Annotated in this window: 54 protein-coding genes and 1 pseudogene (1 of these 55 running past the window's edge); 41 read left to right on the top strand and 14 right to left on the bottom strand. The window is 68.8% G+C overall.

Annotated features, from left to right (window positions below):
- The 4 genes from ACQ3HE_RS11695 to ACQ3HE_RS11680 all read left to right on the top strand — a co-directional run.
- On the top strand, positions 1-703 hold the 3' portion of the coding sequence (locus ACQ3HE_RS11695; RefSeq protein ID WP_430892884.1) for a hypothetical protein. It extends 386 nt beyond the left edge of the window; the window shows 703 of its 1089 coding nt (coding positions 387-1089); its start codon lies off the left edge, out of view; its stop codon occupies positions 701-703.
- Positions 704-743: 40 nt separating this feature from the next.
- A complete protein-coding gene (locus tag ACQ3HE_RS11690; protein ID WP_159876547.1) occupies positions 744-1256 on the top strand; it encodes a hypothetical protein in 513 nt (170 codons plus the stop codon).
- Positions 1257-1322: 66 nt separating this feature from the next.
- Positions 1323-2192: an EamA family transporter RarD gene (gene rarD, locus ACQ3HE_RS11685; RefSeq protein WP_430892883.1), complete on the top strand. Its 870-nt coding sequence runs from the start codon at positions 1323-1325 to the stop codon at positions 2190-2192.
- A gap of 86 nt (positions 2193-2278) precedes the next feature.
- Positions 2279-2560: a hypothetical protein gene (locus tag ACQ3HE_RS11680; RefSeq protein ID WP_430892882.1), complete on the top strand. Its 282-nt coding sequence runs from the start codon at positions 2279-2281 to the stop codon at positions 2558-2560.
- Between the two features lie 48 nt (positions 2561-2608).
- Here ACQ3HE_RS11680 and ACQ3HE_RS11675 read toward each other — a convergent pair whose 3' ends face one another.
- On the bottom strand, positions 2609-3631 hold the full coding sequence (locus tag ACQ3HE_RS11675; protein WP_430892881.1) for a LacI family DNA-binding transcriptional regulator: 1023 nt from the start codon (positions 3629-3631) through the stop codon (positions 2609-2611).
- Between the two features lie 151 nt (positions 3632-3782).
- On the opposite strand from ACQ3HE_RS11675, the gene ACQ3HE_RS11670 reads away from it, so the two are divergent.
- The 5 genes and pseudogenes from ACQ3HE_RS11670 (at position 3783) to ACQ3HE_RS11650 (ending at position 11109) form a co-directional block, all read left to right on the top strand.
- A complete protein-coding gene (locus ACQ3HE_RS11670) occupies positions 3783-5792 on the top strand; it encodes a beta-galactosidase (protein WP_430892880.1) in 2010 nt (669 codons plus the stop codon).
- The gene (locus tag ACQ3HE_RS11665; RefSeq protein WP_159876555.1) at positions 5789-6733 is read left to right on the top strand and encodes a carbohydrate ABC transporter permease; all 945 of its coding nucleotides are present in this window, start codon (positions 5789-5791) and stop codon (positions 6731-6733) included. The genes ACQ3HE_RS11670 and ACQ3HE_RS11665 overlap by 4 nt, the downstream gene beginning before the upstream one ends.
- A complete protein-coding gene (locus ACQ3HE_RS11660) occupies positions 6730-7599 on the top strand; it encodes a carbohydrate ABC transporter permease (RefSeq protein WP_079704354.1) in 870 nt (289 codons plus the stop codon). The genes ACQ3HE_RS11665 and ACQ3HE_RS11660 overlap by 4 nt, the downstream gene beginning before the upstream one ends.
- Positions 7600-7676: 77 nt before the next feature.
- Positions 7677-8999 (top strand): annotated as a pseudogene (locus tag ACQ3HE_RS11655) (ABC transporter substrate-binding protein).
- Between the two features lie 7 nt (positions 9000-9006).
- The gene (locus ACQ3HE_RS11650; RefSeq protein ID WP_430892879.1) at positions 9007-11109 is read left to right on the top strand and encodes an alpha-galactosidase; all 2103 of its coding nucleotides are present in this window, start codon (positions 9007-9009) and stop codon (positions 11107-11109) included.
- An 85-nt stretch (positions 11110-11194) separates the two neighbouring features.
- Here the strand turns inward: ACQ3HE_RS11650 and ACQ3HE_RS11645 are convergent, their stop codons facing one another.
- From ACQ3HE_RS11645 to ACQ3HE_RS11635, 3 genes are all read right to left on the bottom strand, one after another.
- The gene (locus ACQ3HE_RS11645; protein ID WP_430892878.1) at positions 11195-11608 is read right to left on the bottom strand and encodes a peptidoglycan-binding domain-containing protein; all 414 of its coding nucleotides are present in this window, start codon (positions 11606-11608) and stop codon (positions 11195-11197) included.
- Positions 11609-11696: 88 nt separating this feature from the next.
- Positions 11697-12137, bottom strand: a complete 441-nt coding sequence (locus ACQ3HE_RS11640) for a hypothetical protein (protein ID WP_430892877.1) — start codon at positions 12135-12137, stop codon at positions 11697-11699.
- A 96-nt stretch (positions 12138-12233) separates the two neighbouring features.
- Positions 12234-12773 carry a hypothetical protein gene (locus ACQ3HE_RS11635; protein WP_430892876.1) on the bottom strand — a complete coding sequence of 180 codons (540 nt, stop codon included), beginning with the start codon at positions 12771-12773 and terminating at the stop codon, positions 12234-12236.
- Positions 12774-13033: 260 nt separating this feature from the next.
- Here ACQ3HE_RS11635 and ACQ3HE_RS11630 point away from each other — a divergent pair, with 260 nt between their 5' ends.
- From ACQ3HE_RS11630 to ACQ3HE_RS11610, 5 genes are all read left to right on the top strand, one after another.
- On the top strand, positions 13034-13894 hold the full coding sequence (locus ACQ3HE_RS11630; RefSeq protein WP_430892875.1) for a carbohydrate ABC transporter permease: 861 nt from the start codon (positions 13034-13036) through the stop codon (positions 13892-13894).
- Complete coding sequence (locus tag ACQ3HE_RS11625; protein ID WP_229939202.1) at positions 13891-14829, top strand: carbohydrate ABC transporter permease; 939 nt, start codon at positions 13891-13893, stop codon at positions 14827-14829. The genes ACQ3HE_RS11630 and ACQ3HE_RS11625 overlap by 4 nt, the downstream gene beginning before the upstream one ends.
- A 93-nt stretch (positions 14830-14922) precedes the next feature.
- Entirely contained in the window at positions 14923-16257 is a 1335-nt protein-coding gene (locus tag ACQ3HE_RS11620; RefSeq protein ID WP_430892874.1) for an ABC transporter substrate-binding protein, read from the top strand.
- Between the two features lie 46 nt (positions 16258-16303).
- The gene (locus ACQ3HE_RS11615) at positions 16304-18208 is read left to right on the top strand and encodes a BNR-4 repeat-containing protein (RefSeq protein WP_430892873.1); all 1905 of its coding nucleotides are present in this window, start codon (positions 16304-16306) and stop codon (positions 18206-18208) included.
- 73 nt (positions 18209-18281) lie between these two features.
- Positions 18282-19175 carry a LacI family DNA-binding transcriptional regulator gene (locus tag ACQ3HE_RS11610; RefSeq protein ID WP_079704362.1) on the top strand — a complete coding sequence of 298 codons (894 nt, stop codon included), beginning with the start codon at positions 18282-18284 and terminating at the stop codon, positions 19173-19175.
- A 61-nt stretch (positions 19176-19236) separates the two neighbouring features.
- Here ACQ3HE_RS11610 and ACQ3HE_RS11605 read toward each other — a convergent pair whose 3' ends face one another.
- The gene (locus tag ACQ3HE_RS11605; protein ID WP_202939568.1) at positions 19237-20064 is read right to left on the bottom strand and encodes a DeoR/GlpR family DNA-binding transcription regulator; all 828 of its coding nucleotides are present in this window, start codon (positions 20062-20064) and stop codon (positions 19237-19239) included.
- Between the two features lie 95 nt (positions 20065-20159).
- On the opposite strand from ACQ3HE_RS11605, the gene ACQ3HE_RS11600 reads away from it, so the two are divergent.
- The 3 genes from ACQ3HE_RS11600 to ACQ3HE_RS11590 all read left to right on the top strand — a co-directional run bounded on the left by ACQ3HE_RS11600 (position 20160) and on the right by ACQ3HE_RS11590 (position 22171).
- Complete coding sequence (locus ACQ3HE_RS11600) at positions 20160-21158, top strand: acetylxylan esterase (RefSeq protein ID WP_430892872.1); 999 nt, start codon at positions 20160-20162, stop codon at positions 21156-21158.
- 12 nt (positions 21159-21170) lie between these two features.
- Complete coding sequence (locus ACQ3HE_RS11595) at positions 21171-21704, top strand: GNAT family N-acetyltransferase (RefSeq protein WP_430892871.1); 534 nt, start codon at positions 21171-21173, stop codon at positions 21702-21704.
- Positions 21705-21772: 68 nt separating this feature from the next.
- Positions 21773-22171, top strand: a complete 399-nt coding sequence (locus ACQ3HE_RS11590) for an NUDIX domain-containing protein (protein WP_430892870.1) — start codon at positions 21773-21775, stop codon at positions 22169-22171.
- A 39-nt stretch (positions 22172-22210) separates the two neighbouring features.
- Here ACQ3HE_RS11590 and ACQ3HE_RS11585 read toward each other — a convergent pair whose 3' ends face one another.
- Entirely contained in the window at positions 22211-22600 is a 390-nt protein-coding gene (locus tag ACQ3HE_RS11585) for a VOC family protein (RefSeq protein ID WP_086472518.1), read from the bottom strand.
- A gap of 105 nt (positions 22601-22705) precedes the next feature.
- Between ACQ3HE_RS11585 and ACQ3HE_RS11580 the strand changes: the two genes are divergently transcribed.
- Together ACQ3HE_RS11580 and ACQ3HE_RS11575 are read left to right on the top strand one after the other, a co-directional pair.
- Positions 22706-23146, top strand: coding sequence for a DoxX family protein (locus tag ACQ3HE_RS11580; protein WP_430892869.1), 441 nt, complete (start codon positions 22706-22708; stop codon positions 23144-23146).
- 64 nt (positions 23147-23210) lie between these two features.
- Entirely contained in the window at positions 23211-23576 is a 366-nt protein-coding gene (locus ACQ3HE_RS11575) for a hypothetical protein (RefSeq protein ID WP_192018882.1), read from the top strand.
- 65 nt (positions 23577-23641) lie between these two features.
- On the opposite strand, the gene ACQ3HE_RS11570 is transcribed toward ACQ3HE_RS11575, so the two are convergent.
- Positions 23642-24991, bottom strand: a complete 1350-nt coding sequence (locus ACQ3HE_RS11570; protein WP_430892868.1) for an MFS transporter — start codon at positions 24989-24991, stop codon at positions 23642-23644.
- A gap of 162 nt (positions 24992-25153) precedes the next feature.
- Between ACQ3HE_RS11570 and ACQ3HE_RS11565 the strand changes: the two genes are divergently transcribed.
- The 4 genes from ACQ3HE_RS11565 to ACQ3HE_RS11550 all read left to right on the top strand — a co-directional run bounded on the left by ACQ3HE_RS11565 (position 25154) and on the right by ACQ3HE_RS11550 (position 30161).
- Positions 25154-27502 (top strand): FAD-dependent oxidoreductase, encoded by a 2349-nt coding sequence (locus tag ACQ3HE_RS11565; RefSeq protein ID WP_430892867.1) that lies wholly within the window; start codon positions 25154-25156, stop codon positions 27500-27502.
- A 53-nt stretch (positions 27503-27555) separates the two neighbouring features.
- Positions 27556-28338 (top strand): IclR family transcriptional regulator, encoded by a 783-nt coding sequence (locus ACQ3HE_RS11560; protein WP_159876585.1) that lies wholly within the window; start codon positions 27556-27558, stop codon positions 28336-28338.
- Between the two features lie 44 nt (positions 28339-28382).
- Complete coding sequence (locus tag ACQ3HE_RS11555) at positions 28383-29351, top strand: acetylxylan esterase (RefSeq protein WP_430892866.1); 969 nt, start codon at positions 28383-28385, stop codon at positions 29349-29351.
- 78 nt (positions 29352-29429) lie between these two features.
- Entirely contained in the window at positions 29430-30161 is a 732-nt protein-coding gene (locus ACQ3HE_RS11550) for a YoaK family protein (protein ID WP_159876590.1), read from the top strand.
- A gap of 25 nt (positions 30162-30186) precedes the next feature.
- Here ACQ3HE_RS11550 and ACQ3HE_RS11545 read toward each other — a convergent pair whose 3' ends face one another.
- Both ACQ3HE_RS11545 and ACQ3HE_RS11540 read right to left on the bottom strand, forming a co-directional pair.
- Complete coding sequence (locus ACQ3HE_RS11545) at positions 30187-30588, bottom strand: RidA family protein (RefSeq protein ID WP_085511449.1); 402 nt, start codon at positions 30586-30588, stop codon at positions 30187-30189.
- Between the two features lie 104 nt (positions 30589-30692).
- Positions 30693-31505 (bottom strand): endonuclease/exonuclease/phosphatase family protein, encoded by an 813-nt coding sequence (locus ACQ3HE_RS11540; protein ID WP_430892865.1) that lies wholly within the window; start codon positions 31503-31505, stop codon positions 30693-30695.
- Between the two features lie 77 nt (positions 31506-31582).
- Between ACQ3HE_RS11540 and ACQ3HE_RS11535 the strand changes: the two genes are divergently transcribed.
- Positions 31583-32062 (top strand): hypothetical protein, encoded by a 480-nt coding sequence (locus tag ACQ3HE_RS11535; protein WP_430892864.1) that lies wholly within the window; start codon positions 31583-31585, stop codon positions 32060-32062.
- On the opposite strand, the gene ACQ3HE_RS11530 is transcribed toward ACQ3HE_RS11535, so the two are convergent.
- On the bottom strand, positions 32063-33127 hold the full coding sequence (locus ACQ3HE_RS11530) for a LacI family DNA-binding transcriptional regulator (RefSeq protein ID WP_430892863.1): 1065 nt from the start codon (positions 33125-33127) through the stop codon (positions 32063-32065).
- Positions 33128-33413: 286 nt separating this feature from the next.
- Between ACQ3HE_RS11530 and ACQ3HE_RS11525 the strand changes: the two genes are divergently transcribed.
- The 8 genes from ACQ3HE_RS11525 (at position 33414) to ACQ3HE_RS11490 (ending at position 44836) form a co-directional block, all read left to right on the top strand.
- On the top strand, positions 33414-34748 hold the full coding sequence (locus ACQ3HE_RS11525) for an extracellular solute-binding protein (protein ID WP_194642931.1): 1335 nt from the start codon (positions 33414-33416) through the stop codon (positions 34746-34748).
- Between the two features lie 2 nt (positions 34749-34750).
- The gene (locus ACQ3HE_RS11520) at positions 34751-35701 is read left to right on the top strand and encodes a carbohydrate ABC transporter permease (protein ID WP_079706135.1); all 951 of its coding nucleotides are present in this window, start codon (positions 34751-34753) and stop codon (positions 35699-35701) included.
- Complete coding sequence (locus ACQ3HE_RS11515; protein ID WP_430892862.1) at positions 35698-36642, top strand: carbohydrate ABC transporter permease; 945 nt, start codon at positions 35698-35700, stop codon at positions 36640-36642. The genes ACQ3HE_RS11520 and ACQ3HE_RS11515 overlap by 4 nt, the downstream gene beginning before the upstream one ends.
- Before the next feature lie 64 nt (positions 36643-36706).
- On the top strand, positions 36707-38176 hold the full coding sequence (locus ACQ3HE_RS11510; RefSeq protein ID WP_430892861.1) for a heparinase II/III domain-containing protein: 1470 nt from the start codon (positions 36707-36709) through the stop codon (positions 38174-38176).
- Entirely contained in the window at positions 38173-40140 is a 1968-nt protein-coding gene (locus ACQ3HE_RS11505; protein WP_430892860.1) for a DUF4962 domain-containing protein, read from the top strand. The genes ACQ3HE_RS11510 and ACQ3HE_RS11505 overlap by 4 nt, the downstream gene beginning before the upstream one ends.
- Before the next feature lie 5 nt (positions 40141-40145).
- Positions 40146-40757, top strand: a complete 612-nt coding sequence (locus ACQ3HE_RS11500; RefSeq protein ID WP_430892859.1) for a DUF624 domain-containing protein — start codon at positions 40146-40148, stop codon at positions 40755-40757.
- Between the two features lie 117 nt (positions 40758-40874).
- The gene (locus tag ACQ3HE_RS11495) at positions 40875-42278 is read left to right on the top strand and encodes a 3' terminal RNA ribose 2'-O-methyltransferase Hen1 (RefSeq protein WP_430892858.1); all 1404 of its coding nucleotides are present in this window, start codon (positions 40875-40877) and stop codon (positions 42276-42278) included.
- The gene (locus tag ACQ3HE_RS11490) at positions 42275-44836 is read left to right on the top strand and encodes a polynucleotide kinase-phosphatase (protein ID WP_430892857.1); all 2562 of its coding nucleotides are present in this window, start codon (positions 42275-42277) and stop codon (positions 44834-44836) included. Before ACQ3HE_RS11495 ends, ACQ3HE_RS11490 begins: the two co-directional genes overlap by 4 nt.
- 19 nt (positions 44837-44855) lie before the next feature.
- Here ACQ3HE_RS11490 and ACQ3HE_RS11485 read toward each other — a convergent pair whose 3' ends face one another.
- On the bottom strand, positions 44856-45287 hold the full coding sequence (locus ACQ3HE_RS11485; protein WP_064293981.1) for an Lrp/AsnC family transcriptional regulator: 432 nt from the start codon (positions 45285-45287) through the stop codon (positions 44856-44858).
- Between the two features lie 162 nt (positions 45288-45449).
- On the opposite strand from ACQ3HE_RS11485, the gene ocd reads away from it, so the two are divergent.
- The 3 genes from ocd to ACQ3HE_RS11470 all read left to right on the top strand — a co-directional run bounded on the left by ocd (position 45450) and on the right by ACQ3HE_RS11470 (position 49290).
- On the top strand, positions 45450-46478 hold the full coding sequence (gene ocd / locus ACQ3HE_RS11480; RefSeq protein WP_192018892.1) for an ornithine cyclodeaminase: 1029 nt from the start codon (positions 45450-45452) through the stop codon (positions 46476-46478).
- Positions 46479-46485: 7 nt separating this feature from the next.
- Positions 46486-47463, top strand: a complete 978-nt coding sequence (gene ctlX, locus ACQ3HE_RS11475; protein WP_430892856.1) for a citrulline utilization hydrolase CtlX — start codon at positions 46486-46488, stop codon at positions 47461-47463.
- Between the two features lie 168 nt (positions 47464-47631).
- Positions 47632-49290, top strand: coding sequence for a sensor histidine kinase (locus tag ACQ3HE_RS11470; protein WP_430892855.1), 1659 nt, complete (start codon positions 47632-47634; stop codon positions 49288-49290).
- A gap of 19 nt (positions 49291-49309) precedes the next feature.
- On the opposite strand, the gene ACQ3HE_RS11465 is transcribed toward ACQ3HE_RS11470, so the two are convergent.
- The gene (locus tag ACQ3HE_RS11465; protein ID WP_430892854.1) at positions 49310-49972 is read right to left on the bottom strand and encodes a GNAT family N-acetyltransferase; all 663 of its coding nucleotides are present in this window, start codon (positions 49970-49972) and stop codon (positions 49310-49312) included.
- Positions 49973-50140: 168 nt separating this feature from the next.
- Here ACQ3HE_RS11465 and ACQ3HE_RS11460 point away from each other — a divergent pair, with 168 nt between their 5' ends.
- Entirely contained in the window at positions 50141-51130 is a 990-nt protein-coding gene (locus ACQ3HE_RS11460) for an aldo/keto reductase (RefSeq protein ID WP_430893088.1), read from the top strand.
- On the opposite strand, the gene ACQ3HE_RS11455 is transcribed toward ACQ3HE_RS11460, so the two are convergent.
- Positions 51118-51846: an NAD(P)H-binding protein gene (locus tag ACQ3HE_RS11455; protein ID WP_430893087.1), complete on the bottom strand. Its 729-nt coding sequence runs from the start codon at positions 51844-51846 to the stop codon at positions 51118-51120. The two genes, ACQ3HE_RS11460 and ACQ3HE_RS11455, sit on opposite strands and share 13 nt — an antisense overlap.
- Positions 51847-51853: 7 nt before the next feature.
- Positions 51854-52057, bottom strand: coding sequence for a ribbon-helix-helix protein, CopG family (locus tag ACQ3HE_RS11450; protein ID WP_430892853.1), 204 nt, complete (start codon positions 52055-52057; stop codon positions 51854-51856).
- Between the two features lie 91 nt (positions 52058-52148).
- Here ACQ3HE_RS11450 and ACQ3HE_RS11445 point away from each other — a divergent pair, with 91 nt between their 5' ends.
- The 5 genes from ACQ3HE_RS11445 to ACQ3HE_RS11425 are packed head-to-tail and all read left to right on the top strand — an operon-like array spanning position 52149 to position 55621.
- Positions 52149-52613, top strand: a complete 465-nt coding sequence (locus tag ACQ3HE_RS11445) for a hypothetical protein (RefSeq protein WP_430892852.1) — start codon at positions 52149-52151, stop codon at positions 52611-52613.
- Complete coding sequence (locus ACQ3HE_RS11440; protein ID WP_430892851.1) at positions 52610-52993, top strand: E2/UBC family protein; 384 nt, start codon at positions 52610-52612, stop codon at positions 52991-52993. Before ACQ3HE_RS11445 ends, ACQ3HE_RS11440 begins: the two co-directional genes overlap by 4 nt.
- Positions 52990-54366 carry a ThiF family adenylyltransferase gene (locus ACQ3HE_RS11435; RefSeq protein ID WP_430892850.1) on the top strand — a complete coding sequence of 459 codons (1377 nt, stop codon included), beginning with the start codon at positions 52990-52992 and terminating at the stop codon, positions 54364-54366. Before ACQ3HE_RS11440 ends, ACQ3HE_RS11435 begins: the two co-directional genes overlap by 4 nt.
- Positions 54354-54689, top strand: coding sequence for a ubiquitination-like system serine protease family protein (locus tag ACQ3HE_RS11430; protein WP_481133084.1), 336 nt, complete (start codon positions 54354-54356; stop codon positions 54687-54689). Before ACQ3HE_RS11435 ends, ACQ3HE_RS11430 begins: the two co-directional genes overlap by 13 nt.
- On the top strand, positions 54686-55621 hold the full coding sequence (locus tag ACQ3HE_RS11425) for an SDH family Clp fold serine proteinase (protein ID WP_430892849.1): 936 nt from the start codon (positions 54686-54688) through the stop codon (positions 55619-55621). Before ACQ3HE_RS11430 ends, ACQ3HE_RS11425 begins: the two co-directional genes overlap by 4 nt.
- Positions 55622-56152: the final 531 nt, after the last annotated feature.

The following is a 56152-nucleotide window of genomic DNA, read 5'->3' as shown; positions in this document are numbered from 1 at the left end:
GGTCGCCACGGTCGACGTGGCGTTCGAGCGCGGCGGTGAACGGCAGACAACGGCGTTCACGCTGCGCGCACAGCCGTCCGGCTTCCTGTGGTTCAGTGCGTGGCGCATCGAACCGGCGAGCCTGCCGACCGTCTCGGTGCCCACGGTCAGGTTCGGTGCGCTGGACCTCTCCGTCGGAGGCGAGCACGTGGGCACGGTGGATGAGACGACGGTCTACGTCGTCGGACCGGGGAAGTACGACATCGCGGCCGACTCGACCACCGGCTTCTTCGACTTCGAGGTGCCCAGCGTGGAGGCCGAATGGGACGGCAGGCCGACGGCGTATCTGTACCCGACACTGACGGCGCTCGGGCAGGAAGGGGCGACCGCTGCGGTCCGCGCGTACGTGGACGCCTGCATCGCATCGACGTCCTATGAACCCGAGGGCTGCTCCATCGCGATCGACAATTCGGAGGGCGACGAGATGTCGGGCGTCACCTGGCTGTTGACCCGTGGTCCCGAGTTCGAGTTCTCGGAGTACTCCGCGACGGCGGGGTTCCTCGTGACCACCACCCGTCGGGGCAGTGCCGACTTCCTCGCCGCGTTCGCCTCGGCGTCGGGCGAATACGGCATCGTGACCGCGGAGGACTGCGAGGTGTGGGTGGACGGTGCCGTCGTGTTGTCGACCGACGGCACGTGGACCTTCGACCCGTACACCTGGTGAGGATGGGCGAAATGATGCACCTGGCGACGGAAGGCGACGCATGAAGTACGTTCCCGCGTTCGGCTTGAAGGCGCAGGTGTTCATGCTCTGTGTGGCGCCGCTCTTCCTCTTCCTCGTGATTCCGAAGGACAAACTGGTGTCAGCGGTACCGGTCCTGGTCGTGGCCTTCGTCGTCCTCGCAGCCGTGGCATGGAACACCCTCGTCGTGACGGCACACCGGATCGTCGTGCTCGATGAGCACCTGGTGGCGTACACGGCCTTCCGCTCCCGCGTCGTCCGTATCGACGACGTCACCTCGATCGGACCGAGCTGGACAGCCCAGAGCTTCCGCATCGCCCTGCGGGATGGTCCGAGCATCAGGGGCTACCGCCGCAACGGCTACGCCGCGTTCGCGGAGGACCTGACGACCGGACACCCGTCGATCGAGTTCCGATACTCCATGCTGAAGCCGAAGACCGATCAGTTCATGGAATCGGGCTACTCGGAGCTGACGGAGGACGAACGTCGCGAAGCCGAGGCCCTCGTCCTGGCCGCCCAGTCGGCCGCGAGCTGAGCTGCCCGCGCGACGATAGGGTGAGGACCCGTGACGGCCGCCCTTCCCCCTGAGTATCGCGAGACGATGCCCCGCGGGGTCCTCGTCTCCGTCGTCGCCTCGTTCCTGTTCGCGGCGCTGTTCTTCCTGCCACCGCTGCTGGAGCCGTTCGGAGCGAACGAGATCTTCGCCTGGCGCGTGATCGCGACGGTGCCGGTGCTCGCGACGCTCATCGTCGTGTTCGGGTGGTGGCGGGACGTCCGCGATATCGCGGTCCGTCTCGCGCGTCGTCCGCTCCTCGTCCTCGTGGTCGTGGTCGACGGGCTCCTGTTGTCCCTGCAACTGTGGCTCTTCGGTTGGGCACCGCAGACGGGGCACGGGCTCGAACTCGCGCTCGGCTACCTCCTGATGCCGCTGGCGATGGTCGTGGTCGGCGTCGTCCTGCATCGGGAGCGACTCGCACCGCTCCGGATCGCTGCGGTCGCCGCAGCCGCCATCGGCGTCACCGCCGCGATCGTCGTGGCCGGTGGGTTGTCCTGGGCGACCATCGCGGTCGCCCTCGGCTACCCGGTGTACTTCGCGATCCGGCGCCGAGCCGGGCTCGACTCGATCGGTGCGTTCTGCTTCGAGCTGGCGGTCCTCGTCCCCGTCGCAATCGTGCTGGCGCTGCAACCGTCCTCACTCGCCATCCTGGCCGCGCGCCCGCAGCTGGGCTGGGGGATCGTGCTCCTCGGGGTGATCGGTGGCGTCGCCCTCGTGCTGTACCTCGGCGCGAGTCGCCTGCTGTCGTTCGGTGTCTTCGGACTGCTCAGCTACCTGGAACCGGTGCTGCTGGTCCTCGTGGCGGTCCTCCTCCTCGGCGAATCACTGACGCTCGCCGACGGGTTCGTCTACGGCCCGATCGTCGTCGCGCTCATCCTGCTGGGGCTCGAGACCTCGCGCCGGCCACCGCGCTGACCGTCTTCCCACCGCACGGCGCGTCGCCGTGAACCTGTGAAGTCAAGCCTCGTGGACCGGTCCGTGCGCCGACGTAGCCTGAGGTCATGGTCACGAAGCATGCTCCAGCAGTGTCGCTCGAGCCGCCCTTTGCCCCGCAGCGAGACGCGACCGACCGACACCATGTCGTTCCGATCGGCAACCGCCAATGGCGGATCTCGAACGACGCCGATCCCTCATCGCCAGACTGCTGTCTCGCCTACGTCGAGGCACAGGGCTCCGGCTACGACGTCCTCATCGTGGCGCCGAGCCCACCCGAGTGGGTCCACGTGGACACCTTCGACGAGGCCAAGCGCGCCGCGATCAGACTGCCGTCGCCACCCGTCTGACCTGATCGACCGGCGTCCGTTCGCGCGAATTCGGGCGGATGAACGGGCTCAGACGCTCCCGCGACGCACGATCGACGTGGGGACGAACGAGCCGACAGGCGAGATCGTCTCGCCCCGGAGCTGCGCGAGGAGCACCTCCGCCGCGCGCTGACCGACGGCCGCCGCCGGCTGGTGCACGGTGGTGAGCGGCGGGTGGCAACGGAGCGCCCACGCCGAGTCGTCGAAGCCGACGACCGACACGTCCTCCGGCACACTCCGCCCTGCCGCTCGGAGGGCTTCGAGTGCTCCGGCCGCGACGGCGTCCGAAGCCGCGAACACCCCGTCGACGGCCGACTCCCGGCGCAGCAGCTCCGACATGCCGGCGAAGCCGTCCTGGTGCGAGTAGAGCGGGACCTCCACGACGAGTCGGTCGTCGAAGCGGTCGCCGAGCGCATCGCGGAACCCGGCGAGTCGGTCGGAGCCGGAGTCCCGGTCGAGGGCTGCCGCGATCATGCCGATGTGCCGTCGGCCGGCACCGATCAGCTCACCCGTGATGTCGGCCGATGCCGACCGGTTGTCGATCCCGACGAAGGGGAGCTCACGGAGGTCGGGCGGGTGGCCCACGAAGGTCGCCGGGAGGCCGAGGCGTTCGATGACGCGCGTGATCGGGTCGTTCTGGCGCGCGGACACCATGATCACCCCGTCGACGAAGCCGCCCGAGAGGTACCGGGTGATGCGGTCGGTGTCGCGCTCGGAGTCGACGACCAGACAGACGAGCTGGTGGTCGGCCTGTGACAGGGCCTCGTTCGCCCCGAGCAGGATGTTGCCGATGTTGGGGTCGTCGACGAACAGGCTGTGCGGCTCGTGGACGACGAATCCGACGGCCTGGGTGCGCTGCATGACGAGGTTCCGGGCGGCCGTGTTCGGCACGTAGCCGACCTTCTCGATGGCGGCCTCGATCGCCTCGCGCGCTTCAGCCGACACGTACCGCTCGCCGTTGACGACCCGGCTGACCGTGCCCCGGGAGACGCCGGCTTCGACGGCGACATCGTGCACCGTCGCTCGTTTGCGTCGGGTCGGCGGAGGGGTCACGGCTCCACCCTAGCGCCGGTCCGGGCGGCCCTCGGCGGGCTCCGTGTTGACAGATTCAGAAACGCACGCCTACTCTGTGTACGTTCACAGACTCTCAACGTGGAGTTGTCGCTCTTCGATCTGTGCACGTTCACAGATCGCGGAAGGCACCATGAGCACGACCCCCACGTTCAGCCACGACGGCATCGCCTACGGCTGCGACTACAACCCCGAGCAGTGGGATCGGTCCGTCTGGCGCGAAGACGTCGCCCTCATGCAGGAGGCAGGCGTCGACCTCGTCGCCCTCAACATCTTCGGCTGGTCGCACCTCGAGCCACGGCCGGGGGAGTTCGACTTCGCCGGGCTCGACGAGATCCTCGACCTGCTCCACGAGGCCGGCATCCGGGTCAACCTCGGCACCGGCACCGCATCGGCCCCACCGTGGCTGACGTTCCGGCACCCGGAGATCCTCCCCGAGACCGAGGACGGGACGACGCGCTTCCCCGGCGGTCGCCAGGCCTGGTGTCCGTCGTCTGCGGTCTTCCGTCGCTACGCCCTCGAACTCGTCGAGCGCGTCGCCGAGCGCTACGGCGCTCACCCCGCCGTCGAGCTTTGGCACGTGTCGAACGAACTCGGCTGCCACAACGCGCTCTGCTACGACGACGAGAGTGCCGAGGCCTTCCGGGGCTGGCTCCGCGCCCGCTACGAGACGATCGAGCGTCTGAACACCGCGTGGGGCACGTCGTTCTGGAGTCAGCAGTACAGCGACTTCGCCGAGATCCTGCCGCCGCGCCTGACCCTGTCGAGCCGGAACCCGAGCCAGGTCATCGACTTCCACCGCTTCTCCTCCGACGAGCTCCTCGGCTACTACCGGGCCGAGCTCGAGGTCCTGCGCCGCCACAGCTCCGTACCCGTCACGACGAACTTCATGGTCACCGCGCACATCCGGAACCTCGACTACTGGCAGTGGGCGCCCGAGATGGACGTCGTCGCCAACGACCACTACCTCGACAACCGCCTCCCGGACCCCACGGCCGAACTCGCGTTCGCAAGCGACCTCACGCGCGGTCTCGCGAGTGGCGGTGCGTGGTTGCTCATGGAGCAGTCCACCGGTGCGGTCAACTGGCAGCCGCAGAACCTCGCGAAGGCACCGGGCGAGATGACCCGGAACTCCCTCACGCATGTCGCGAAGGGCGCGGAGGCGATCTGCTTCTTCCAGTGGCGCGCGTCGCTGCAGGGCTCGGAGAAGTTCCACTCGGCCCTCCTGCCGCACGCGGGCACCGACTCCGACGTGTGGCGCGAGGTCGTCGAGCTGGGCGGCACGCTCGACCGACTCGACGAGATCACCGGCACGCGCGTCCAGGCCGATGTCGCCCTCCTCTTCTCCTGGGAGAATTGGTGGGCGGCCGACGGCGAGAGCCGCCCGACCCACGCGATCGACCACCTCTCGCAGGTCCACGCGGTCCACGCGTCGCTGCGTCGTCTGGGTCACACCGTCGACGTCGTGCGTCCGGGCGCCGACCTCTCCGCCTACCGGCTCGTCGTCGTCCCGAACCTGTACCTGGTGCGCGACAGCGAGGCCGCGGTCGTCTCGGACTTCGTCGCGGCCGGTGGGCACGCCGTCGTCACGTTCTTCAGCGGGATCGCCGACGAGGAGGACCGGGTCCGCCCCGGCGGCTACCCCGGTGCGTTCCGCGAGCTGCTCGGCGTCAACGTCGAGGAGTTCGCCCCCGTCCTCCCCGGCCAGGTGCTGACGCTCGCGTCGGGCCGGACCGCGACTGCCTGGTCCGAGCGGACCCGCGCCCGCGGCGCCGAGGTCGTCGACTCCTTCGCCGACGGCCCGTCGGCCGGTCGCCCGGCCATCACGCGCAACCGCATCGCGGGTGGCGGCGACGCCTGGTACCTCGCGACGAACCTGGACGCCGGCGCACTCGACGAGGTGCTCCGCGACGCAGCCGCGGGGGCCGGGGCGCTGGCACAGGGTGATCCGGACCAGCCGGGCCTCGAGGTCGTCCGCCGCGCCGATGAGGGACGGAGCTACCTCTTCCTCATCAACCACTCGACGAACGACGTCGAGCTGCCGGCCAGCGGGCGCGAGCTCGTCACCGGCGAACCCGTCGACTCCATCGCACGCGTGCCAGCCGGCGCCGTGCGCGTCATCAGAGAGGACCGCACGCGATGAGCGTCAACATCGAGACGGCCGAGGCGACGTCGCCACGGCCCGTCCGCCCGCCGAGGGCGGCCAAGCTGCCGAAGGCGGTGGTGCAGCACAAGCGGGCGATCGCCATCTTCATCGTCCCGTTCGCCCTGCTGTTCGCGCTGTTCTACCTCGTGCCGATCGGGTACGCGGTCTACCAGTCGCTGCTCGTGATCGAGCGTGACGGCACCTTCGGTCAGGCCCGGGAGGTGTTCGGCGGACTGGCGCAGTACGTGCAGGTCTTCCAGAACGGCCCGTTCTGGCAGTCCGTCGGACGGGTGCTCCTGTTCGGCGTCGTCCAGGTGCCGGTGATGCTCGGCCTCGCGCTCCTCTTCGCGCTGCTGCTCGACTCGCCGCTCCTGCGGGGCAAGCGGTTCTTCCGTCTCGCGTTCTTCGTCCCGTACGCGGTGCCCGGCGTGATCGCCGCCATCATGTGGGGCTTCCTCTACTCGCCGAACCTGTCGCCGTTCACCGCGGTCACGCAGAGCGTGGACTTCCTCTCAGCCGATCTCGTGCTCTGGGCCATCGCGAACGTCGTCACCTGGGTGTTCGTCGGCTACAACATGCTCATCATCTACTCCTCGTTGCTCTCCATCCCCACCGAGATCTACGAGGCCGCCCGGCTCGACGGCGCCGGTCAGGCGCGCATCGCCTGGTCGATCAAGATCCCGCTCGTGATGCCGGCGATCGTACTCACGGCGATCTTCTCGATCATCGGCACGCTGCAGCTCCTCGCCGAGCCGCAGGTGTTCCGCACCTTCAGCTCGGCCGTCAGCAGCACCTTCACCCCGAACCTCACCGTCTACACCACCTCGTCCATCCCGAACGTGAACCTCGCAGCCGCCTTCTCGGTCGTGCTCGCGTTGGCGACCTTCGTCCTCTCCTTCGGGTTCCTGAAGTTCACGCAGCGAAAGGAAGGCAAATGACCGCCATCCTGTCCACCGGCCGCGGCCCGCAGGAGAGCCGCCTGTCGCGCGCCGGCGCGCTCATCGTGATGCTCGTCTTCACGCTCTACTTCCTCATCCCCATCTGGTGGCTGTTCATCGCCTCGACGAAGTCGTCAGCGCAGTTCGGCAACTCGGCTCCGCTCTGGTTCGCGGACTTCAACCTGTTCGAGAACATCGGCCAGCTCGTCGCCTACCGCGACGGCGTCTACCTCAAGTGGATGCTGAACTCGGTCCTGTACGCCGGCCTCGGCGCACTGCTCGGCACGCTCTTCGCAGCCATGTGCGGCTACGCCCTCGCGAAGTACCGGTTCCCGGGACGCGACCTGATCTTCAACGTCGTCCTCGGCGGTGTGCTCGTCCCCGCGACCGCGCTCGCGCTCCCGCTGTTCCTCATCTTCAGCCAGGTGGGCCTCACGAACACGTTCTGGGCGGTCTTCCTGCCCTCGCTGGTGAGCCCCTTCGGTGTCTACCTGACGCGGATCTTCGCGGCGTCGAGCGTGCCCGAGGAACTCCTCGAGGCCTCGCGTCTCGACGGCGCCGGTGAGATCCGGACCTTCTTCACCATCTCCGTGCGACTCATGTTCCCGGCGCTCGTCACCGTGTTCCTCTTCCAGTTCGTCGCCATCTGGAACAACTTCTTCCTGCCGCTCATCATGCTGCGCGACGAAGCCCTGTTCCCGGTCACCCTCGGGCTCTACTCCTGGAACTCGCAGGTCAACCAGATCCCCGAACTGCGCCTCTACGTCCTCGTCGGCGCATTCCTGTCGATCATCCCGCTCGTCATCACCTTCCTCCTGCTCCAGCGGTTCTGGCGCTCCGGCCTCGGTGCCGGCGCCGTGAAGTAGTCGGACCGACGAGCAGACACTCCTCTCCATCCCGCACCAACACCATCCCGCACCATTCACAGAAGAACGGATTCGCTATGAACCTCAAGAGAACAGCGGTCGCCGCAGCGGTGCTGTCGGCCGTCGTCCTGAGCGGCTGCTCCTCCACCGGGTCGGAGGGCGGCAGTGCTGCTGCCTCCTGCGCCCCGGCCGAGGGCAAGGTCGACCTCAGCTTCACCTCCTGGATCCCCGGCATCGAAGAGGTCGTCGACGTCTGAAACAAGGAGAACCCCGACATCCAGGTCAAGGTCCAGACCGGCCCGAACGGCAACAGCGGTACCTACCAGAACTTCTTCAACCAGCTGAAGGCCGGCAACGCCCCCGACCTCGGCCAGATCGAGTACGACGCCCTGCCGAACTTCCGCGTGCAGAACGGCCTCATGGACCTCGGTGCGTGCGACGACGTCATGGCCGCCAAGGACGACTTCGTCGACTGGACCTGGGGTCAGGTCTCGCTCGGTGAGTCCGACTCGGTCTACGCCGTCCCGCAGGACTCCGGCCCGATGGCCATGTTCTACCGCGCCGACCTGTTCGAGCAGAACGGGATCGCCATCCCGACGACGTGGGCCGAGTACAAGGAGGCCGCCAAGAAGGTCCGCGCCACCGGTGCGTACATCACGAACTTCTCGCAGGGCGACATCAACCAGTTCGCCGGCTTCGTCTGGCAGGCCGGCGGCAGCTGGTTCAACAACGACGGCTCCGACTGGACCGTCGACCTGACCGACCCCGCCTCCAAGAAGGTCGCCGACTACTGGCAGGACCTGATCGACGAGGACCTCGTCTCGACCGTCCCCACCTGGACGACCGAGTGGGACAACGCCTACAACTCCAGCGCCGCCTGGACCTGGAACTCCGCCGTCTGGGGCGCGAACTCCATCGCGTCGGGTGCTCCCGACACCGCCGGCAAGTGGGCCGTCGCGAAGGCTCCACAGTGGGAGGCCGGCGACTCCGCGGCTGGCAACTGGGGCGGTTCCTCGACCGCCGTCTTCACCGGTTCCAAGCACCCCTATGAGGCGTCGAAGTTCGCGCTGTGGCTGAACACCTCCGATGAGGCGCTCACCATGCTCAACAAGAGCGCCAACATCTACCCGGCGACGAAGGAGGGCCTGAACCTGCCCGTCCTCAAGGAGGGCGTCGACTTCTACGGCGGCCAGCCGATCTACGATGTCTTCGCGGAGGCTTCCTCCGAGGTGTCGGAGGACTTCGCCTGGGGTCCGACGATGACGCAGACGTACAACGACGTGTCCGACGGTTTCAAGGCTGCGGTCTCCGGCGACGGAACCCTGCTCGACGCCCTCACCAAGGGCCAGTCCGCGACGATCGACGCCCTGAAGGCGCAGTCCATCCCCGTCAAGGAGTAGCAGAGCAGTGATCCACCACCTTCGTGCCGCGGGCGTCAGCCTGATCGTCGACGCCCGCGGCACGGAGGTGCCCACCATCCTCCACTGGGGAGCCGATGTCGGCGAACTCGCCGCCGACTCCCTCATCGCCCTCGCCCACGGGCTGACGCCGGCGATCCCGCCCTCCTCCATCGACGCCCCGCCGCGCCTCAGCCTCCTGCCCACCGTGTTCGACGGTTGGAGCGGCCGCCCGGGTGTCGGCGTGCACCGTCCGGGCGGAACCGATGCGTCGAACCTGCTCGCGCTGCGGCTGATCGACCAGCAGGCCACCGACACCTCGCTGGTCCTGACGACGTCCGACGAGCGTGCCGCGGTGACGATCGTCTCGACGATCGAGTTGACCCCCCAGGGCGTGCTCCGCGTCCGGCACACCGTGCGGAACGACGCCGAGGTCGACCGACCACTCGCCGTCGACGCCCTCGCCGTTGTGCTCCCGGTTCCCGACCGCGCCACCGAACTCCTCGACTTCACCGGTCTCTGGACGCACGAGCGCACGCCGCAGCGCCACCGCCTCGGGCAGGGCGCTTGGACGCGCGAGCACCGTCACGGACGACCCGGCCACGACGACGCGTTCCTGTCCGTCACGGGCGCACCCGGCTTCGACTTCCGCAGCGGCGAGGTGTGGGCGACCCACCTCGCGTGGAGCGGCGACAAGGTGATCTGGAGCGAGCGCTCGCCACTCGGCCCCGTGGTCACCGGCTCCGGTGAACTCCTCGCGCCCGGCGAAGTCACGCTGGAGCCGGGGGAGACCTACGAGTCGCCGTGGACGGTCGCCGTCTACTCCGACGCGGGTCTCGACGGCGTCTCCGCGCGACTGCACCCCTGGATCCGCTCGTGGAGCACGATCACGAAGCCCCGCCCGGTGGTGCTGAACACCTGGGAGGCCGTGTACTTCGACCACGACCTGCCGACACTGCTCACCCTCGTCGAGCAGGCGAAGCGCGTCGGTGTCGAACGGTTCGTCCTCGACGACGGCTGGTTCACCGGCCGCACGGACGACCGCCGTGCGCTGGGCGATTGGTTCGTCGACCCGGAACGCTGGGCGGGCGGGCTGTCGCCACTCATCGACGCGGTCACCGGTGCCGGCATGGACTTCGGGCTGTGGGTCGAGCCGGAGATGGTGAATCCCGACTCGGAACTCGCGCGCACGCATCCCGATTGGGTCCTCGGGCATCCGGACGCTCCGAGCTGGCGCTTCCAACGGGTGCTCGACCTGGACAACCCGGACGCCTTCGCGTACCTCCTCGGACGACTCGACGCGTTGCTGACCGAGTACGACATCGCGTTCCTCAAGTGGGACCACAACCGCGACCTCCTCGGCGGCTCGGCGCACCGGCAGACCACGGCGCTCTACCGGCTGCTCGACGAGGTGCGTGCCCTGCATCCCGGTGTCGACATCGAGTCGTGCGCCTCAGGTGGCGCGCGGATCGACCTCGGCATCCTCGAACGGGTCGAGCGGGTGTGGACGAGCGACACGAACGACCCGCTCGAGCGGCAGTCGATCCAGCGCTATACGGGGCTCGTGATCCCACCGGAGTATCTCGGCGGTCACCTCGGTGCGGCGCGCTCGCACACCACCTGGCGCACCTCGGACCTCGCGTTCCGCCTGGCCACAGCCCTCTTCGGGAGCGCTGGCATCGAGTGGAACCTCAACGAGGCGAGCGAGTCGGAACTCGAGCTGATCGCGGCGTGGATCGCGCACTACAAGCGCCTCCGCCCGCTGCTGCACACGGGCGAGGTCGTCCGCATGGACAGCGCCGACCCGGCACTGCACGCGCACGGGGTGATCGCCCAGGACCGCTCGTCCGCGATCGTCGCGCAGGTGGCGCTCGCCGCACCGCTGACGGCGATCCCCGCGCCACTTCGCGTGCCCGGCCTCGATCCCGAGCGTCGCTATCGGGTCCGCCCGCTCGACCTCGGCGCGCCCGCCCGGTCGATCCAGGACGTGCCGCCGGTGTGGCTGACCGAGGGCTCGGTCGTGCTCACCGGCCGCGCGCTGGCCGAGGTCGGGATCGCGATGCCGCTCCTCGCTCCCGAGCAGGCGCAGCTCTTCACCCTCGACGCGGAGTAGCCGCCACGTTCGTTCGCCCGTTCCCGGGTGAACGAGAACTCCCTCGCCCGAACACGGGCGAGGGAGTGTCGTCGTGCGGGTCCGGTCAGATGTTGCAGCCGGAGGCGCGAGCCGCGTCGTACGGGAACCAGGCGACCGGACCGGGTCCCATCTGCGGCGCGCAGAGGATGTTCCAGGTCTCGGCTCCCACGACGCCGTCGACCTGCATGCCCCAGTACGTCTGGAAGGCGACGACGGCTGCTCGGGTCTGCTCGCCGAACTGACCGTCGACCTCCAGGTTGGACACACCACCGGGGATCCTCGGTCCGAAGGCGTTGAGCAGGGTCTGGATGTTGGCGACGCACCCGCCGTCGCCACCGGCGGAGTACTGGTAGTCGACGCATTGGCCGGCTGCTTCGGCTGGTGTGGCGGTGGCGACCCCGCCGACGGAGCCGGCGATGGCGAGACCGAGGACGGCCCCCGCGACGGTGATCCTGTTGCGCATCGTTCGTGTGGTCATGATGTTCCTCTCGGTCGACTGCTCGGACCCCACGAGCGTAGGTCGAGCGTCTCGAGCGGTGAATGGGCAGTGGTGCCCATGCCCGGGTTCAGTCCGCGAGGAGATCGGGCGGGGTGACGACCAAGCAGAGGACGCCCCAGAAGATCGCGCCGAACACCGAGAGGACGACCGGCAGCGCGACCAGGTCGGCTCCCGTGCCGGCCAATCGGGTGAACTCCACCGACCACATCCAGACGCCGAGACCCAGCACGGCTGCTCCTCCAGCGAGTGCTCGCTGCACCCGACGGTTCGCCTGCCACGACTCGCGGAGCCCGGCGAGACCGAGGATCGCGGCGACCACGGACAGCACGAGCGGGACTGTGACCATGAGCCAGGTCGGCGCGGTGCCGTCGACCACTCCGTTCCGGTCGACGTGGACGTCGAGCGTCGGGGGAGCGGTCGGCAGGACACTGCAAGCAACGGCGATGCCACCTGCCAACGGGAGGCACATCAGCCCGGCCGAGACGACCTCGCGGACGGTCCTGCTCATCGGTTCGCCCCCCAGCGCCTCCGGTGTGTCCGTTCGTTCGCCCATCTTCGGGCGAATGTTTGTTCGTTCGCCCAAACATGGGCGAACGAAGCGCGGTCAGTCGATGCCGATGTCCTCGCCGACGACGGTGATCTGGGCCGGGACGGGCCAGGGGTGGTCGCCGACGGGGGCGAGACGGACGAGTTCGGTGACCCGGGGCGCCGGCGCACCAGCGGAACCGATGAGCCAGCCGCCCACGAGGAAGGTGGTGCCGGGGACCGACCAGACGGCGATGCCGGTCACGCCGAAGTCGCCGTAGGCACCGTCGGAGAACCGCACCGTGACGAGGTCGCCGTGTGAGAGCTCGGCGAGCTGAGCGGCGGCGGCACCGGGGTCGGGGTCGACGGGGTCCAGCTCGGGGATCGTCTCGAGCACCTGCAGCGGCTTCGTCGGCTTGCCGTTCTGGTCGAGTGCCGTGCCGGCCAGGAGGAGTCCACCGATGATCGGCGAGCGGCGGGCCCGGCCTGCGAGGTCGAACACGCCGTAGCGCGGCACGCTCAGACGCGCTTGCAGTGAAGCAGCGTCCTCGGCCGACTCGATGGCGGCCGTGAGGCCCTTGATGTCGCGGCGAGCAGGAGCGCTGAGGTCGTAGTTCACCCATCAACTCTCCCATGTCCACTCTGGCGGCGGACAGACACTCTCAAGCGACAGTTTCAATCAAGTATGAACAGTCCGTTATGGAACCGTGACCAGTGTGCGTTGACCTGTCACGCGGACACCGGGCATGCTGAACAACACTTGGCCGCTGATAAACGCGCCGCCGCCCCAGGAAGCCCCGCATGCAGCGGAATGCTCCTCACAAGGATGTGAGTATGACGACTTCACAGTTGGAAACAAATTCAAACAAGCCAAGACGAATGCCGGACGGGATGTTCGCGTTCGTCCTCGTCCTCCCTGGTCTCGCGCTACTCGTCGCGGTCGTCGCCTATCCGTTACTGACCGCTCTCGTCACGGCGTTCTTCAAGCAGAGCTTGGTGGTGCCCGGCCGCGAGTTTGTCGGATTCCAGAACATCATCGACGTGCTGCAGGGTGACTTCCTCAAGCTGCTCGGGCAGACGATGGTCTTCACGCTCGGCACGACGATCGCCCCCTTCGTCATCGGTTTCGCACTGGCCCTCGCGCTCAACACCCGCATCCGCGGTGCCAAGGTGATGCGCGGACTCATGCTGATCCCCTGGCTCGTTCCCGGCGTCGTCGTGTCGTTCCTCTGGATGTGGATCTTCAACGCGAACTACGGAGTGGCGAACGCCATCCTCGGTCTGTTCGGAGTCGACGCGCAGGCGTGGCTGGCACAACCCCAGACGGCCATGTTCGCGGTGATCGTCGCGAAGACCTGGCAGTCCTTCCCCTGGATCATGGTCATGCTGCTCGCCGGCCTGCAGACCGTGCCACAGGAACTCCATGAGGCGGCCGAGATGGACGGCGCCGGGACCATCCGACGCTTCTTCTCGATCACGGTCCCGCAGCTGAAGGGCATCATCGGCCTCGTCCTGCTGCTCGAGTTCATCTGGAACTTCCAGCACTTCGACATCATCTACGTCCTGACGGGCGGCGGTCCGGCTGGGAGCACCCAGACCTTCGCCACCGCCGTCTACGAGACCGCCTTCCGCGGCTTCGACCTCGGCCACGCGGGCGCCCTCGGGCTGCTCTGGCTCATCCTCCTGATGGCGCTCGTCGTCGTCTACGTCCGATTCTCGGAGAAAGGCGAGCAGAAATGAGCGTCTCCACCGCCCTGCCTGCACCGCAGGACACCACGCCGGACCCGCAACCGCCGTTCGTCGCGACCGAACTCGGCACGCTGCGACGCCGTCCGTCGCTCTTCCGCTCGGAGAGCCGGGCGGTCCGGATCAGCGCTTGGGTCGCGGTGATCGTCTGCGGCGGCTTCGGGCTGCTGCCGGTGTACTGGTTGCTGGCCACCTCGCTGACCCCGCGAGCCCAGGTCTTCTCCTACCCACCGAAGCTCTTCCCCACGGAGATCAGCTTCGAGGCCTACACCGCCCTCGCATCGAACCCGGACCTGTTCGGTTACCTGCGGAACAGCATCATCGTGTCGGTCATCACCGCCCTGCTGTCCGTGATCGTCTCGGCCTACATGGGCTACTCGTTCTCGAAGTTCCGCTACCGCGGGCGTCGATCACTCATGTACTTCGTGCTCGCCTCGCAGATGTTCCCGCAGGCGTTGCTGCTGATCACCCTGTACTCGGTGTTCAGTGCCTACGGACTCCTGAACACCTACGCGGCGCTGGTGCTCTCCTTCACGACGTTCACCCTGCCGCTGTGCGTCTGGATGCTGAAGGGCTTCTTCGACACGATCCCGGACGAACTCATCGAGGCGGCTCGCGTCGACGGGGCGTCCCGACTGCGGATCATCCACTCCATCGTGCTGCCGCTGTCCGCACCCGGCCTGGTCGCCGCGGGCCTGTTCGCCTTCGTCCGCGGGTGGAACGACTTCATCTTCGCGCTCACGCTCGCGGGACCCGACAAGCAGACCCTCCCGCCCGGCCTCGTGAACACCTTCGTCGGTGAGGCGGCCACGGCTTGGCCCGAGCTCATGGCCGCGTCCCTCGTCGTCTCCCTACCCGTGGCGATCGCGTTCATGGCCCTGCAACGTCACCTCGTCGGCGGACTGACCGCCGGTGCCGTGAAGGGCTGAGCGCAGCGCACCGAACCGGCCCGCCGCCGGCCCCCCACAATCCGTTCCACCAACCCAGACACGTCCCACCAGGATCACGCTCGAGGAGGAGCCATGTCCCACACCACCCCGTCCTTCGCCACCGCCGCACAGCAGACCGTCATCACCCGCCGCCGTGCCCTGCAATTCCTCGGCATCGGCGTCGCCGCAGCCACCCTCGCCGGATGTGCGCCCACCGGTGCCGCACCCGGAGCGGGATCCATCCCGAAGGCGACCGCCGGCGGCACCGCGACCGACTTCGACTTCGCGAGCTGGTCGCTCACCGAGAAGGCTTCGGCACCCGCCATCCAGAGCCTCCTGCAGAAATACGAGGGCAAGGCCAAGATCGACGTCGGTGAGGTCTCCTTCCCCTACAACGAGTACATCAACCAGCTCATGCTGCAGGTCCGCGGCGGGCAGTTCTCCGGCGTCGCCCACGTCGACGTCGCGTGGCTCGGTTCGCTCGCGAGCCTCGGCAAGCTGCAGGACGTGTCGGGGCTGACCGAGGGACGCGGATACACGAAGGCCGGACTCACGGCGGCGACGTTCGACGGCGTGCAGTACGGCCTCCCGTGGACGATCGGCGCGATCGGCCTCGTCACCAACCAGGCGATCCTCGACCAGGCCGGCATCGGCGAATTCCCCACGACGATCGACGAGTTCGAGGGCTCACTCAAGCAGCTCAAGGGCCTCGGCAACGGCATGATCCCCTACGCGGCGTCGACGAAGGCCGCGCAGCTGAAGGACATCCTCATCTGGATGCAGACCTTCGGCAGCCCGCTGGTCGACGGCGACACCGTCACGATCGGCGACGACGCGAGCATCGACGCGGTCACCTGGTACAAGAGCCTGTACGACCAGGGCCTCATCGCAGCAGACGTCGACCGCTTCGACGCCCGCTCGCTGTTCGCGCAGGGCCGCACCGCGATCTACGACGACGCGATCGTCGGACGGAGCGCCGTGACCGGCGAATCGCCCGACCCCGACTTCGCGAGCAAGCTGCAGCCGGTCTCCCGGCCGGTCCTCAAGCAGGGTGACACGCCGCGTGCGCTCGTGTGGGGCGGGGCGCTCGCCGTCGTCGACGGTCCGGCCGCCGGCACCGCAGCGGACTTCGCCCAGTGGGTGACGTCCGACCCGGAGACCGTGCTCGAGGACTTCGCCGCCCGTGGTCTGCCGCCGGCGACCGAGGACGCGCTCAACTCCGACGCCGTGAAGAACGACTCGTTCGCCACGAACTTCAGCGACCGCATCACCAAGACGAGCTCGACCAACCCGTTCTGGAAGTTCGTCCAGTACTCGCAGATCGAGACGAAGATCGCGGAGAAGGTGCAGGCGGTCCTCGTCGGCCAGGAGCAACCGGCCGAAGCCATGAAGGCCGCCGGGGCGGCCGCGCAGAAGCTCGTCGGCTGAGCCGCGGATCGACGATCGGACGACTGTGACCGGCACCGGGGGAACCATGCGACGCAGCTCATCGAACACCGTCCGCGCGCTCGCCGCGGCAGCGCTCACCATCCTCGCGCTGGGGGTGACGGCGCCGGCGGTCGCCGCCCCCGGAGGACCGGTGCGGAGCGACGAGGGCGGGAGTGCGGTGACCGACACGGTCGAGACCGTGCCCGTCACCGTCGACACGTCGAACCAGGCCGGCTGGTGGCGACCGCTCGACGTCGTCGACGGTGTCTCCTACTTCGCCTTCAACGCGCCGGCGTCCACCGCGTCCAAGCACGAGGTCCACCTGGCCTCGCGGGGCGCGGACGGGACGTGGACCGAAGGGTGCCTGCGCTCGACGGCCGGCGGTGCCTGCGTGACCTTCACCGACGACAACGGCCACAACCAGCCGTCGATCGTGGTCGACGGCGACGGCATCATCCACGCCTTCGTGTCGATGCACAACGAGCAGTGGAACGTGTTCCGGTCCAGTGCACCCGGCGACGTCACCTCGCTCGTCGAGGCGACGTCGTCCATGCCCGACCTCGACGCGGCGATCACCTATCCGGTGACGGCGCGCGGCCCGGACGGCGACGCCTGGGTGCTCGTGCGCGTCGGGACGGACACGCTGGGGCGGCGGGAGGGGCGGCTCTACCGGTACGACCTCGACAGCGGTGTCTGGGAACGTGAGGCGGTGGTCGCCGCGGCGATCGGCTACTCCTTCTACCCCGACGACCTCGAGGTGGACGCCGACGGCCGCGTCCACGTCCTCTGGGAATGGGGCCCCTTCCCGGCGGACCCGGCGCGGCACCTCGGCTCGTACGCGACGTACGACCCGTCCGACGGTTCCTTCGCCGACGTCGCGGGGACCGCGCTCACCGGACCGATCACCCCGACCACCCCGGGATCCGTCGTCTGGCGCCCCTTCGGTGCCGGTGAGGCCATCGGCAGCTACACGCCGGCGCTGCAGACCGCGAAGCTCGCCCTCGACGGCACGGAGCTCGCGGGGATCGTCTACCGGTTCGTCGAGGCCGACGAGACGGCGTACGACGTCCGCTACGCCTCATGGGACGGCGGAGCCTGGAGCGACGAGTCGCTCATCGACGTCTCCGCGCTCGGTTCGGGCGTCTCGACGGTCGCCGGCATCGACACGACGAGCGCCGGTGGTGTCGACCGCGTGTACGCGGTCCTCGCCGTGCAGGTGTGCGGCGAGAACCGCAGCCAGGTGGTCCGACTCGAGCGCGGGGGAGCCGACTCGGGCTGGGCGGCTCGTGCGGTGGGTGATCCGGCGTCCGGCCCGCAGCGGCTGCGAGCGGAGACCGCGAGCGGGACGGACGTCCTCTATCTGACGGCGCCGGTCAGCGAGACCACCCGCGGGACCTTGCGTTGGGCCTCGATCCCCCGCGGTACGGCCGCGGAGACCGGCGGCACCACGCTCGCCGACATCGTGTCCGGACTCCGAGGCGAGCTCGGCGGGACGAACGTCGCGCTCGGAGCCACCGTGACGGCCTCCTCCGCGCTCCGCGCCGACACCGGCGGGGCGCTCGCCGTCGACGGCGTGTGCACGGACGCGAGTCGCTGGATCTCCGCGGTCGGCGACACTGCACCCACGATCACGGCCGCCTGGCAGACCCCGACGGCGCTCGCCGAGGTCAGGGTCAAGAGCGGCTACGCCGGGGGAGCCTCGACCGATTCGGTGCTCCGTGACTTCACGATCGAGATCCGGACGGGCGGTGCCTGGGTCGAGGTCGGACGGTTCGACGACAACGCCGCAGGCACCGTCACCGCGTCCGTGGACGGACTCGTGGTCGACGCGGTGCGCCTCCTCATCACCGACCCGTCCGCCTCGGCGACCGACGTCGCGCGGGTCTTCGAGATCGAGGCGATCGCGGCACCGGCCACCGAATCCGCGAGGAACGACGATGTCCCGGGATAGCGTTGTGCTCAGTCGGGACCGCAACGGTCCCGAGCGGCCGGGATCCACCCGGTCAGCAGTGAGGAGCAGCACCATGTCGGACGCCGCCTTCGGCTCCCAGCGGTCGGCACCGGTACCGCGCCGTTCGCGCACGGGCATGGTGGCGCTCGCCGTCCCGAACCTCGACGAACCGTACTTCGCGGAGCTCACGACGCTCCTCGTCCGCGGCGCCGACGAGCGCGGACTGTCGATCCTCATCCAGCACACCGAGGGCGACCACGACCGCGAGGTCGACATCGCCAACGGGGTGGGCCTGCCGCTCACGGACGGACTCATCCACATCCCCCGCTCGCTGACGGTCGGCGACCTCACGCGGCGGACCTCCCCGGGGCCCCTGGTGCTCCTCGGCGAGCACATCCAGGTGAGCCCGTTCACGCACATCTCCATCGACAACCGGGCGGCCGCCGACGCCGCGACGACGCACCTCGCCGAGGCCGGCTGCTCTCGTATCGCGTTCATCGGGCCCAGGGACGAACGTCCGTCCGACGCGGCGGATCAGCGGTACGCCGGGTATCGGGACGTCGTCGCGCGGCTCGGCCTCGCGCAGGAGCCGTCGCTGATCGGGCACGTCGACGCGTTCACCCCCGAGGAGGGACGCCGCGTGATGCGTCGGATGACCGCCGAGGGCGTCGAGCTCGACGGCGTCGTCTGCTCCAACGACTCGATCGCCTTCGGCGTGCTCGCGGCCCTCCACGAAGCCGGCCGGCGGGTGCCCGAGGAGGTCGCGGTGATCGGCATCGACGACGTCCACGCCGCCCAGTTCTCGACCCCGTCGCTCACGACGGTCGCTCCCGACTACGACGCGATCGTGCGCGCGGCCTTCACCGAGCTCGAACGCCAGATCGCCGCCCCGCCCGGAGCCGACACGCCGGTCCGGCACGTGGTCGTCGACGCACGGATCGTCGTGCGGGACAGCACGGCACGCTGAGGTCCATGAGCGGGAGGACAGGCCGGCGCGCCGCCGTGGCGGGGTGCTGGAGGTGTCGCGGTCAGGCGTCGATGCGGTCGTCGTCGGCGGAAGCGGAAGCGGAGGCGACTGGCGCGAGCCAGACCTCGCCGAACTGCGCGCGGAGCGTGGTCTCGACGTCCTCGGCCACGTCGTCGTCCATCACGAGGTGGTCCACCTCGCGCAGGTCGACGATCGTCGTCAGTCCGACGGCGCCCCACTTCGAGTGGTCGGCGAGGACCACGGAGCGACGCCCGGCGCCGACGAACGCCCGGTTGGTCTCGGCCTCGAGGAGGTTCGAGGTCGTCAGCCCCGCCTGCAGGTCGATCCCGCGGACGCCGAGGAAGACGACGTCGCAGTGCAGGGACTCGATCGCGCGCACGGCGACCGGGCCGACCAGGGCGTCCGAGGGGGTACGGACGCCGCCGGTCAGCACGACCGTCTGGGTGTACGGCTCGTCGGCGCGGTCGGGCCGCGCGAACACGTCGGCCACCGGGAGGGAGTTCGTGACGATGGTGAGCTCCGGGATGGCTCGCAGCTCCTGCGCGAGGGCCCAGGTGGTGGTCCCGCCGGACAGGCCGACCGACATGCCGGGCTCGACGAGGATGGCCGCGCGTCGGGCGATGGCGCGCTTCTCGGCGAGCAGTCGGCGTGCCTGGTTGGGGAAGCCCAGCTCGGCACGGTCGGGCAGTCTGGGCGTGGTGGCGCCACCACGGACGCGGTCGACGAGGCCCTCCGTCGCGAGTTGCTCGATGTCGCGTCGCACGGTCATCTCGCTGACGCCGAGTGCGGTCGCGAGGTCGACGACGCTCGCCGCACCGTTGCGGCGCACCTCCGACATGATCTGCGATCTGCGTTCCGCACCGAGCACAGCGTCCTCCTTCGACCCGGTTGCCAGTCTGGCACGCGCGCACGGCGAACCTCGGCACCGGCGATCCACGACGACGAGACGGAGGCGGACAACGCATGCGTGAGGTACGACATCGGGACTGGTTCGGCGATGAGGTTCGCGACGGCACCTACGGCTACGACCTCGAGGGGCTCCTGGCGGTCGAACCGGTCGTGCCGCCGGCCGGATTCGAGGAGCTGTGGCGTGGGTGGTACGCGGCGGCACGCGAGGTCTCCCCGGATCCGGTCCTGACCCCGATCGGCCGGCAGGGTGCCCACGAGGTCTTCGTCGTGGAACACACGGTGGCCGACGGCCTCCGCCTGCGCGGATGGCTCGCGACGCCGGCGGACGGGCAGGCGCGATTCGGGATGGTGCACGGGCACGGCTACGGCGGACGGGACGCACCGGATTGGTCCCGCGTCCCGGACGACGCCGCCGTCATCTTCCCGGTCGCCCGCGGTCAGGGCGTCTTCAACACCGGACTCGGGGCACCGACGCCGGAGGACGGACACGTCCTGTTCGGCATCGACAGCGTCGAGCGGTACGCGCTCGGCCGCTGTGCCGTCGACCTCTGGCACGCGGCGTCGGCGCTGCTCGACGTCGTCGGACCGCTCCCGCTCTACCTCGTCGGTGAGAGCTTCGGCGGTGGGATCGGTGCGCTCGCCCTGCCGTGGGACGACCGCTTCGTCGGAGCGACGCTCGTGGTGCCGAGCTTCGGTCAGTACGACGTGCGCCTGCGCCTGCCGTGCGAGGGGAGCGGGGAGCGGGTGCGATACCACGTCGCCGAGCACCCCGAGGCGCGCGAGGTCCTGCGGTTCTTCGACGCGTCGACGGCCGCGGGGTTCGTCCACGTGCCGGTGCGGGTGGAAGCCGCGCTCTGGGACGGACACGTGCCACCACCCGGGCAGTTCGCCGTCGCCAACGCGCTCGAGGACCCCGAGTTGAGCGTCCTCCCCGCCGGGCACACCGAGTACCCGGGGCTCGAAGCCGTGCTGGAGGAGTCGTACGCGGCGACGAGGGCGCACGCACTCCGGTCGGTCGCGCGGGCGGTGGCAGGAGCTGCCAGCGAGACGTGAGAGGGTGGAACGATGATCGCCGCGCTCACGCTCCCCACCACCCTCACCACGCCGGGACAGGAGCTGCTGCTGCGCCGGGCCACCCTCGCCGACCTCGACGCGCTGATGGCGCTCCTCGCCGACGACCCGATCAGTGCGTCCCGCGGTGACCTGGCGAAGGAGAGCGATCTCCCCGCCTACGAGCGTGCGCTCGCGGACCTCATCGACGACCCGGCGAACGAGATCCTGCTGGTCGTCGACGCGGCGGAGGCCGTCATCGCGACGATGCAGCTGACCCGCATCCCCGGGATGGCCCGGCGCGGCTCCACCCGACTGCTCGTCGAAGCCGTGCGGGTCTCCTCCGCGCTGCGATCCGGCGGCGTCGGAACGGCGATGATGCGCTGGGTGACGGACGTCGCCGCCCCCGCGACCGGATCGTCGATCGTGCAGTTGACCTCCGACGAGGCTCGGGTCGACGCCCACCGCTTCTACGAGCGACTCGGCTTCGTCGGCTCGCACCGCGGCTTCAAGTACGCCGTCGACGCCGCACCTCGACAGGCTCGGTGACCGGTGGTGGCTCGGTGTCTGGTGGCGGCTCTGTGTCCGGTGAGCACGCGGCGAGGGACGGGCGCCCGATGAGCGGTCAGCGCCACGACGTGGTCTGCGCGGTCCTGATCCGGCATGGACAGGTCCTCCTTGCGCATCGGGCCGCGACGAACGACTGGTACCCGGACGTCTGGGACCTCCCGGGTGGGCACGTGGAGTCGGGCGAGACCGGTATGCAAGCGCTGATTCGCGAGCTGCGCGAAGAACTCGGGGTGTCGATCAGCGAGTTCGATGACCCGCCGGTCGCGGAACTCCGACTCGAGGACATGACTCTGCGGATCTGGCGCGTCGACACCTGGCTCGGTGAGCCGCGGAACCAAGCTCCCGAGGAGCACGACGCCGTGGGATGGTTCGACCTCGCGCAGCTCGAGGAGCTCGAGCTGGCGTCTGTCGACTACCTTCCGCTGCTTCGCCGTCTGCTCGAATGACGGCACAGGGCTCCGCGCTCCTGATGCCGCCGCGTCGGACTACCGGCCGACGAAGAACTCGAGGGCGATGCCGTCCGGGTCGGTGAAGCTGAGGGCTGTCCCGTACGAGGCTTCGACGAGTCCGCTGTGCTCGATGCCCGCGGATGTCAGGTGTGCGGCCCACGCGTGGAGCTCATCGACGGAACCGACCGTGAACCCCAGGTGGTCCAAACCCGGACTGAACGGCGTGAAGTCGCCGGTCTCCGTCGTCTGGTGCTCGGTGAGCCCGAGCGTGACGCCGTCGGGGAGCGAGAAGAGCTTTCGAGTGAGTCCGGGGCCGTCGATGGCGCCGACCGGGGCGAATCCGAACACCCGTTCATAAAACGCGGTGCTGGTCTCAAGGTTTCGGACGGTGAAAGCGACATGGTTGACTCCGCTGAATTCGGGCATGTCGTCAGTGAACTCCCGGTACCTCCCAGTCGACTGGGAACGAGGACGGCCCTCCCGGCAGAACTGTTGATCCGGGCCCAGGGGCAGCGGGCCTACGCTCTGAGGATGGGTATCGTCCGCACACTCGCCCGCTGGCTCCTCGGAGCTGTCCTCACCTTCGCCGGCGTCGGCCACCTCTCGTTCGCCCGGCAGTCGTTCGTCGCCCAGGTGCCGCAGTGGCTGCCCCTGCCGGTTGATCTGGTCGTCGTGGCGTCGGGAGTCGTCGAGATCCTGCTCGGCCTCTCGCTGATCCTGCTCGCCCGGTACCGCGTCGCCGTCGGTTGGATCGTCGCCGCGTTCTTCGTCGCGGTGTTCCCCGGCAACATCGAGCAGTTCGTCCGCGGCACCGACGCCTTCGGGCTCGACAGTGATCTCGCACGCGGTGTCCGGCTGGTGTTCCAACCGCTTCTCGTCGTCTGGGCGCTCTGGTCCACGGGAGCGTGGCGAGCGTGGCGGACCAGCCGCCGCCGGTCGTCCTCGACCGAGTCCGGCCTCGGAGCTGCCTAGTCATCCGGCCCCACCGGGTGTCAAGGGGCCTGAGGTTCCAGGCCTGATCCGGCAGGGTTGATGCATGCGATGCATTACATACGCGGGTGAGAACGTTGTGACGACCGACGAGGTCGCGGCCCTGCTGGTCGAACTGACGGCGGAGCTCGCGAAGCGCGGACGCGCTGAAGCGGTCACCATTCCGATCGTCGTGGACTCCGACGTCGAAGACGCATCAGCCCAGCTCGTGATCGGTCTCGGCAACGACGTGCTGTCCGTGCCGCACGCCTGGGATCAGGACGTACCGGACTTCAGTGAGGCCGAATCGCGCCTGCAGGGCTACCTCGACGACATCCGTCCGTCCACGACGGCCTACGAGCCGCGCGACTCCATCGAGACCTCGGACGTGCTCGAGGATCCCGACCTCGACCTCCGCGACTTCGCCCGCTGAGTCGGACTTGCGCGACAACGCCGGCGTCGACCCCTCTGGTCGACGCAGGCGTTCGTCCGGGTCGCTCAGCGCGGGAGCGGCAGCTTGGCCGTCTCGCGGGCCCGCAGCACGACGATCAACGCGATGAGCGCGGCCGCCATCACATAGAACGCGGGGGCGAACCGATTGCCGGTCGATGCGATCAGGAATGTCGCGAAGTAGGGCGTGATCCCACCGAACACGGCGACCGACAGGTTGTACGCGATCGCCATCGAGCCGTAACGGATGCTGGTCGGGAACAGCTCGGCCATCGCCGCACTCGACGCGCCGTCGTACGCCGCCATGAAGACGCCGAGGATCACCATCGCGACGGCCGCGGCGGCGAAGTTGCCCGCGCTCATGAGCATGAGCGTCGGGTACGTCAACACCAGGAACCCGACGCAACCGGCGATCATCACCGGCTTCCGCCCGATGCGGTCGCTCAGCAGGCCCATGAACGGGACGAGGATCGCGATCGCGAGCAGCCCGAGCACCGTGACCCCGTAGCTGAGCGGCTGCGAGTAGCCGAGGTCGGTCTGCAGGTAGGACGGCATGAAGGTCTGCAGGATCCAGTGGCCGACGGCCTTGATGACGACGAAGCCGACGCAGAAGAGCAGCGCCTTCCACGAGGTGCGCAAGGAGGTCCGCAGCGGTGACTTCGAGACGGCCCCCTTGGCCTGGATCGCCTGGAACTCCGGGGTGTCCTCGAGCTTGTTCCGCAGGTAGAGGCCAGCGAGGCCGAGGGGCAGGGCGAGGAAGAAGAGGGCGCGCCAACCCCATTCGTTGAGGGCGTCGGTGCCGAGCGTCGAGGTGAAGAGGAGCACGAGGCCCGCACCGACCACGAAGGCCGCGAAACCGAACACGTCGATGAAGCTCGTCACGAACCCGCGTCGGTTGGACGGAGCGTACTCGGCGAGGAGCGTCGTGGCGCCGGAGCTCTCACCACCTGCGGCGAAGCCCTGGACGAGCCGCACGATCACGAGCAGGATCGGCGCCCAGAGGCCGATGAGGTCGAACGTCGGCAGGAGGCCCATGACGACCGTCGCCCCGGAGGTCACGAGGATCACCGTCGCGAGGACCGTCTTGCGCCCGATGCGGTCACCGAGCGAGCCCCAGAAGAGGCCACCGAGCGGACGCATCACGAAGCCGGCCCCGAACACCGCGAACGCGGACAGGAGGGCCGCCTGCGTGTTGCCCTGCTGGAAGAAGTTGAGGCTGATGACGGTCGCGAGCGTGCCGTAGAGGCCGAAGTCGAACCATTCGACGAAGTGGCCCGCCCCGGCGGCCCAGATCACCTTCCGCATGCGGCGTGATCGCTCCGCGTCGTCGTAGGGGGTCTGTGCGCTGTGCGCGGCGGCTTCGGCCAGGGCTGCAGCCTGGGTCCTGCTCTCGTCCATCGGTCCTCACATCGTTGTCGGGGTGCTTCGAGGTTCACCTGCCGAAGAATCTTACCCACTGAATGGGAAAGTCGTACCGCTGAATGGTAGCGTGGCACTCGCCCGGTGGTCGCCATCTGTTCGACGGCTTCCAGGATCACGCATCACGAAGGAGTGTCATCCATGCAGCACCGCACCCAGACCGCAGACGTCGTCGTCATCGGCGGTGGCCTCGCGGGTGTGTCAGCAGCCGTCGCCGCTGCCCGCCTCGGTTCGCGGGTCTCGCTCGTCACCAACCGGCCGGTGCTCGGTGGCAACTCGTCGAGCGAGGTTCGGGTGTGGGTGGTCGGAGCGACCGCGCACGGCCACCAGCGGTTCGCGCGGGAGACCGGGATCATGGGGGAGCTCTTCCTCGAGAACCAGTACCGCAACCCGGAAGGCAACCCGTTCTACTGGGACCAGACCGTCCTCGACCTCGTGCGCGCCGAGCCGAACCTGCAGCTGCACCTCAACACCGACGTCCGCATCGTCACGATGGAGGAGTCGTCGGACGGTGGGGAGTCGCCGTCGCCACGGATCACGTCCGTCACCGGATGGACGATGGGCAGCGAGATCGAGACCGAGTTCATCGCCCCCGTCTTCATCGACTGCACCGGAGACGGGCTGGTGGGTCATCTGGCGGGTGCGACCTCCCGCATCGGGCGAGAGGGCCGTGCCGAGCTCGGCGAGCCGTGGGCGCCCGAGGTGGCGGACGACGAGCTCCTCGGCAGCTCGATCTTCTTCTACACGAAGGACACGGGACGCCCAGAGCGGTTCGTCGCTCCTGACATCGCGCGCGACATCCGCGACACCCCGATCCTCACCAACCGGATCATCCGGACCGGCGACAACGGCTGCAACTACTGGTGGATCGAGTGGGGCGGCGAGCTCGACACCGTCGCCGAGAACGAGCAGATCCGCGACGAGCTGTGGAGCGTCGTCTTCGGGATCTGGGACTACATCAAGAACTCCGGCGAGTTCGACGCCGACACCCTGACGCTGGAGTGGGTCGGGTCGATCCCGGGCAAGCGCGAGTACCGGCGGCTGCTGGGCGACCACACCCTCACGCAGAACGACCTGCTCGACCAGGTCGACTTCGAGGACACCGTGGCCTTCGGTGGATGGTCGATCGACCTGCACCCGGTGGAGGGCGTCTACGCCGAGAGCGCCGGTGCGCAACAGCGCTTCAGCAACGGCACCTACGGGATCCCCTTCCGCAGCCTGTACTCGCGGGATGTCGGCAACCTGTTGTTCGCCGGACGCAACATCTCCGCCTCCCACGTCGCGTTCGGGTCCACCCGCGTCATGGCGACCTGCGCCACGCAGGGTCAGGCGGTGGGGACGGCTGCGGCGCTCATCGCCCGCGACGGACTGACGCCGCGGGAGCTCGCCGGGCAGGCGCTCCCGCTCCTGCAGCGCACACTCATCCGCGAGGACGCCCCGGTCATCGGCATCACCACGGGCGACCCCGACGATCTGGCCGGGCGGGCGACGGTCTCCGCCTCGAGCGCGCTCAGCGCGATCTCCACGCTGGAGCACCTCGGCTCCGGCGAGCGGTTCCCCCTCGACCGCGACGTCGCGATCCTCGTACCCGTCGCTCCGTCACTCGACCAGATCACCCTGCTCGTCGACGCCGCACGCGACGCGACCCTCCGCGTCGAACTGTGGAGCACCGGCAAGCGCCAGAACGCCGTCCCGGTCGAGCACCTCCTCGACGGCACGGCCGATGTCACCGCCGGGGTGGGCGTGCCCGCCACTGTCCGCTTCGGATGGACGCCCGAGATCGAGCAGAACGCCGTGCTCGTCGTCCGTTCCAACCCGGACGTCAGCCTGCTCCTCACCGAGGGCCACCCCTACGGCCTCCTCGTCCTGACCGCGAAGCACACGTCCGACGAGGTGTTCGACGACCACATCCCCGAAGAGCAGGACCAGGCGATCCTCGACTGGAACGCCCGGAAGCTCCGCGGACGGAGCGTCGCGCTGACCGTCGGTGGGGACACCACGGCGTACCGCCCGGAGCGGATCGTCGACGGCTACCAACGTCCCTACGGCGGACCGCACCTGTGGTCCTCGGAGCGACTCGATGACAACCGCGATCTGGTCGCCGAGCCCGAGGTCCTCACCCTGCACTGGGATGAGCCGGTCGATGTCGCGTCCGTCCGGATCGTGTTCAACGACGACGTCGACGTGGACCTCATCAACCTGCACCACCACCGCACGGACTTCGAGGCGGTGCCGGAGCTCGTCGCCGCGTACCGCCTCGAGGCACGACCGGCGGGTGCTCCTGAGGGGACGTGGACGGTGTTGGCCGAGGTCGAGGGGAACCGGCACCGGCATCGGATCCACGACGTCGAACCCGTGCGGGTCGACGCCCTCCGTGTCGTCGTCACGGCCACGAACGGGTCGCCCTACGTGAGCGTCGCGAGTGTGAAGGTCTTCGAGCAGCCGAGCGGGCGCACCACCCGGCCGCGCCGAGCCCGACCGCTACGCTGAACACGGCCTCCGAGGCCGGACATCCGAACCGACACCGACACCGTGGAGGACCCGTGGCAGGTGAGATCCAGCAGGGCATCGGCCGTGCAGCATCCGTGCTCGCCGTTCTCGGCGCATCGACCACCGGACCGTTGCGGGCCTCCGACATCGCCCGTGCGACCGGTCTCGGCACCTCGACGACCGCACGCCTCCTCGGCACGCTCGAGGAGCTCGGCTATGTGACGAAGGCGGCCGACAGTCCGTCCTACGCCATCGGCGCGACCATCCTGGCGCTCGCGAGCGAGGGGCTCAACCAGAACCCGGTGCACCGGGAGTCGCGTGCTCCCGCTCAGGAACTCGCACAGCGGATCGGCCTCAGCGTGAACGTCGGCGTGCTCGACGGCTCGAGCCTCATCTACCTCTGCCACTTCGAGGGAGCCCTCGCCCCGAAGTCGCACTCGATGATCGGGCTGCGCCAGCCGTTGCACGCCTCCGCGCTCGGCAAGTGTCTGCTCCTCGACCTCGACGCCGACGGCCTCCGTGCGCTGCTCGGAGATGAGCCGCTCCCGCGCTACACGGCCAACACCGTCACGGAGCACGCGGCGCTCGCCGCCGAGCTCGCGACGGCGCGGGAACGCGGCGTCTGCATGGAGGACCAGGAGCTCGCGTTGGGTCGTCTCGGGATCGCGGCGCCGATCCGCGACGCGAACGCCAGAGTCGTGGCGGCGATCTCCATCTCGGGTCGGCTGAGCCTGATGCGAGAGCGCAACCTCGACGTCCTCACCGAGGACCTCATCGAGGTGGCCGACCGCATCAGCGTCGGTCTCGGCCTCATCTCCGCGATCCCCTCCTCCTGACCTCTTCCCCACCCGTATCCGATCTCACGAACCGAAGGTGACCCGTGGCGCAATTCGACCTGCCCCTCGCCCAGCTCCAGCAGTACCTGCCCGACCGCGAGGAGGCGCCGGACTTCGACGCGTTCTGGACGGACACCCTCGCCGAAGCCCACGCCCTCGCGCAGCCGACGGTGCGTGAACGATCCAACCCCGAGCTGACGGGTCTCGTCGTCGAGGACGTCACGTTCTCCGGGTTCGGTGGCGACCCGATCAAGGGGTGGTTCATCCGACCGGCCGGCGCGACCGAGCCGCTCCCGTGCATCGTGCACTACATCGGCTACAGCGGCGGACGCGGGCTCGCCCACCAGTGGACGATGCACCCGTCCGCGGGCTACGCGGTGTTCGTCATGGACACGCGCGGCCAGGGGAGCGCGAACCTGCCGGGCGCGACGGCCGACCCGTTCGGGAGCGGTCCGCAGGTCGCCGGGAAGATGAGCGCCGGGCTCGGCAGCCCCGAGACCTACTACTACCGTCGGGTCTTCACGGATGCGGCACTCGCCGTCGACGTGGTGCGCAGCTTCCCGGAGGTCGACCCCGCCCGGGTCGTCGTCGCCGGTGGCAGCCAGGGTGGTGGCATCGCCCTCGCCGCGGCTGGGCTCTGCGAGGGACTCGCGGCGGCGCTCGTCGACGTCCCGTTCCTGTCGCACTTCCGTCGTGCCCTGCAGATCACCGACGCGAGCCCCTTCGCGGAGCTGAAGACGTACCTCATCAGCCGACGCGGCCACGAGGAGGAGGTGTTCCGCACGCTCTCGTACTTCGACGCGACGAACTTCGCCGCCCGCGCGACCGCCCCCGCGCTGTTCTCCGTCGCGCTCTGCGACGCGGTGTGTCCGCCCTCGACGGTGTACGCGGCGTTCAACCACTACGCGGGCACGCAGAAGGACATCGCCGTCTACCCGTATAACGGGCACGAGGGTGGCGGGCCGGTGCAGCAGCAGGCGCAGCTGACCTTCCTCGCGGACCTCCTCGCCTGACGCTCCGCTCGCCCATTCTTAGGCGAGCGAGCTCCCGTTCGCCCGAACGTGGGCGAACGGGCGTGGGACGATGTGCACGTGACTGAGACCGGCGGCACCGACCCGACCCTGACGACCACCCGGCGTCGGACGCGTGCCGGCATGATCGCGGCGATGGCGCTCGTGCTGTCGTTCGCGGCCGGGGCGACCGACGCCTTCGCGTTCCTGCAGCTCGGCGGCGTCTTCACCGCGAACATGACCGGCAACTTCGTGCTGGCCGGACTCACGAGCCGGCCCGACTTCGGCGAGGTGCTGCTCGGGGCGACCGTCGCCGTGCTGCTGTTCTCCGTCGGGACGTTCCTGGCCTTCCGCTTCACGAGGCTCGTCGCCACCGCTGACAGACCGACCCCGGAGGCGCCGCAGCACCGGCTCGTCCTCGTGCTCGGCGGTGCGGTGATCGCGCAGGCGTGCGTCCTCATCGGATGGATCGTGTCTCCCGAGACGCGCACGACGCCCGTGATCTGTGTCCTCATCGCGCTCTCCACGCTCGCGATGGCGGGGCAGACGGCCGTCGCCCGTCGCATCGAACGCTCAGGCGTGACCACCACCTTCGTGACCGGCACCCTCACGAGTCTCATGCAGAGCCTCGCCGACGGCGTCCACGACCACCACCTCATCCGGATCGGCGCGATCGTGCTGCTCGTGGCGGGCGCCCTCTGCGGCGCGCTCCTCACCGGCGTGGACCCAGTGTTCGGTGCGGCGCTGCCCCTCCTCCCGTCGATCGTCGGGCTGGTCCTCCTCCGGCTCGCGCCGACGGCCTCCAGCGACTGACGACGAGCATCGGCACCGATCGGTGTCAGGCGACGGCGGCGGTCGCCTCGATCTCGACGAGCTGGTCGTCGTAGCCGAGCACGGTGACCCCGAGAAGCGTCGATGGCACGTCGTGATCGCCGAAGGCGGCGCGTACGACCTCCCATGCGGTGACGAGGTCGGACTGCTTCGCCGAGGCGACGAGCACCCGGGTACTGGCCACGTCGGCAAGCGTCGCACCGGCGGCCTCGAGGGCGATGACGAGGTTCTCGACGCACTTCTCCGCCTGCCCGGCGACGTCCCCGACGGCAGCGGTCGAGCCGTCGACGTTCAGCGGGCATGATCCGGCCAGGAACAGCAGCCTGGCGCTCGCCGGAACGGATGACGCGTAGGCGTACTCCGCGGCGTCGGAGAGCTCGTCGGATCGGATCAGCGTGACGACGGACATGGTTCCTCCTCGTGGTGCGGGCGCGATCGTACGACCGCTCTCGATCCATCGTGCCCGACATCGTCGGACGGCGTCGGCGAGGACACCTCGGCGTCTGATCGCCGTCAGTGGGTGAGCTGCGCCCGGATGAGGATGGGGAAGTGGTCGCTCGCCTCCGAGGTGGGGTCCTGCTCGTCGACGAGGGCTTCGATCGGTTCCAGTCGGGTGTGCGGAGCGACGCTGCCTGAGCGACCGAGCACCCAGTCGATGCGTGCGTTCCCGGGACGCTGGGGACCGTAGCCCTGGAACGTGCCGATACCGTCGCTCTCGACCGGCGAGAGGTCGACGAACCCGGCGTCCGCCAGGGAGTCGTGCGCCGCCGATCCGCGTTCGGTGTTGAAGTCGCCGGTGAGGAGGACGGGGACGTCGATGCCGGAGAATCGGTCGGCGATCAGCTTCGCGCTGCGCGTGCGGACGTCGTCGCCGTGCGGTGAGCTCTCGTGGTCGAGGTGGGTGTTGGCGAAGACGAGCTCGTCGCCGGTGCGACGCTCGCGGAGCCTGACCCAGGTGACGAACCGTGCGTGCAGCGACGGCCAGGTGTTCGAGCCCGGTTCGTCGGGGGTGTCCGACAGCCAGAATTCGCCGGCGTCGAGCTGTTCGAACCGCGAGCGGCGGAAGCACACCGGCCCGTACTCGCCGGCCGAACCGCCGTCACGGCCCTGCCCGAACCAGTCGTACTCGGCGAGGCCCGGGAGCAGGTCGTGCAGCTGGTGCTCGCGGACCTCCTGCAGCCCGAGGAGGTCGGGCGCGTTGCGGGCGATGACCTGTGAGACGAGCGGTGCCCGGTCCACCCACTCGTGACCGGGCTGGGCGACAGCGGTGCGGATGTTGTAGCTCATGACGGTCAGGACGTTCTGGGTCAGGATGGATTCGCTCACCCGGCCAGCGTAGGGGAGCCGGGTGACGGGGAGCTGTCCCCATGTCGCCGGGCGGTCCGTCTGCCTAGACTCGCCCCATGACCTTCGACCTCCGCGACGCCCAGGCCCGGATCCTCGCGCTCAACAGCGAAGAACTCCCCTTCGTCTACGACCCGACACCCGACGGCATCGTCGCGCACTGGCGGTACGCCGACCAGCGCTGGCTCGGCTTCATCGGCGCCGGGATGTTCAGTGCCGAGTACGAGCTGCGGGTCGAGCTGCACCCCGAGGACGGGGAGTGGGAATTCCACGAGCAGTCGTCCTCCTCGAAGACGACCGTCGGTCTCGGCGGGCTTTCGACGAAGCGCACCTGGCAGTCCGGCCCGCAGAAGTCCTTCTCCTTCGGGCGGAGCGTCGCGCCGATCTCGCAGTCCACCGACCGCGATGGCACGACGACCGGCCAGTTCATGGGCTACGAGTTCACGACCGACGAGGTCAAGCAGCCCGTCATCGACGCCCTGACCGCCGCCGGCTGGAAGCCGCGCAAGGGGTTCTTCGGCAAGCTGTTCGGAGGCTGATCAGCCGCGTGCCGGTTCGGCGGGCACCGCACCCGTCGAGTCGCGCACGACCAGTTCCGGGCGGAGCAGGATCGCGTGGGTCGACTCCCGGTCGTCGGTCCGTTCGCGCGTGACCACCTGCTCGACGGCCAGCGCGGCCATGCGGGCGATCGGCTGACGGACGGTCGTCAGCGACGGTGACACGAGATCGGCCAGGGGGATGTCGTCGAAGCCGACGACGGAGACGTCCGTGCCGATGCCGAGTCCGAGATCGCGGATGCCTTTGCACACCCCGAGGGCCGTCATGTCGTTGATCGCGATGATGGCCGTCGGCGGTGGACCGGCGCTGAACAGGTCGTGCATGGCCCGCCGGCCGACCTCGGGTGCCTCGAGCTCGTCGGCATCAGCCGGAAGCCCCGCCCACACCGGCAACTCCGCCGCGTCGAGGCCCGCCGCCTGGACCGCCGCGAGGAAGCCGGCGTGCCGGACGGTCCGGTTCACCGAACGTTGCGACCCGGAGACGAACGCGATCCGGCGGTGCCCGAGCCCCGTCAGGTGGGACGTCGCGACGCTGCCGCCGACGTGGTTGTCGATCCCGATGCTCGCGACGAGGGGCGGGTCGCCGGGCTGGACGGGGCGGTCGAACAGGATGAGGTTGAGGCCGCGCTCGACGAACGACGCCAGGTGGTCGAGGGACGGCAGTGAGGTGCAGAGCACGATGTCGCGGACGCCGTTGTCCCACAGCTCCTCGACGTACCCGAGCTCTCGTCCGGGGTCGCGCTCGCTGTTGCCGAGGAGGACGTTGTAGCCGTGGCCGAGTGCGGCCTGCTCGAGTTCGCGGGCGAACGCTCCCCAGAACGGGTTGCTGACCGACGGCACGATGAGGCCGATCGTCTTCGTCTGCCCGGTGCGCAGTTGCCGTGCTGCCCGGTTGGGTCGGTAGTCGAGGGCTCTGATTGCTGCGAACACCCGGTCGCGGGTCTCGGGCTGCATCCGGTCGGAGCGACTGTTGAGGACGTTCGAGACGGTGCTCGTCGAGACGCCCGCTGCCGCGGCGACCTGTTGGATCGTCACCTTGTCGGTCATGACCGCCCCCTTCGTGGCTCCGCGTCAGCCGGGAACACGGCGTCGGTACCGCTTTCCAGTGTATCGATAAAGCGGTCGCGCCACCAACATCTCGCCGATTCTGCCGCTCTATGACTGGTATCGGCCACGACCGGCGACGCGGAGCCGGTTGACGTCACCGGACGTGATGGTTATGGTCGGTAAATCGATACACAAGATCATTGCCGATCCTGGATACCGATGACGACGACGTCACGGACTCGCGGCATCGTCGCCCCGAATCGATACCCGTGAAGGGAACCAACGCATGACCACCCGGACCATGAGGCCCCGCCACCGGCGGACGACCGGCATCCGCAGGGCCCGCATCGCCACCGGACTGCTCACCGCGAGTGCGCTCGCGCTGGCTCTCGGCGCGTGCTCGACCCCGGCAGCCGAGGAGGACACCGACCCGAACGCCATCAGCGGCGACCTGACGATGTTGACCCCGATCTTCGAGGGCACAGCGGGCCAGAAGCTGCTGGAGGAGGAGCTGCTGCCGCAGTTCACGGAGATGTACCCCGACGTGACCGTGTCCGTCGACTACACGAACTACGCCCGGCTCAATGAGAAGCTGACCACCGGCGTCGTCTCCGGTCTCGTGCCGGACGTCATGATGATGGGCGTCGGATGGATCGAGGCCTTCGCCGATCGCGGGGTGCTCGCCAACCTCACCGACGGAGGCCTCACCGCCGAGTCGCTGGAGCAGACCATGACGCCACAGATCGTCGAGGCCGGGCTCTGGAACGGCGACGTCTACGGCGTCCCGATCATGCTCGACGCCCGCTTCGGGGTGGCGCGGATGGACCTCCTCCGCGAGGCCGGCTACGACCACACCCCTCGGACCTGGGACGAACTCGTCGAGATGGCCGATGCGCTGACCGAGCGCGACGCCTCGGGCAAGCTGACGCGCACCGGCTTCGACATGTTGACCATCGAACCGCGCCAGATGTTCGAGACGGCCCTGTTCTCGAACGGCGGATCGCTCTTCTCCGACGACAACAGCTCGCCGGCGTTCGACTCCGAGCAGGGTGTGGAGGCGCTGCAACGGATCGTCGACCTCTTCCACGACGAGAAGGTGGAGGACACCGGCTTCTCGGCGCCCAATGCGACCGTCAACCCGCTCATCAACGGGCGCGCGGCGATGGCGATCGCACACAACAACGTGTGGACCCAGGCCGAGGCGGCCGACCCGGAGGTGTTGGACGACCTCGAGCCGTTCCTCATCCCCGGTGACTCGCCCAGCATGTTCGTCGGCGGCACGATGGCGGCGGTCTCCGCCACGTCGGCCCACGAACGGGCGGCGCAGAAACTCGTCGAGTTCCTGGCGAGCCCCGGCCCGGCGCTGGCGGCCAATCAGCAACGCGGCAACGTGCCGGCGCTCACCGAGCTCCTCGAGAGCGAGTACGTGCAGGACGACCGCCTGGTGCAGTTCGCCATGGAGAACCTGTCGGTCGCCAAGCGTGAGGGCGGGCCCCCCAAGTGGCTCGGTCTCCGCGGCGACGTCGCCCCGGCGATCGAGAACGCGATCCTCCGCAAGAAGACGGCGAAGGCGGCACTCACCGACCTCGCCGCGACCTTCCAGAAGAAGTTGGACCGGTGATCATGACCGCGACGCGCACCCCAGACGTCCCGAGGACGCTCGACCCTCGGCAACCTCCACCCATCCCGCGGCGGGCCGCCAGCAAGCGTGCGGCGCGGAAGAGCGGACTGTTCGGTTGGCTCATGGTCGCTCCGGCCGTGTTCCACATCGGCCTCTGGACCGCGATCCCCGTCCTCGCGACGATCGCCCTGAGCTTCACCGACTACGACATCTTCGACGCCCCCGCGTGGATCGGTCTCGACAACTACGTGGAGATCTTCCAGGACCCGGTGTTCGGCCAGGCCACGTGGAACACGATCGTCTACACCTTCTGGACCGTGCCCGCCTCGATGGCGATCGCCATGGTCATCGCCGTCGCGCTCAACCAGAACCTGCGACTGCGCACCTGGTTCCGGACCGCGTTCTTCCTCCCGCAGGTGACGGCCACGGTCGCCATCGCGATGGTCTGGCTGTGGATCTTCAACCCGCAGCAGGGTCTCCTGAACGGGATCCTCTCGGTGGTCGGCATCCCGGGTCAGGCCTGGCTGGCCGACCCCGAGTGGGCGCTCCCCTCGGTCATCCTCGTCGGAGCGTGGCAGGGCATCGGCATCAAGATGCTGATCTACATCGCGGCGCTGCAGAACGTCGACCCCTCGCTCTACGAGGCCGCCGCGGTCGACGGTGCCGGGCCGATCCGCAAGTTCTTCGCGATCACCGTGCCGATGCTGAAGCCCGCCACCTTCTTCGTGCTCATCATCTCGATCATCGGAGCGTTCCAAGTGTTCGACCAGATCTACGTCCTGACCGACGGCGGACCCGCCAACTCCACGACGATGATGACCTACGAGGTCTACCGATCCGCGTTCCAGAACTTCGAGATGGGGATGGCGTCGGCGCAGTCGGTGCTGCTGTTCCTGATGCTCCTCGTCATGACCGTCATCGGCCGCCGCGCGACGAAGGGTGACGAGGGATGACCGCCGAACCGCTCACGACGAGGTCGCTCGTCACCGGAGCTCACGAGGACTTCCCGACGAAGCCCGCCGGGCGTCGTCGGAACCGACGGTGGATCGGACGCGTCGTCCTCAACCTCGCCCTCACGCTCGGTGCGCTCACGATGGTCGTGCCGTTCATCTGGATGATCGCGACGTCGCTGAAGTCCCCGGCCGAGCTCGCCGAGTTCCCGCCGACGTTCCTGCCCAAGGTGTGGGAGTGGAGCAACTACCCGGAGGCGCTCCAGGCGGCGCCCTTCGCGACGTACTTCCGGAACAGCTTCATCATCTCCGCGTCGCACACGATCATCACGCTGATCTTCGCCGCGATGGCCGGCTACTCGCTGGCCAGGATCCGCTTCCGCGGCCGGGAGCTCGTGTTCCTCGGCTTCGTCGCGATGCTCATGATCCCGACCTACACGAAGATCGTGCCGCAGTTCCTCCTCGTGAAGTTCATGCCCCTGTTCGGCGGGAACGACATCCTCGGGCAGGGCGGATCCGGGTGGCTCAACACCTGGTGGGCGCTCATCGTCCCCGGAGGCCTGAGCGCGACCGCGATCTTCCTGTTCCGCCAGTTCTACCTCTCCCTCCCGACCGAGCTCGCGGAGGCCGCGCGCATCGACGGACTCAGCGAGTTCCGCATCTTCTCGCGGATCTACACGCCACTCATCAAGCCGGCGATCGCGACGGTCGCGCTCCTGACCTTCCAGGAGAGCTGGAACAACTTCCTCTGGCCGCTCCTCGTCACCACGAGGGACGACCTCAGGGTGATCCAGGTCGGGCTCGCGGTGTTCCAACAGCTCGACGGGACGCAGTGGCAATACCTGATGGCCGGCACCACGATGGCGACCATCCCGATGGTCCTCCTCTTCCTGTTCTGCCAGAAGTACTTCATCCAGGGGTTCACGAACGCCGGCATCAAGTAGCCGGCGACCCCGCCCACCGCTCATCACGAGCGGACCGAACACCAGCAAGCTCTTCAAGCAGGCGTTGACCGAAGCGATCTGGGCCACCCAGATCGCCGACGCGGTCGTCGTGCTCGCCGAGGACGAGGCGGCCCGGGAGGCGATGGGCACACCCGTCGCGACGATGCTCGAGGCCCTCATGGAGACGATCGTCGAGTCCCGTCGGGTGATCGTCATCGACCGCGACGACCTCACGAGCAACTACGTCGCCTGGCTCGACGCGGCCGGTGGCCTGGCCACCCGGGCGCTCGCCGCAGTGGGCGGAGTCGCGCCGCACGGCGATCAGGCGCGCTGGATCGAGCAGGCGGTCGTGCACTCGGCCGTCGCCATCGGCCAGGACGGCTGGGAGTGGGAGGGGTCCGCCTACTACCACCTGTTCGTGCTCCGCGCCTATCTCCTCACCCTCGCCGGGGCCGACCCGGCTGCGCTCGATCCGGCCCTCGTCGACCGGCTGCGTCGGATGGTCGATGTGCTCGTCGGCTTCGCCGGACCGGATGGTCGCCTGCCGATGCTGCACGACGGCCCGTACGACCGACTCGGCGTCCACCTCGAAGTGTTGGAGATCTGCGTCCTCGCCGGGCAGCTCTGGGATCGGACCGGTCTCGACGCGGTCGAGGCCTGGGCTCGGCGTCGTATCGGTGCTGGTCACGACGGACTCGAGGACCTCCTCGACGGCTGGTTCTCCGGGGCACCGCTCGCGATGTCAGGTGACGCACCCGGCCGTGGCTCGGCGCTCTTCGCCGACGTCGGCTACGCGGTCGTGCGCTCCGAGGCGAGCTCCCTGCAGGCGGTGCTCGATGCCGGACCGCACGGCGGCTCGCACGGGCATCTCGACACCCTCGCCCTGTACCTGTACGGAGACGGGGTCGCCTGGCAGCCCGCTCCCGGCGTCCCGCCGTACGGCAGCGCCTTGCGGCGCGACTACTACGCCAGGACGACGGCGCACCCGACCGTCCGGGCGGACGACGCCGATCAGCTCGAGAGTTCGGCCCACGTGGAGCGCTGGGAGGTCGACCATGCTTCCGACACGACGCTCGTCCACGCGTCCTCCAGTGAGGCGATCGCCGGCGTCCGACTCGACCGGCGGGTCGAGTCCACCGGCGGGATCCTCATCGACGTGCTCCGTGCAGCGACCGCCGACGGCTCGCTCCGGACCTTCACTTCCGCCCTCCGACCCGCCGTGCCGTTCGAGGTCGTCCAGCACGTTGACGGGTGGCGCACCGGCTGGTCCGGCCCGTCCGGGCGTCGGCTGCACGGCCACCATGTCGCGGATGTCGCGTCCGTCCTCCTGGACGCCCCGGGCAGAGGGCCGTCGGACGACCCGACCGTCCCCCTGGCCGTCGGCGACTGGACGGCGACGGCCGCGCAGGTCACGTTCGTGTCGGTCTTCGCTGAGGCGGAGGTGTCGCCGATCACGTCGATCCGTCTCGATGCGGGTCGCCTGGTCGTCGGCCTGTCCGACGGACGAACCCTCGAACGGGAGCTGCTGCCGTGATCCCGCCACTGCTCCTCGACGGGCGGGAGGACCGCCTCCGCGCCGAGCTGACCGGCGTGCGGCACCGCGAGTTCCGTCGCCTGCTCGACGAATGCGAACGCCTCCGTGGGATCGAGCTCCCGACGGAGCACCCGCTGGCCTCGATCACGTACTTCGGCCCCGCCGCGGCGAACCTCGCGCTCGCCCACCGGCTGACCGGGCAGCCGCAGTACCTCGACGAGCTGCGACGCTGGCTCGCGCCACCACTGGCCTTCGAGCACTGGGGTCGCGCGCATCTGCCGGACCACGACCTCGATGCCGGCTGGCTGCTCCACGGACTGTCACTGGCGCTCGCCTGGGCCGGTGATGCGCTCGACGTGGGGGAGCGGGCCCGACTCCGGGACCGCCTGATCCTGCAGGGCACCCGCCTGTTCGAATTCGCCGTCGAGACCGAGGGCGACTGGTGGTCGTCGTCGTACTGGCAGAACCACAACTGGATCTGCTTCACCGGTCTCGCCACCGCCGGGTACGTCCTGGCCGACGAGCATCCCGGCGCCCTGGCCTGGGCCGAGCGCGCGAAGGTGAACTTCGACGAGGTCCTCGACCTCCTGCCGGCCGACGGCTCGAACCACGAGGGCGTCGTGTACTGGCGCTACGGCGAGCCGTGGTTGGTGAGCTATCTCGACGTGCTGCGTGCCGCCGAGGGCGTCGACTGGTTCCCGCGGAGCGAGCACCTCCGGGAAACCTTCTGGTTCCGGCTCCACCAGGCCGCTCCGGACCTCGAGCGCATCGTCGATCACGGTGACTGCCACGACCACCGCAGCGGACACTCGATCGCGCTGTACCGGAAGCTGGCCGCCGAGTACCGGATCCCGCAGGCCCAGTGGTTGGCAGATCGTGTCTCCACCGACCTCCTCTGGCGGGAGGCGTCTCAGAGCGGTGTCCGTCCAGGGGTGTTGCCCGAGGCGTATCAGGAGTTGCTCTGGTTCGACCCCACGGTCGAGGCGATCGGTCCTGAGGAGCTCCCGACGGCCAGGTACTTCCCCGATCTCGGCCTCGTGGCCGGTCGGACGTCGTGGGACGCGGATGCGACCCTCGTCTCGGTCAAGGCGTCGCCGGGCGGCGGCTGGCGGGCATGGCGGGAGTCGCACCGTCACCGGCGCGAACGAGGTTGGACGACGCTCAACACCGGTCATCATCATCCCGACGCGGGCGCGTTCGTCCTGCTCGGTGGAGGCGAGTACCTCGCGATCGACGAGGGCTACTCCTCCCGCAAGCGGACGGAGCACCACAACGGTGTGCTCGTCGACGGTGCCGGGTACGGGCGTGAAGGACACTACGACGTCCACGCCGGACTCGCCGAGGACCGTGTCGGCGAGATGCTCGAGGTCACGCTCGCCGGGGACTGGGTGCATACGGTCAGCGAGATCGGCGCCCTGTACGCGCCGGAACTCGGCGTCCGCAGGCTCCGGCGCCACCTCGTGCGGACGCCGAGCGGCGCGCTCGTCCTCGTCGACGACCTCGAGGCGGACACCGCCCGCTCCTGGACCTGGTTGCTGCAGACGACGCACCCGGCGGCGCCGTTGGACGACGGCCGTCGGCTCGCACCCGCCGGCGCTGCCGGCTTCCTCGTGACCTCGCTCGACGACGTCGATTCAATCGACGTCGTGCATCCGACGGTGGTCCAGGCCAACCCGACCTCGTCGACACCGGGGCTCGAGATCGAGCGGGTGCAGCACACGCTGCGCCGGACCTCGTCCCCGTCGCACTCGGCGCGGTTCGTGTCCGTGCTCCAACCCGTGCGGTTCGGTGAGTCCGTTCCGCCGGCGGCGACGATGACCGAGGACGACGAGGGACTGGCGGTGACGATCCCCGGGCTGACGGACGTGGAACAGGTGGTCGTGCGGCTCGATGGAGCGCGACCACGTCATGAGGGGATGGACGCGGCCGGTAACGGCTTCGCCGGACGGAGGCTGCGAGGATGAGCGGCATGGCAGTCAAGCGCACCGGCTGGGAAGGCCGTCTGCTGGGTGTGCTCGTCCACCCGATGAACGTCGCGGCGGCAGGTCTGGCCGCTGCAGTGCTGTCGCTCGGTGTGGTGACCGCCGTCCCCGCGGTCATCGCGGCGAGCCGCTCGATGCGACGCTGGCTCGACGGCGAGGAGCACGCGGTCTTCACCGGCGTCTTCCGAGAGTTCGCAGCGACCTGGCGACGCTCGCTGCCACTCGGCGTCGGGGTGGTCGTGGTCATGGCGATGCTCGTCGTCGACATCGCGTTCCTGACCGCGCAGCTCGAACAGGGATCGGCGATCGCGACCGCCCTGCTCGCCGCGACCGCGCCGGTGGCACTCGCCCTCGGACTCCTGCTGCTCGCCCTACCGGCGTCGGCGGCGCTGCAACCGGACGCGTCGGCCCGGGCATGGCTGGTCGGGGCCGGGGCGCTCGTCGCCCGGCGGCCCTTCACAGCCCTGCTGCTCCTGATCGGCGAAGTGACGTTCGCCCTGCTCTGTTACCTGTTCCCGACGCTCCTGCCGTTCTTCGGCGCCTCGCTCCTGGCGTACCTCGCGCTCCTCGTCTGGCGGCGGGCAGGCCTGCAGCCCTGAGTCGCCCGGAACTGCACGGAAATCGCTGAATTCCGTGCAGCTTCGGGCGACTCACGCACGCACCACGACCGCGGCTAGGCTTTCAGGAACCTCGCCGCCGACCGGACGGATGGACCTGTGCTCGTCACCATCACCTCGACCGCGCCGTCGGCCGCCGACCTGGGGCACCTCGTCCGCAAGCATCCCGCGCGGGCGCAGAGCTTCGACCTCAGCGTCGGGCGCGCCCACGTGTTCTACCCGGAGGCGACCGACGAGCGATGCACCATCGCCCTGCTGCTCGAGGTCGACGCGATCGCGCTCGTCCGTCAGAAGCGCTTCGGCGGCGGTGACAGCGCGTCGCTCTCGCAGTACGTGAACGACCGACCGTACGCGTCGTCGTCGATGGTCGCCGTCGCGATCGGGCAGGTGTTCCGCAGCGCCATGACCGGCCGCAGCGACTCCCACCCGGAGCTCGCCGCGGCAGCGCTCCCGCTGACGATCACGGTCGCGGCGGTGCCGTCGCGAGGCCTGGAGCAGCTGGCGACCCGACTCTTCGGTCCGCTCGGCTGGACCGTCGTCGAACGGGCGATCCCGCTCGACCCGACGGTCCCGGCGTGGGGCGACTCGCGATACGTCGACCTCGAACTGACCGGGCACCTCCGCCTCGCGGACGCCCTCCGCCAGCTCTACGTCCTGCTGCCCGTCCTCGACGACGCCAAGCACTACTGGGTCTCCGACGACGAGGTCGGCAAACTCCTGCGCGCCGGCGAGGGGTGGCTGGCCGACCACCCCGACCGGGACCTGATCACCAAGCGGTATCTCGCGCACCAGTCGCGGATGGTCACCGATGCGCAGTCGCAGCTGGACCCGGAGGCGCGGACCGACGGTGCCGACGGGGACGACGCGGCCACCGCCTCACGGACGAAGCGCGCCCCGGCGCTCGCCGGCCTGCGCGCCGAGGCGGTCCTGCAGGCGCTCGCCGACGTGCGGGCGCGGTCGGTCGCCGACGTCGGGTGCGGCGAGGGCGCCCTCCTGACTCGCCTGATGGCGGATCCCTTGGTCAGCACGGTGATCGGTACCGACGTCTCCGCACGCGCGCTCGCAGCCGCGTCGCAGCGGCTCGGGCTCCGCGACGCGAGCGATCGCGTCCGCGAGCGTGTCCAGCTGCTGCAGTCCTCGGCCACCTACGCCGACGGCCGGCTGCGCGGACTCGATGCGATCGTGCTCATGGAGGTCGTCGAGCACATCGACGCCGAGCGCCTCGATGCACTCGAGGCCTCGATCTTCGGTGCTGCGGCTCCCGAAGCCGTGATCGTCACGACGCCGAACCGCGAATACAACGCGTTGTATCCCTCGTTGCCGGCGGGCTCGTTCCGGCACCCGGACCACCGCTTCGAGTGGGACCGTCAGGAGTTCGCGACCTGGTGCACCACTGCGGCCGAGCGGTACCGCTACGGCGTCGAGCACCGCACGGTCGGCGACGTCGACCCGCAGCTCGGCTCGCCGACGCAGCTCGCCATCTTCCGGAAGGCCACCTCATGAGCGACCTCGAGCAGACCCCCGCCGCCCTGCCGATCCCCGAACTGTCGCTCGTGGTCCTCATCGGCGTGAGCGGGTCCGGCAAGTCGACCTTCGCCGCCACGCACTTCGGCCGGTTCGAGACGCTTTCGAGCGACTTCTTCCGGGGGCTCGTCTCCAACGACGAGAACAACCAGGCCGCCAGCGCCGATGCCTTCGCAGCACTCCGCGATGTCGCCGCGCGCCGCCTGGACGCCGGGCTCCTCACGGTCATCGACGCGACCAACGTCCAGCCGGCCTCGCGCAAGTCGCTCATCGACCTGGCACGCAACCACGACGTCCTCCCTGTCGCCGTGGTGCTCGACGTCCCTGAGCGCGTCTGCATCGAGCGCAATAAGGCTCGCGAGGACCGTTCGTTCGGCGCGGCCGTCATCACCCGGCAGCAGGACCAACTGCGCCGGTCGATGCGGCACCTCAGCAAGGAGGGCTTCCGGAAGGTCCACGTGCTCTCCGGGGTCGAAGCGATCGCGCAGGCGTCGTTCGTCCGTGAGCCGCTGCTCAACGACCGCCGTCAGGAGCGCGGTCCTTTCGACGCGATCGGCGACGTGCACGGGTGCCGGAGCGAGCTCGAGACGCTGCTCACGAAGCTCGGGTACGTGATCGAGCGCGATGTGGAGGGTCGACCGGTCGACGCCGCGCATCCCGAGGGTCGCCGCGCGATCTTCCTCGGCGACCTCGTCGACCGCGGGCCGGACACTCCTGGCGTGCTGCGGCTGGCGATGGGGATGGTCGGCGCGGGGCACGCGTTGGCCGTGCCCGGCAACCACGAGTCGAAGCTCGTCCGTGCGCTGCAGGGCAAGCGGGTGCAGACCAGCCACGGGCTCGCCGAGTCGCTCACCCAACTGGCCGAGGAGCCGGAGGAGTTCCGAGCAGAGGTCGAGCGGTTCTGTCGCGAGCTCGTCGCGCACCTCGTCCTCGACGACGGGAAGCTCGTCGTCGCGCACGCCGGACTGATCGAGCAGTATCACGGACGCGCCTCCGGGCGGGTGCGGTCGTTCGCGCTGTACGGCGACACCACGGGGGAGACCGACGAGTACGGCCTGCCCGTGCGGCTGCCGTGGGCGGAGGACTACCGCGGCAAGGCGACCGTCCTCTACGGTCACGTGCCGACCCTCGACGCCGAGTGGGTCAACAACACGATGTGCCTCGACACCGGCTGCGTCTTCGGCGGCAAGCTGAGTGCCCTGCGGTGGCCGGAGTGCGAGGTCGTCGACGTGCCGGCCGAGCAGGTCTGGTACGAACCCGTCGTGCCGCTCGGCCGCCCGACCGGTCCCGCGGGCGAGCAGCGGGATCCCGGGCTGCTGCGCATCGACGACGTCCTCGGCAAGCAGGTCGTCGAGACCCGTGTCTCGGGCCGGGTCGGCATCCGCGAAGATGCGGCGGCCGGCGCACTCGAGGTCATGAGCCGGTTCGCGATCGACCCGCGGCGTCTGGTCTACCTGCCGCCGACGATGAGTCCGCCGAGCACCTCGCAGCGGAAGGACCTCCTGGAGCACCCCGCTGAGGCGTTCGAGGCGTATCGCCGGGATGGGCTCGACCGGGTGGTCTGCGAGGAGAAGCACATGGGCTCGCGTGCCGTCGTGCTGCTCACGCGTGATCCGGCACCCTTCGGTGCTCCCACGGGATGGCGTGGCACCGTCCACACCCGCACCGGTCGGCCGTTCTTCGACGAGGAGACGACGCAGACGCTCCTGACCCGGCTCGACGCCGCCGTGGAGCGAGCCGGTCTCTGGGAGGAGCTCGACGCCTCCTGGCTGCTCTTCGACAGTGAACTGCTGCCGTGGTCGGTGAAGGCGGAGAGCTTGATCCGCGACCAGTACGCCTCGGTCGGAGCTGCCGCGACTGCTGCACTCCCGGCGGCCGTGCACGTGCTGGAGCAGGCGGCGGCGACGGGTGTCGACATCGCGGACCTGCTCGAGCGGACGCGTCGACGGGCCGAGGCCGCCGACGCCTACGTCGCGGCCTACCGCCCGTACACCGCGCCCTCGAACGGCTTGGAAGGCGTGCAGCTCGCGCCGTTCCAGCTCCTCGCCTCGACGGGGACGAGCCACCTGGGGCGCGACCACGCCTGGCACCTCTCGGTCGCCGACCGCCTCGTGGACGCCGACCCGGAGCTGATCCGCCGGACCCGCTCGGTCGAGGTCGACCTCACCGCATCCACCTCCGAGGACGCCGCGACCACGTGGTGGGAGGAGCTGACCGGTGCGGGCGGCGAAGGCATGGTGGTGAAGCCTGTGGCCGGCCTCGTCCGCGGTGAGAAGTCGCTCGCGCAGCCCGGCATCAAGGTGCGCGGGCGTGAGTACCTGCGCATCATCTACGGTCCCGACTACACCGAGCCGCACAACCTCGAGCGCCTGCGCGATCGGGACATCGGCCACAAGCGGTCGATGGCGCTGCGCGAGTACGCGCTCGGCGTCGAGGCGGTCGAACGGTTCGTCGCCGGTGAACCGACCTGGCGGGTGCACCAGGCCGTCTTCGGCGTGCTCGCCATGGAGTCCGAGCCCATCGACCCGCGCCTCTAGCGTCGACCCTGGCGGGTCGTCAGCGGAGGACGGAACTCAGCAGGAGGCTCGTCTCGCTGTTGACGACGCCCTCGATGCGCCGGATGCCGCCGAGCACGCGGTCGAAGTCGGTGAGGGTCTCGGTGCGGAGTTCCGCGACCAGGTCCCACCCGCCGTTCGTGGTGTGGAGTGCGCTGATCTCCGGGAAGCCGCGGAGCTGGCGGATGACGTGGTCGGTGGTGCGACCCTCGACCTCGATGAACGCGATCGCGCGAATGGTGCCGGGGTCGAGTTCGTCACGCACCCGGACCGAGAACCCGACCACCGTGCCGGAGGAGATGAGTCGCTCCAGACGGCTGTTCACGGTCGCCCGGGCGACGTCGAGCGACCGGGCCAGGCTCGCGACCGACGCACGGCCGTCGGCTCGGAGCGCAGCCAACAGCCTCCGGTCCAGATCGTCCAGCGCAGCCATGCACACAATGTACAACGCAGTTACTCACATTGTGCATAACCTGTGCACAAATCGCGCATCTCTGGAATAGAAAGTGCAGATCGTCGAAACCTAGGCTCGAAGCAACCGCGAGTGGTCTGCTCCGGTCGGCTCCGAGCCCGAACTCGTCTGGAAGGGAACGTCATGACGCGTTTCGTCGATGTCCGCAACATGGTCCGCTGGACGGCCGACCGAGGTCCTGAGCGCATCATCGCCGGCATGATCGGCTACCTCGAGGCCGACTTCCGCCGCTGGCCCTCGTTCGACAAGAGCCCGCGTGTCGCCAGTCACACGCCCTTCGGCGTCATCGAGCTCATGCCGACGAGCGACCACGAGACCTACGCCTTCAAGTACGTGAACGGCCACCCCTCCAACCCGGCACGCGGCTACCAGACGGTCACGGCCTTCGGTGTCCTCGCCGACGTGCACAACGGCTACCCCACCTTCCTCGCTGAGATGACGCTCCTCACGGCCCTCCGGACCGCCGCGACCTCGGGCATGGTCGCCAAGCACCTCGCCCGTCCCGACTCGAGCGTCCACGCCCTCATCGGCGCGGGCAGCCAGGCCGAGTTCCAGGCCCTCGGCATGCGGGCCGCCCTCGGGATCAACACCGTCCGGATCTGGGACGTCGACCCGCTCGCGATGGACAAGTTCGCGCGCAACCTGGAGCCGCTCGGATTCGAGGTCGTCATCGGGACGAGTGCCGCTGACGCCGTGGCGGGCGCGGACGTCGTCACGACCTGCACGGCCGACAAGGCGCTCGCGACCGTGCTCACGAACGACCTGGTCGAGCCCGGCATGCACCTGAACGCCATCGGTGGCGACTGCCCCGGCAAGACGGAGCTCGAGGCGTCGATCCTCGATCGCGCCGACGTCTTCGTCGAATTCCCGCCGCAGACCCGCATCGAGGGCGAGATCCAGCAGATGGCTCCCGACTTCCCGGTGATCGAGTTCTGGCAGGTCCTCACGGGTGCCGTCCCCGGCCGCAGCTCGCGGGAGCAGATCACGCTCTTCGACTCCGTCGGTTTCGCGATCGAGGACTTCACGGCGCTGCGCTTCCTCCGCGACTCCGTCGACGGCAGCGAGTACTTCGAGGAGATCGACCTCGTCGCGGCCCCCGACGACCCGAAGGACCTCTTCGGACTCGTCGGCGCGCTCTCTCCCGTCGGCTGAGTCCGACATGTCCGTCCAGGCGCCGTCGGCAGTGGTGCTCATCCGGCCGCACCGGTTCACGCCGAACCCGCTGACCGCGGCCGACAACGTGTTCCAGGTGGCGGACGGCGTCCCGTCGGCGTCCGTGACCGGGGTGGCTCACGCGGCGTTCGACGAGGTCACCGCCGTGGCACAGGCGCTCGATGCGGCGGGCGTCCGCGTCCACCTGTTCGACGACGAGGACCCGGACCGCCCCGACAGCGTCTTCCCCAACAACTGGCTGTCCACCCATGCGGGCGGGCACCTGGCGGTCTATCCGATGTACGCGGTGAACCGCCGACGCGAGCGCCGGTGGGACATCGTCGAGATGCTGAAGCGCGAGTACCGCGTGCAGGACGTCATCGACTACTCGGGGCTGGAGCTCGACGACGTGTTCCTCGAGGGCACCGGTGCGATGGTGCTCGACCACGCGGCCCGGGTGGCGTTCGTCGCACGATCCCACCGCGCCGACCCGATCGCCCTCGAGCGGTTCTGCACCAACTTCGGTTACGAGCCGCTCGTCTTCGACGCGGTCGACCCGCACGGGGTCCCGATCTACCACACGAACGTCATGATGGGCGTGGCGACCGAGTTCGCCCTCGTCGGCCTCGACCTCATCGCCTCACCGGTGCGCAGCGAGCAGGTGGTGGAGCGCCTGACCGCGCATGGACGCGACATCGTGGACCTCAGTTACGAGCAGGTCTGCGACTTCGCCGGCAACGCGATCGAGTTGCGGTCGGCGACGGGGGAACGCCTCCTCGCGATCTCGAGTCGCGCCGTCCAGAGCCTGCGGTCGGACCAGTTGGCGGTCATCGAGCGCAGCTGCCGGATCCTGCCGCTGGACGTCCCGACGATCGAACTCGCCGGGGGTTCCGTCCGATGCATGATCGCCGGGATCCATCTGGACCGCCGGCCGTCCGCACCGGAGCCTGCGCCGAACGCCGATCCACGGCTCGCGAGGGCTTGATCTCCGCCGCTCGATCGTCCGATTAACGCGAATCGCCGCTCGCTGCGCTCTCAAGCAGCTCGCCGACGGACGATCGCGCGCTGATCGGCTAGATTGACGATCGATCAGCTGATCGACGTGGAATCCGGCCGACGACCCCTCGGCCAGCGCTGGAGAGAGTGGGCGATCGTGCCGCTGTTGGAACCCGAAGCCTCGCGACACGGCCGCCTCCGGGTCTTCGCTCGCGCCCAGTTGCCGTTCGCGATCGCCTTCGCGATCGTCGCGATCCTCGTGGCGGTCGTCCTGCCGGAGCGGTTCTTCACCCTCGCCGTGCTCGGGGGCACGGCGATCGCGGTGGTCAGCACCGTCCTCGCCGCGGTCCTCCCGTGGGAGCGCTGGCCGACGTCCGCCATGGCCGCGATCGCCGTCCTCGACCTGCTGGCCGTCGCCTGCGTCCGCATGGAGCTCATCAGCGTGGCCCCGGGGGCGAGCCTGCTCTGCATCTTCCCCGTCCTCTGGCTGGCGTTCGGCTTCACCCCGCGGATGATCATCCTGGCTGTCGTGGGGACCCTGTTCATCAGCAGTGCCCCCTACCTGCTCCGTGCGCGCACGCCGACCAGCGCCGTGGACTGGCTGAACGTGGCCCTGCTGCCGTTGCTCACGATCGGCATCGCCGTTGCGGTCAACATCGGCGCCCGCCAACTGCGACGGGGCCAGCGGGCGATCCGGGAGCAGGCGGCGGAGCTCGAAGTCTCGCTCGCGAGGGCCCTCGATGCTGAGGCGCTCGCCGAGTCGATCCTCGAGACGGTCGACGCCGGCGTCGCCTTCTACACCGCCGACGGCACCCTGCGTCTGGCCAACGCGCACGCCGTCGACATGGTCAGCGCCGTCGGGTTCCGGCTCGACACCCCGCCCTACGCCGGTCCGCACGTGCTCCAGGCCGACCGGCGGACGCCCATCCCGTTCGACGAGCAGATCATCCCGAGGGCGCTCCGCGGCGAGCTGCTGTCGAACCACTTGGAGTGGGTGGGGGAGGCCGGCCGCCAGCGGGCGATCCTGGCGAGTTCCACCCGGGTGGTCCGGAACGGCGACACGCACCTGGGGACGGTCATCGTCGCGCACGACGTCACCGAACTCGCGAACGCGATCAACGTCCGTGAGGCGTTCCTCACGACGGTGTCGCACGAGCTGCGGACACCGCTCACCTCCATCCACGGTTACCTCGAACTGATCATGGACGACGCCGAGGTCGACGCCCCCGGACTCCTTCCGGCCCTGCGGGTGGTCCAGCGCAACGCGGTCGCGCTCGAGCAGCGCGTGCAGGAGCTGCTGGCCGCGTCGGACTCCACGGTCCAGATCGAGCCGAGCCGTATCGACCTCACTGACGTCGCCGCGCGTGCGATCGAGACGGCGACCGCGGGAGTCTCCGGTCCGGTCGTCCGACTGCACGCCGATGCGGCGGCGGTCGTCTCTGCGGACCCCGAGCAGGTCCACCGTGCGATCACCGAGCTCGTCGCCAACGCCGTGAAGTTCACGCCGGCCGATGGGACGGTCGACGTGGTCGTCGATCCGGGTGCCGGGCACGCCGAGGTGACCGTCAGCGACACGGGCGTCGGGATGAGCGCCGACGAACTCCGTCAGGCCTTCGACAAGTTCTACCGGGCCGAATATGCGCGGGACCAGGCGGTGCAGGGCGTGGGACTCGGCCTGCCGGCAGCGCGGGCGATCGCCGAGGCCCATGGCGGCTCCGTGACCCTGCGGAGCACGCCCGCGGTCGCACACGTCCCCGGTGGGACCGTCGCGACCCTCGTCCTGCCATCGGAGCCTGTCCGCACACCGTCACGATGACGCGAACGCTCGGCCAGCCCTAGTCTGCTGACGGTTCACCGAGGAGTGCCGACCGTGCCGCGTCGAGGCCGGTGACCTCGGCCGCCCAGTCGGGCCGAATGAACTCGTCGCGGTGCAGCCGGAGGCCCTGCGACTCGACGAGTTCGCCCGGTCGGCCGATGAAGCGTTGCAGACCGTTGTCCCGATAGCCGAGTCGACGCGAGACGCCGAGCGATGCGCCGTTCCAGACGGCGGCGTCCGACACGGCGACCTCCGCGGCGAGGTGGTCGAAGGCGAACTGGAGCATGCCGGCCCGCATCTCGATGCCGAGCCCCTTACCCTGCTGTGCCTGCGTCAACCAGGAACCGCTCCCGACCGTCCGCGTGACGGCGAAGTCGCGGGCGCCGACGTCCTGCAGACCGATCGGCGTCCCGTCCAGGAGGATCGCGAGATTGAGCGTCCAGGAGGAAGGAGTCACCCTTGCGCGCTGCGTCCAGAGGAACCGAGCCGTCTCGCGGATGAGTTGTTCGCGTGGCTGGTCGGTCCATGGTGTGGAGAACGGCATGACGGCGGGGTCGTGGACGCCGGCGAGGGCGGCCTCGATCAGTCCGGGGAGGTCCTCATCGCGCACGAGGCGCAGGACGAGTCTCGGCGTGCGGATCTCCAGGCCGAACAGTGGCCAGACGTCGGTGAGGCTGAGCATCAGGCCACGGTATCGCCTCGGGCGGACGCCAGCACCCGCCAGTTGCCGGGAAGCGCTGTAGCCGGTCGAGGCCGCCCTGTCGAGCCGGGGGTGTGGAGGGCGGCTTCCGTGACACACTCGACGCGCCGCGGGATCGCGGCCCGGTTCGACGATGAGAAGGGCTCCACGATGAAGTACACGCACCTCGGCCGCACGGGGACGACGGTCTCCCGGATCGTGCTCGGCACGATGAACTTCGGCGACCGGACCAGCGAGGAGGACTCGTTCGCGATCATGGACCGGGCGTTCGACCTCGGCGTCAACTTCTTCGACACGGCGAACGCGTATGGCGGCAGCGCCGGTCGTGGCGCGACGGAGGAGATCATCGGCCGGTGGTTCGCAGCCCGCCCCGGCGTCCGTGACGACATCGTCCTGGCGACGAAGGTCCACTCGCCCATGGTGGCCCCGAACGACGACGGCTCGGATGTCGTGAACGCGCGTGGTGCGTCGGCCTGGCAGGTGCGTCGCGAGGCGACCGCGTCGCTCGAGCGACTGCAGACGGACCGGATCGACCTGTACCAGTTCCACCACATCGACCGTCACATCTCCTGGCAGGAGCTGTGGCAGGCCATGGAGGTGCTCGTCGCGCGCGGCGAGGTCGTCTACACGGGCAGCTCGAACTTCGCGGCGTGGAACATCGCGCAGGCGAACGAGGTCGCATCTCAGCGACACTTCCTCGGTCTCGTCAGCGAGCAGTCGCTCTACAACCTCGCGCAGCGCTCGATCGAACTCGAGGTCATCCCCGCCGCGCAGCACTACGGGCTCGGCATCCTGCCGTGGTCGCCGCTGTCCGGTGGTCTGCTGAGCGGTGGTTCCTCCGACAAGCGCGCGCGGTCGGGCGAGTCCCGCATCACCGAGGCCCGTGCCAAGCAGCAGGAGCAACTCGACGCCTACGACCGCTTCGCGGCCGAGCGTGGCTGGACCTCGGCGTCGCTCGGTCTCGCGTGGCTCCTGCACCAGCCCGGCGTGACCGGCCCGATCATCGGACCGCGGACGATCGAGCAGCTGGAGTCCGCCGTCGCAGCAGTCGACATCGAGCTGAGCGCCGACGACCTCACCGCCCTCGACGAGCTCTTCCCCGGTCCCGGTGGCCAGGCCCCGGAGGCCTATGCCTGGTAGGAACGTGCGATGCGGCCGACCGCCTCGGTGATGGCGGTCGGCCCGGTATTCACTTCGAGGATCCGCCGGTTGACGGTCGGCTCGAGGACGAGTGCCTCGAGGACCGCGGCCACGTCTTCGCGTGTGATCTCGTCGTGGAGCTCGGCGGGCCCGAGGGCGACCGTCCCCCGGCCCGGGTCGTCGGTCAGCAGGGACGGGCGGAGGATGACCCAGTCGATCGGCTGACGGGTGAGGGCGACCTCTGCGCGTTTCTTGACGGCGAAGTAGTGCTCCTCGTCGTCGCTCAGCTGCCGCTCGCGCCAGGCCTCCGGCATCACGGAGAGCAGGATGAGGCGCTTCTCCGGCGTCGCAGCGACCGAGTCCGACACGCGCCGGAGGGCCGCGTCGTCGATGGCGTCCGTCGTGCTCTGGGCTCCGGCGTTCGAGCCCGCGGTGAAGACGACGACGTCCCAGTCCGAGATCATCGCCGTGATCTCCTCCGTGGTGGCGACCCCGAGCTCGCCGGTGACGGTCATCACTCCCTGGGCTTCGAGGGCGCCGACATGGACGCGATGAGTGTCCCTGCCGTCGAGCGCTCGAGTCGTTTCATTGTGCGCTCCACGGCTGTGTAAAAGCGTCCTTGGAGCGGGCCCATAGAGACTCGAAGGGCAATGAGGCTGGTCTGTTCTTGCTCGGGCTTGAGTGCCCCGGACACCATCGAGCCGTGCGACGAACAGCTTTTTTCTAGCGCAGCAGGCCGCGTGCCCGCTCTATGCGTTCGCGCAGGCCTTCCTGGAACTTCTCGTCTCTGCTCACGGATTCGATGTGGCTGGCGATCGCAGCGCGGATCACGTCGGAGACGGGCTGATTCTCGACACTCGCCACGGTCTCGAGTTGGTCTGCCTGTTCGGCGGACAAGCGAATGGTCATTGCCTTCTGGGTGGACATGGATCCATTCTGCCACCAAAGGGGGTCAACATCAAACCTTCTCGGTGGTGTGGTATCATGATATCTATCAACCAAACGTTAGGAGCACCACATGGACACCCAGGCAGAATCCCGGTCCAAGAAGGTCACCATCTACATGGATGGTTCCCCGTACAAGATCATCCCGGGACCTACCCCAGTCACAGCGTTGCGGGAGGTGCGTCGACCGCCGGTTCCACTCGGCGATGACCTCTGGCTCGACATCGATGACGAGCAGGATCAGAAGCTGGACCCCTCGAGCACCATCACCATCGTCGACGGCATGCGATTCTTCGCCGAGATCAACGCCATCACCATTCGCATCGACCGTGTCGAGCACGAAGTCTTCAAGCGGAAGATGACCGGAGCGGAGCTGCGGGTCGTGCCCAGTCCTGACGTGGCGGCCGACCGCGACCTTTGGCGCGACGTGCCCGACAAGCGTGACGTCAAGGTCCAGGACGAAGACATCGTGACCCTCGTGGACGGCACCCGGTTCTTCACCGCACCGGGCCGCATCAACCCCGGGCAGGAATCGTGAAGCTGCCCGAGCCGGACCGCGAATTCCTCGAACGGTCCGGCATCATCTACCGCCTTATCGACGACGACAGCGGCATGCTGAATGTCGAACTGGTGGATTTCGCCCTCCCGCCGGGCCTGAACGCAACTCACGCCTGCGTGCTGTTTCGACTCTCGCCCGGCTACCCCGACGTTCCGCCGGACATGTGGTGGGTCATCCCGCACCTCACTCCGGTGGGCGGAGGGGTCATCCCCGCCACTGAGATCATCGAGACGTACGACGGACGCAGCTGGCAGCGTTGGTCCCGGCACCTCGACCCCACCGTCTGGCGGTCGGGTATCGACGGACTGGAAAGTTACGTGCGGTTGCTGCGCACCGAACTGGGTAGCGCCGCCGCATGAGCGCCACACTTCGCCTTACCGGTGCGCTGTACGACGGGTTAATGGCAATGGCGACCAACCCGATCGAGACCGGCGCCGTCCTCATCGCCCACCAGGTCGTTGTCGACGACTCCACCGTTGTCCTACTCGGTGACGAGCTCATCGCCGTACCCGACGAGGCATACGAGATCCGCACAGACAACGCCCTGCAGATCACATCCGACGGATACGTCCACGCGCTGAAAACCGCTCGGGAACGTGGCAAGATCGCGCTCTGGGTACACAGTCACCCCGGGGACGGGGCCGTCCCTCGCCCCAGCACCCACGATCGCCGCGTCAACGAGGATCTGGCGCCACTGTTCGGCGGGCGAACCGAAACCGATCAGTATGGCTATCTCGTGGTCAGTCATGACGCCGGGAATCTCACCTTCACCGGCGAACTCTCCGGCCCTGTCACCACCTCAATCACTTGCTTCTCCGCCGTCGGCGAGAGGTGGACCTTCCGGGCCGCTCACGACACCCCGGCCGGCGCTAATCCTGGTCTGTTCGACCGGAACATCCGTGCCTTCGGGAGCGGTATCCAGAACACCATCAGCACCCTCACCGTCGCGATCGTCGGCGCAGGGGGAACCGGCTCCGCCACCGCAGAGCAGCTCGCACGCCTGGGCGTGCGATCGTTTATCCTGATTGACCCCGACACCCTGTCCGCATCCAACACGACCCGCGTCTACGGTTCGACACTCGCTGACGTTGGCCGGCCAAAAGTCGACGTTCTCGGTGATCACCTCGAGCGCATCGCTGACACCGTCCACACCGTCCGCATCCAGGGGTCCATCCTGGCCGAGAACATCGCCCGAACCCTCGCTGGCGCGGACGTGGTGTTTGGATGCACGGACGACAACGCTGGCCGATTGCGGCTGTCCCGTTTGCCGTACTACTACCTCGTCCCCGTCATCGACTGCGGCGTACAGATCCCGGCAGACGAGTCCGGGCTCATCGCCGGTGTCTTCGGCCGGGTGACAACCCTGCACCCCGGCGCGGCCTGCCTCGTCTGTCGTGACCGTATTGACCTCGCCCTGGCCGAAGCGGAGATTCGATCTGCGGAAGAACAGCAGCGACTCGAAAAGGAAGGGTACGCGCCAGCCCTACCTGGTGTGGAGCCTGCCGTGGTCACCTTCACTACCCTCGTCGCCGCCACCGCAGTCAGCGAGCTACTCGAGCGACTCGTCGGCTACGGGGACTCGCCGACCCCGTCGGAACTGATCCTCTACGTCCACGACCGCACCGTTCGCAGCAACATCGAGGACCCACGCTCTGGGCACTACTGCGACCCGAACATTCGCCGCATTGGCACCGATGCCGACATGTTCCTGGGGCTCAATTGGACCTCATAAACCGCCTCCTACAGTGGCGTCGCCTCAAAGCCGATCTCACCGCCGCCTCCGCCGCGGACATCCCCGAAAAGCTGCCCGCCCGGCACGCCGTGATCGTCGGAACCACGGACCACCCCAAGTGGCTGGTCTTCGATTGTCCATGCCGACGCGGTCACCGTGCCATGCTGAACCTTGACCCCGGAAACCGCCCTCGGTGGCGGGTAGAGCATGCTCAGCCGTTGACGCTATACCCGAGCGTCGATGAGCGGAGCCAGGTGGGGCACTGCCACTACGTCGTACGCGATGGCCGCGTGCGATGGATCGAACGAACGGAACGCCGATGACGACACCCGACGCGGAATCCGCATCACCATCTGAATACGTGCCGACACCGCCGCAGCAGGTCACCCCGACGCCCGCGCCGAAACGGCCCGCCCGGACCCCGTTATACGAGGCGATGAACGGGGAACGCTACGCGCGGCAGACCCTGATCAAAGAGATCGAGAAGGTCACCAACACCTCGCTGATTTGTTACATTGCCCCCAACCTGCAGATCGACCGCAACGACGTCGTCGGCATGGTCGACCTGCTCCACAACATCACCCCAGGTACCCCGATCGATCTGATGTTGCAATCACCCGGCGGTAACATCGACGCCGCGGAAAAGCTCGTACTCCTCATCCGCAAACGCGCCGGGAACGCTCCGGTTCGAGTCATCGTGCCGGACTTCGCCAAAAGTGCTGCAACCCTCATCGCCCTCGGCGCCAACACCATCGTGATGTCCGACTCCTCCGAACTCGGCGCGATCGACCCACAGGTCGATATCCCCGACTCCCACGGACACCCACAGACGCTGTCCGCGCAAAGCTACATCGATGCGTTCTACCTCCACGCCGATCGTCTCAAGGAAGACTCCGACGATGCTGTCGCCCGTCTCATGCTCGACAAGATGGAACCCGCCACCGTTCGCAAACTCGAACGGATGATCAAACGCTCACACGCGATCGCCGAAGCGCTACTGCAGCTGTCCATGGTCAAAGACCCGCAGCAAGCCGAGGATATCGCCACCCACCTCAGAGACACCGAGAAGTGGCATTCGCACGGCCAAATGATTTCCCATGAATCCGCTCGCGGGGTCGGCCTCAACGTGACATACCTTCCGCCTCACGACGAGCTCTGGAACAACTACTGGCGACTGTTCTGCATGCAGCTTTGGGCTGCGAACGGCAACGTGAAGCTGTTCGAAAGCTCCTGGGCCTCCCTGCCCGTTACATGAGGTGCGCGACTGCTACCCCGACCATCCAGAGGTGAAACGGTCTCCGTGTGGGTGCGCACGGAAGTAGTTTGCAGAGAAATTCTTCTTCGTAAGTCGATGCACGGCAGGCGGGGGTATGGCAGAGTCTGCGTGCGTCGGTTTGCTCGACGAGCGTTACTGAATCGAGCTAGTCGAAATCTCAGATCACCTGGCTTCTGAGCCAGCGTGTGACGTGCTGTCGGCAAGCCATGGTGACGCTCGCTCCATCCAGCGAGCGACGCGATCTGAGCGGCCTAGCGACCCTAGGCGCGAAGAGGGACGCTGACCGGTGAGACCTGTTACAGAGGCCAGAAGTTGTCGAAATCTGCGAACTTGCACGCCCAGGCTCGCTGAGGCTATTGGTCTTCCCTGCGACTTGAAGACGTGAAGCCGTGCGAGATGAGGCGGCGAATCGGACCACGGCTCCTATGTGGGCAGACTCAACAGGGGGGCGTCCGGGGGCGGGCGCCGACGCCGGACGGGTGCACAGTCGACGCTCGTGCGCTCCGTGGT

This window comes from Plantibacter auratus (assembly GCF_050587365.1).
In the GTDB taxonomy this organism is placed as follows: Bacteria; Actinomycetota; Actinomycetes; order Actinomycetales; family Microbacteriaceae; genus Plantibacter; species Plantibacter auratus.
Note: the sequence above shows the minus strand (reverse complement) of the source record. Positions and strands in the feature narration are given on the sequence as shown.

Bases quoted from the DNA above. Each gene is read 5' to 3' on its own strand.
- ACQ3HE_RS11690 (WP_159876547.1), top strand. From the start codon at position 744: ATGAAGTACGTTCCCGCGTTCGGCTTGAAGGCGCAGGTGTTCATGCTC.
- rarD (WP_430892883.1), top strand. From the start codon at position 1,323: ATGCCCCGCGGGGTCCTCGTCTCCGTCGTCGCCTCGTTCCTGTTCGCG.
- ACQ3HE_RS11680 (WP_430892882.1), top strand. From the start codon at position 2,279: ATGGTCACGAAGCATGCTCCAGCAGTGTCGCTCGAGCCGCCCTTTGCC.
- ACQ3HE_RS11670 (WP_430892880.1), top strand. From the start codon at position 3,783: ATGAGCACGACCCCCACGTTCAGCCACGACGGCATCGCCTACGGCTGC.
- ACQ3HE_RS11665 (WP_159876555.1), top strand. From the start codon at position 5,789: ATGAGCGTCAACATCGAGACGGCCGAGGCGACGTCGCCACGGCCCGTC.
- ACQ3HE_RS11660 (WP_079704354.1), top strand. From the start codon at position 6,730: ATGACCGCCATCCTGTCCACCGGCCGCGGCCCGCAGGAGAGCCGCCTG.
- ACQ3HE_RS11645 (WP_430892878.1), bottom strand. From the start codon at position 11,608: ATGACCACACGAACGATGCGCAACAGGATCACCGTCGCGGGGGCCGTC.
- ACQ3HE_RS11640 (WP_430892877.1), bottom strand. From the start codon at position 12,137: ATGAGCAGGACCGTCCGCGAGGTCGTCTCGGCCGGGCTGATGTGCCTC.
- ACQ3HE_RS11630 (WP_430892875.1), top strand. From the start codon at position 13,034: ATGCCGGACGGGATGTTCGCGTTCGTCCTCGTCCTCCCTGGTCTCGCG.
- ACQ3HE_RS11625 (WP_229939202.1), top strand. From the start codon at position 13,891: ATGAGCGTCTCCACCGCCCTGCCTGCACCGCAGGACACCACGCCGGAC.
- ACQ3HE_RS11620 (WP_430892874.1), top strand. From the start codon at position 14,923: ATGTCCCACACCACCCCGTCCTTCGCCACCGCCGCACAGCAGACCGTC.
- ACQ3HE_RS11615 (WP_430892873.1), top strand. From the start codon at position 16,304: ATGCGACGCAGCTCATCGAACACCGTCCGCGCGCTCGCCGCGGCAGCG.
- ACQ3HE_RS11610 (WP_079704362.1), top strand. From the start codon at position 18,282: ATGTCGGACGCCGCCTTCGGCTCCCAGCGGTCGGCACCGGTACCGCGC.
- ACQ3HE_RS11600 (WP_430892872.1), top strand. From the start codon at position 20,160: ATGCGTGAGGTACGACATCGGGACTGGTTCGGCGATGAGGTTCGCGAC.
- ACQ3HE_RS11595 (WP_430892871.1), top strand. From the start codon at position 21,171: ATGATCGCCGCGCTCACGCTCCCCACCACCCTCACCACGCCGGGACAG.
- ACQ3HE_RS11590 (WP_430892870.1), top strand. From the start codon at position 21,773: ATGAGCGGTCAGCGCCACGACGTGGTCTGCGCGGTCCTGATCCGGCAT.
- ACQ3HE_RS11585 (WP_086472518.1), bottom strand. From the start codon at position 22,600: ATGCCCGAATTCAGCGGAGTCAACCATGTCGCTTTCACCGTCCGAAAC.
- ACQ3HE_RS11580 (WP_430892869.1), top strand. From the start codon at position 22,706: ATGGGTATCGTCCGCACACTCGCCCGCTGGCTCCTCGGAGCTGTCCTC.
- ACQ3HE_RS11575 (WP_192018882.1), top strand. From the start codon at position 23,211: ATGCGATGCATTACATACGCGGGTGAGAACGTTGTGACGACCGACGAG.
- ACQ3HE_RS11570 (WP_430892868.1), bottom strand. From the start codon at position 24,991: ATGGACGAGAGCAGGACCCAGGCTGCAGCCCTGGCCGAAGCCGCCGCG.
- ACQ3HE_RS11565 (WP_430892867.1), top strand. From the start codon at position 25,154: ATGCAGCACCGCACCCAGACCGCAGACGTCGTCGTCATCGGCGGTGGC.
- ACQ3HE_RS11545 (WP_085511449.1), bottom strand. From the start codon at position 30,588: ATGTCCGTCGTCACGCTGATCCGATCCGACGAGCTCTCCGACGCCGCG.
- ACQ3HE_RS11535 (WP_430892864.1), top strand. From the start codon at position 31,583: ATGACCTTCGACCTCCGCGACGCCCAGGCCCGGATCCTCGCGCTCAAC.
- ACQ3HE_RS11530 (WP_430892863.1), bottom strand. From the start codon at position 33,127: ATGACCGACAAGGTGACGATCCAACAGGTCGCCGCGGCAGCGGGCGTC.
- ACQ3HE_RS11525 (WP_194642931.1), top strand. From the start codon at position 33,414: ATGACCACCCGGACCATGAGGCCCCGCCACCGGCGGACGACCGGCATC.
- ACQ3HE_RS11520 (WP_079706135.1), top strand. From the start codon at position 34,751: ATGACCGCGACGCGCACCCCAGACGTCCCGAGGACGCTCGACCCTCGG.
- ACQ3HE_RS11515 (WP_430892862.1), top strand. From the start codon at position 35,698: ATGACCGCCGAACCGCTCACGACGAGGTCGCTCGTCACCGGAGCTCAC.
- ACQ3HE_RS11500 (WP_430892859.1), top strand. From the start codon at position 40,146: ATGGCAGTCAAGCGCACCGGCTGGGAAGGCCGTCTGCTGGGTGTGCTC.
- ACQ3HE_RS11490 (WP_430892857.1), top strand. From the start codon at position 42,275: ATGAGCGACCTCGAGCAGACCCCCGCCGCCCTGCCGATCCCCGAACTG.
- ACQ3HE_RS11485 (WP_064293981.1), bottom strand. From the start codon at position 45,287: ATGGCTGCGCTGGACGATCTGGACCGGAGGCTGTTGGCTGCGCTCCGA.
- ocd (WP_192018892.1), top strand. From the start codon at position 45,450: ATGACGCGTTTCGTCGATGTCCGCAACATGGTCCGCTGGACGGCCGAC.
- ctlX (WP_430892856.1), top strand. From the start codon at position 46,486: ATGTCCGTCCAGGCGCCGTCGGCAGTGGTGCTCATCCGGCCGCACCGG.
- ACQ3HE_RS11465 (WP_430892854.1), bottom strand. From the start codon at position 49,972: ATGCTCAGCCTCACCGACGTCTGGCCACTGTTCGGCCTGGAGATCCGC.
- ACQ3HE_RS11460 (WP_430893088.1), top strand. From the start codon at position 50,141: ATGAAGTACACGCACCTCGGCCGCACGGGGACGACGGTCTCCCGGATC.
- ACQ3HE_RS11450 (WP_430892853.1), bottom strand. From the start codon at position 52,057: ATGTCCACCCAGAAGGCAATGACCATTCGCTTGTCCGCCGAACAGGCA.
- ACQ3HE_RS11445 (WP_430892852.1), top strand. From the start codon at position 52,149: ATGGACACCCAGGCAGAATCCCGGTCCAAGAAGGTCACCATCTACATG.
- ACQ3HE_RS11435 (WP_430892850.1), top strand. From the start codon at position 52,990: ATGAGCGCCACACTTCGCCTTACCGGTGCGCTGTACGACGGGTTAATG.
- ACQ3HE_RS11425 (WP_430892849.1), top strand. From the start codon at position 54,686: ATGACGACACCCGACGCGGAATCCGCATCACCATCTGAATACGTGCCG.